General features: G+C 74.5%; 27 protein-coding genes and 1 pseudogene (2 of these 28 running past the window's edge). 9 read left to right on the forward strand and 19 right to left on the reverse strand.

Going from position 1 to position 57,671, the window contains the following annotated elements; all coding sequences use genetic code 11:
* The 8 genes from MXD57_RS00640 to asnB form a co-directional block, all read right to left on the reverse strand.
* Positions 1-2,115, reverse strand: the beginning of a protein-coding gene (locus MXD57_RS00640) for a type I polyketide synthase (RefSeq protein WP_250399239.1). Its footprint begins 3,747 nt before the window's first position; the window shows 2,115 of its 5,862 coding nt (coding positions 1-2,115); the start codon lies at positions 2,113-2,115; the stop codon falls past the left edge of the window.
* Positions 2,116-2,209: 94 nt separating this feature from the next.
* Positions 2,210-10,978 (reverse strand): non-ribosomal peptide synthetase, encoded by an 8,769-nt coding sequence (locus MXD57_RS00645; protein WP_250399240.1) that lies wholly within the window; start codon positions 10,976-10,978, stop codon positions 2,210-2,212.
* Positions 10,975-15,564: a type I polyketide synthase gene (locus MXD57_RS31705; RefSeq protein ID WP_250399241.1), complete on the reverse strand. Its 4,590-nt coding sequence runs from the start codon at positions 15,562-15,564 to the stop codon at positions 10,975-10,977. Before MXD57_RS31705 ends, MXD57_RS00645 begins: the two co-directional genes overlap by 4 nt.
* 309 nt (positions 15,565-15,873) lie before the next feature.
* Entirely contained in the window at positions 15,874-16,611 is a 738-nt protein-coding gene (locus MXD57_RS00655) for an aspartyl/asparaginyl beta-hydroxylase domain-containing protein (RefSeq protein ID WP_250399242.1), read from the reverse strand.
* Position 16,612: 1 nt separating this feature from the next.
* Complete coding sequence (locus MXD57_RS00660; RefSeq protein WP_250399243.1) at positions 16,613-23,272, reverse strand: non-ribosomal peptide synthetase; 6,660 nt, start codon at positions 23,270-23,272, stop codon at positions 16,613-16,615.
* The gene (locus MXD57_RS00665; protein WP_250399244.1) at positions 23,269-25,002 is read right to left on the reverse strand and encodes a non-ribosomal peptide synthetase; all 1,734 of its coding nucleotides are present in this window, start codon (positions 25,000-25,002) and stop codon (positions 23,269-23,271) included. Before MXD57_RS00665 ends, MXD57_RS00660 begins: the two co-directional genes overlap by 4 nt.
* Positions 24,999-25,775, reverse strand: coding sequence for an aspartate/glutamate racemase family protein (locus MXD57_RS00670; protein ID WP_250399333.1), 777 nt, complete (start codon positions 25,773-25,775; stop codon positions 24,999-25,001). The genes MXD57_RS00665 and MXD57_RS00670 overlap by 4 nt, the downstream gene beginning before the upstream one ends.
* On the reverse strand, positions 25,772-27,673 hold the full coding sequence (asnB, locus tag MXD57_RS00675) for an asparagine synthase (glutamine-hydrolyzing) (RefSeq protein WP_308290636.1): 1,902 nt from the start codon (positions 27,671-27,673) through the stop codon (positions 25,772-25,774). The genes MXD57_RS00670 and asnB overlap by 4 nt, the downstream gene beginning before the upstream one ends.
* Positions 27,674-27,873: 200 nt before the next feature.
* Between asnB and MXD57_RS00680 the strand changes: the two genes are divergently transcribed.
* Complete coding sequence (locus tag MXD57_RS00680; RefSeq protein WP_250399246.1) at positions 27,874-28,650, forward strand: thioesterase II family protein; 777 nt, start codon at positions 27,874-27,876, stop codon at positions 28,648-28,650.
* A gap of 121 nt (positions 28,651-28,771) precedes the next feature.
* Here the strand turns inward: MXD57_RS00680 and MXD57_RS00685 are convergent, their stop codons facing one another.
* The 3 genes from MXD57_RS00685 to MXD57_RS00695 all read right to left on the reverse strand — a co-directional run bounded on the left by MXD57_RS00685 (position 28,772) and on the right by MXD57_RS00695 (position 39,143).
* Positions 28,772-36,070, reverse strand: a complete 7,299-nt coding sequence (locus MXD57_RS00685; RefSeq protein ID WP_250399247.1) for an amino acid adenylation domain-containing protein — start codon at positions 36,068-36,070, stop codon at positions 28,772-28,774.
* Positions 36,071-36,309: 239 nt separating this feature from the next.
* A complete protein-coding gene (locus tag MXD57_RS00690; protein WP_250399248.1) occupies positions 36,310-36,810 on the reverse strand; it encodes a GNAT family N-acetyltransferase in 501 nt (166 codons plus the stop codon).
* Between the two features lie 68 nt (positions 36,811-36,878).
* Positions 36,879-39,143, reverse strand: a complete 2,265-nt coding sequence (locus MXD57_RS00695; RefSeq protein WP_250399249.1) for a M20/M25/M40 family metallo-hydrolase — start codon at positions 39,141-39,143, stop codon at positions 36,879-36,881.
* 254 nt (positions 39,144-39,397) lie between these two features.
* Here MXD57_RS00695 and MXD57_RS00700 point away from each other — a divergent pair, with 254 nt between their 5' ends.
* The 3 genes from MXD57_RS00700 to MXD57_RS00710 all read left to right on the forward strand — a co-directional run bounded on the left by MXD57_RS00700 (position 39,398) and on the right by MXD57_RS00710 (position 41,492).
* Positions 39,398-40,306: an ABC transporter ATP-binding protein gene (locus MXD57_RS00700; RefSeq protein WP_250399250.1), complete on the forward strand. Its 909-nt coding sequence runs from the start codon at positions 39,398-39,400 to the stop codon at positions 40,304-40,306.
* Between the two features lie 151 nt (positions 40,307-40,457).
* The gene (locus tag MXD57_RS00705) at positions 40,458-41,297 is read left to right on the forward strand and encodes an ABC transporter permease (RefSeq protein WP_250399251.1); all 840 of its coding nucleotides are present in this window, start codon (positions 40,458-40,460) and stop codon (positions 41,295-41,297) included.
* 24 nt (positions 41,298-41,321) lie between these two features.
* Entirely contained in the window at positions 41,322-41,492 is a 171-nt protein-coding gene (locus MXD57_RS00710; protein WP_250399252.1) for an MbtH family protein, read from the forward strand.
* 197 nt (positions 41,493-41,689) lie between these two features.
* Here MXD57_RS00710 and MXD57_RS00715 read toward each other — a convergent pair.
* From MXD57_RS00715 to MXD57_RS00725, 3 genes and pseudogenes are all read right to left on the reverse strand, one after another.
* Positions 41,690-41,813 (reverse strand): annotated as a pseudogene (locus MXD57_RS00715) (IS3 family transposase); the annotation flags it as partial.
* A 406-nt stretch (positions 41,814-42,219) separates the two neighbouring features.
* Complete coding sequence (locus tag MXD57_RS00720) at positions 42,220-43,395, reverse strand: nitroreductase family protein (protein WP_250399253.1); 1,176 nt, start codon at positions 43,393-43,395, stop codon at positions 42,220-42,222.
* A 576-nt stretch (positions 43,396-43,971) separates the two neighbouring features.
* The gene (locus MXD57_RS00725; protein ID WP_250399254.1) at positions 43,972-45,477 is read right to left on the reverse strand and encodes an MFS transporter; all 1,506 of its coding nucleotides are present in this window, start codon (positions 45,475-45,477) and stop codon (positions 43,972-43,974) included.
* A gap of 137 nt (positions 45,478-45,614) precedes the next feature.
* On the opposite strand from MXD57_RS00725, the gene MXD57_RS00730 reads away from it, so the two are divergent.
* Positions 45,615-46,418: a TetR/AcrR family transcriptional regulator gene (locus tag MXD57_RS00730; RefSeq protein WP_250399255.1), complete on the forward strand. Its 804-nt coding sequence runs from the start codon at positions 45,615-45,617 to the stop codon at positions 46,416-46,418.
* On the opposite strand, the gene MXD57_RS32150 is transcribed toward MXD57_RS00730, so the two are convergent.
* Positions 46,413-46,808 (reverse strand): RHS repeat domain-containing protein, encoded by a 396-nt coding sequence (locus MXD57_RS32150; protein WP_250399256.1) that lies wholly within the window; start codon positions 46,806-46,808, stop codon positions 46,413-46,415. The genes MXD57_RS00730 and MXD57_RS32150 overlap by 6 nt on opposite strands.
* Before the next feature lie 56 nt (positions 46,809-46,864).
* Between MXD57_RS32150 and MXD57_RS00740 the strand changes: the two genes are divergently transcribed.
* The 3 genes from MXD57_RS00740 to MXD57_RS00750 all read left to right on the forward strand — a co-directional run bounded on the left by MXD57_RS00740 (position 46,865) and on the right by MXD57_RS00750 (position 49,335).
* Positions 46,865-47,914, forward strand: coding sequence for an AraC family transcriptional regulator (locus MXD57_RS00740; RefSeq protein WP_250399257.1), 1,050 nt, complete (start codon positions 46,865-46,867; stop codon positions 47,912-47,914).
* Between the two features lie 264 nt (positions 47,915-48,178).
* Positions 48,179-48,403 carry a hypothetical protein gene (locus MXD57_RS00745; protein WP_250399258.1) on the forward strand — a complete coding sequence of 75 codons (225 nt, stop codon included), beginning with the start codon at positions 48,179-48,181 and terminating at the stop codon, positions 48,401-48,403.
* Entirely contained in the window at positions 48,400-49,335 is a 936-nt protein-coding gene (locus MXD57_RS00750) for an SDR family NAD(P)-dependent oxidoreductase (RefSeq protein WP_250399259.1), read from the forward strand. Before MXD57_RS00745 ends, MXD57_RS00750 begins: the two co-directional genes overlap by 4 nt.
* Positions 49,336-49,532: 197 nt before the next feature.
* Here MXD57_RS00750 and MXD57_RS00755 read toward each other — a convergent pair whose 3' ends face one another.
* Entirely contained in the window at positions 49,533-51,911 is a 2,379-nt protein-coding gene (locus MXD57_RS00755; RefSeq protein ID WP_250399260.1) for an acetyl-CoA acetyltransferase, read from the reverse strand.
* A gap of 55 nt (positions 51,912-51,966) precedes the next feature.
* Positions 51,967-54,390, reverse strand: a complete 2,424-nt coding sequence (locus MXD57_RS00760) for a CaiB/BaiF CoA transferase family protein (protein ID WP_250399261.1) — start codon at positions 54,388-54,390, stop codon at positions 51,967-51,969.
* Positions 54,391-54,699: 309 nt separating this feature from the next.
* Between MXD57_RS00760 and MXD57_RS00765 the strand changes: the two genes are divergently transcribed.
* Complete coding sequence (locus MXD57_RS00765) at positions 54,700-55,617, forward strand: LysR family transcriptional regulator (RefSeq protein WP_250399262.1); 918 nt, start codon at positions 54,700-54,702, stop codon at positions 55,615-55,617.
* Between the two features lie 15 nt (positions 55,618-55,632).
* Here the strand turns inward: MXD57_RS00765 and MXD57_RS00770 are convergent, their stop codons facing one another.
* Both MXD57_RS00770 and MXD57_RS00775 read right to left on the reverse strand, forming a co-directional pair.
* Positions 55,633-56,703: a low temperature requirement protein A gene (locus MXD57_RS00770; protein WP_250399263.1), complete on the reverse strand. Its 1,071-nt coding sequence runs from the start codon at positions 56,701-56,703 to the stop codon at positions 55,633-55,635.
* A 365-nt stretch (positions 56,704-57,068) separates the two neighbouring features.
* A protein-coding gene (locus MXD57_RS00775; RefSeq protein WP_250399334.1) for an SDR family NAD(P)-dependent oxidoreductase crosses the window boundary here: on the reverse strand, positions 57,069-57,671 show its 3' portion. Its footprint extends 366 nt past the window's final position; 603 of the gene's 969 nt are visible here — the last part of the coding sequence; its start codon lies off the right edge, out of view; the stop codon is at positions 57,069-57,071.

Consider the following 57,671-nt stretch of genomic DNA (forward strand, 5'->3'; position numbering starts at 1 on the left):
GGGCGCGGCGGCGTCGCCGGACCAGGGGCCGGAGTCCGCGATGAGGGCGCGCAGCTCCGACTCGGGCAGTGGCACGGCGAGCATCCCGCCCTCCGGCATCCCCCCCATCAGCGCGCCGCGCCGTACGACGAGGCGGGCGGCGTCCGACAGGGTGAACACCCCGGCGGTGCAGGCGGCGGCCAGTTCGCCGACGCTGTGCCCGGCGACCGCGACGGGGCGGACGCCGAGTGCGGCCCACCACTCCGTCAGTGCGGAGGCGACGGCGAACAGCGCGGGCTGGGCCACCTCCGTACGGTCCAGGCCGCCCGGGTGGGCCGGGTCGAGGAGGAGGGCGCGCAGGGGCGCGTCGGTCCACGGGCGCAGGGCGTCGAGGCAGCGGTCGAGGGCATCCCGGAAGGCGGGTTCGCGGGCGTACGGCTCGGCGGCCATGCCGGGCGTCCCGGCGCCCTGGCCGGGGTAGAGGAACGCCGCCCCGGCGAAGACACCCCCGGCGCGCACGGGCTCGGCGGACGCCCCGGACGAAGGTGCGGCGGACGCGCCGGACCGGGGCTCGGCGGTGCCGAGGGCGGCTGTGCGGCCGGGCGCGACGGTGACGGCGCGCCGCCACGGGTGCGGGTCGCGGCCCGTCTGGAGGGTGTGGGCCGCGTCGGCGAGGGCCGGGGCGCCTGGCGCGGTGAGTGCCTCGCCCAGCCGTCCGGCGAGGCGGTCCAGCGCCTCGGGGCCGCGGGCGGACAGCGGCAGCACCTGCCAGGCGTCGTCCGTCCCCGCGGCGGGACGGCGGGCGGCGGGCGGCGGGTCCTGGAGGACCACGTGGGCGTTGGTGCCGCCGATGCCGAAGGAGCTGACGCCCGCCGTACGGGTGCCGTCGGCACCGGGCCACGGTTCGGGCGCGGTGAGCACCCGGAAGCGATCCGGGTCGAGGTCGGGTGAGGGACGCGTGAAGTGCGCGATGGGCAGCAGCGTGCGGTGCTGGAGGGCGAGGACCGTCTTGATGAACCCGGCCATGCCCGCGCAGGTGTCGAGGTGCCCGACGTTGGACTTGACCGCGCCGAGGACCCGGCTCGCGTCCGGCGCCGCGGCGAACACCCGGTTCAGGGCGGTCAGTTCGATGCGGTCGCCGAGGGCGGTGCCGGTGCCGTGGGCCTCGACGCAGGAGACGTCCTCGGGGCCCACCCCGGCGACGGACTGCGCGGCGGTGATGACGCGCACCTGCCCGTCAAGCCCGGGCGCGGTGAACCCGACCTTCCGGTCGCCGTCGTTGTTGACGGCCGAGCCGAGGAGCACGGCCCGTACCGTGTCGCCGTCCGCGACGGCGTCGGCGAGCCGCTTGAGGACGACGACGCCCACACCGCTGCCGAACACGGTGCCGGTGGCCGAGGCGTCGAACGGCCGGCAGTGGCCGTCCTCCGACAGGATGCCGCCCTCGGTGTGCAGGTAGCCGAGGCCCTGCCCGACGCCCGCCGACACGGCCCCGGCGAGGGCGACGTCGCACTCGCCGCTGAGCAGCGCCTCGCCCGCCAGGTGGACCGCCACCAGGGCGGACGAGCAGGCGCTCTGCACGCTCAGGCTGGGCCCGGTCAGGCCGAGGCGGTAGGAGGTCTGCGTCGCCAGGTAGTCCTTGTCGCCCGCCGCCAGCCACTGCACGTCCGCGCGGTGGCCCAACTCGGCGGCGTGCGGCAGCAGATGGTGGGTGAGGTACGAGTTGAACCCGGCCGACGCGTACACGCCCACGCCGCCCGCCGCGTCCCGCACGCGCTGGCCCGCGTCCTCCAGGGCCGCCACCGCGCACTGGAGGAACAGCCGCTGCTGGGGGTCCATGAGCGCGGCGTCGGCGGGGGTGATCCCGAAGTACTCGGCGTCGAACTCGTCGATGCCCTCCAGGACGCCCCCGGCGGGCACGAACCGGGGGTCGTCCAGCCGGTCGGCAGGCACGCCGCGGGCGGCCAGCTCGTCGCGGCCGCGGAACGTGACGGTGTCGCGGCCCGCGAGCAGGTTCTCCCAGAAGGCCCCGGCGTCGGACGCGCCGGGAAACCGGCAAGCGAGTCCGGTGACGGCGATCGCGTCCGGCAGGTCCGGTGAGCCGTCGTGGGCGCTGCCGGTGTCCTGACTGGTCATGAGGTCCTTCTCCTTAGGGCGGTACGAGACGCGAGCGCGGGGGGCGCGGCGCGGACGGGGATCCGGGCGGGGAGCCCCGTCCGCGCGGGCCGCCTCAGTCGGCGGCCGGGCTGCCGGGGCCCTGGGCGCGGCGGGCGGCACGCCGCCGCTCGTGGTGCCGACGCCGTCCGGCGGGGGGTTCGGCGCCCTCCTCGTCGGCCGGGGTGTCCGGCCCGGCGGGCGGGGCCGCGTCGGCGGAACCGGACCAGGCGGCGGTCACCGGCGCGGCGGGGGCCGGGGCGGGCGCCGGGGACCGGTCGAGCAGTTCGGCCAGGAGCCTTACCGTCGGGCGGTCGAACATGTCGACGACCGACAGCTCCGTGCCGAACTCCTCGGTGATCCGGCGCTGGAGGCGCACCAGGTGGATGGAGGTCGCGCCCGCGTCGAAGAAGTTCGTGTCGACGGCGATCTCCTGGCCGTCCAGCACCTCCCGCCACAGCGCGGAGACCTGTTCCACGGTGGATCCTCGCAGCGGGCCCCGGCCGTCGGCCGGGACCGGCGCCGCCGAGGCGGCCGGAACGGCGCCGCCCGCGACGGCGGGGACGGCGGCGACCGGCGTGGCCGGCGGCACGGCCGCGGCGCCCGCCACCGGCGGCGCGGCCGAAGACGCGGCGGAGGGTTCTCGCGCCTCGCCCAGCCGGGCCAGCGCCTTGCGGTCGACCTTGCCGTTGGCCGACAGCGGCAGCGCGTCCACTGCCCGCACGTGCCGGGGCACCATGTACGCGGGAAGCCTGCGCGCCAGTTCGGCGCGGAGCTCCGCCGCCCACGCCTCCGGATCGCCGAGGCCGGCGGCGGCCGCGTCGGGCAGGCCGCCCAGCAGCGTGTGCAGCACCGTCTGGTCGTCCTCCAGACCCAGGACGCGGTGCAGCGGCTCGGCGTACACGTCGCCGACCGGGCACAGCCCGATCCGGCAGTCGGCGGCGCGCTGCCGCAGCAGCTGCGCCATCGCGCCGGCCTCCAGCAACGTGAAGGGGCGCGCGAGTTCGCCGTAGACGGGCGCCACGGCCGCGTTCCTGGCCACCAGGTACACGGCGAAACGGGCCGCCCCGGCCAGCGGACGGTTGAACTCCCCGAACAGCGCCGGGTCGAGGGCCCGTCCGGCGCCCTCCGGTCCGTCGAGCGCCACCAGGGCGGGGCCCGCCGGGTCCAGGTAGTACGTTCCGGAGCCGATTCCGTCGACGCCGCCCGGTGCCACCGCGACGTACGTCTGCACCGGGTAGAGACCGCCCGCCGAGCCGTACGCGTAGCGCGGCACGCCGTCGTCGTCCTGCCGGGCGAGCACGGTGAGCAGGGCGTACAGGCCGGAGGCCGGGACCGGCCCGCGGCCGAAGCGGGTCGCGGCGCCGCGCCCGGCGGACGCGGCCCGCAGTTCGCGGGTGTCGGCGGGCAGGGCGAACGGGACGATCTCGCGGCCCGCGAGGTCCCGGCGCCGCCCCGGCTGGCTCAGCCGGGTCTCCAGCCGGCGTACCCGCTCGGCGTCCAGCGGGGCACCGCCCGCGGCGGGTGCGGCGTCCGTCGCTCCCGCGTCCGCCTCCCCGGAGCGGACCTGCGCCGCCGGTGCGGCCTCGCGCACCACGTACACGGCGAGCTGCGCCGACGTGCCGGAGCCCTCGACGAGGGCGGCTGCCTCGCGGACGCCGTCCGTCCGGACGAGCGCGGCCTCGATCTCGCCCAGCTCGATCCGCATGCCACGCACCTTGACCTGCGAGTCCTCCCGGCCGAGGAACTCCAGTTCGCCGTCCGGGTGGAGGCGGGCCAGGTCGCCGGTGCGGTACAGGCGCTCGCCCGTCACCGGGTGCTCGGGGAAGGCGCGGGCGGTCGGCGCGGGCGCGTTGCGGTAGCCGGTGGCCAGGCCGACGCCGCCGATGAACAGGGCGCCCGGCACACCGCTGGGCCGCAGCCGGAACGCGTCGTCGAGGACGTACATCCGCTGGTTCCGCATGGGCCGCCCGTACGGGATGCTCGGCCGGTCCGGGTCGACGGTGCCGACCGGGTGGAGCACCGACCAGATCGACGCCTCGGTGGCGCCGCCCAGGCTGATCACCTCGGCCTTCGGGGCGACCCGCCGGATGTGGCCGGGCATGCCGACCGGGATCCAGTCGCCGCTCAGCATGACCAGGCGCAGGGACTCGACGTCCGCCGCCGGGTTGCCGGAGGCGTGGACGAGCAGCATCTCCATGAGGGCCGGTACGGAGTTCCAGACGGTGACCGCGTGCTCGGCTACGAGCCGCGCCCAGCGGACCGGGTCGCGCTCGTCGCCGGGGCCGGGCAGCACGAGCGCCGCGCCGGCCGCGAGGGTGCCGAAGATGTCGTACACGGACAGGTCGAAGCCGAGCGACGACAGGCCGAACAGGCGGTCCTCGGCGTGGACGCCGAACCGTTCGTTGATGTCGGTGACGGTGTTGAGGGCGCCCCGGTGGTCGGTCATCACGCCCTTCGGCTCGCCGGTGGAGCCGGAGGTGTAGATGACGTACGCCAGGTCGCCGGGGGCGGTCGCGGGCCGCGGGTTCCGGCCGGAGCCCAGGGCGGTGCCGCGGTCGACGGCGTCGCCGAACCGCAGAACCGTCACACCGTCGGGCGCCGCGTCCCCCGCCGGGTGGCCGTTCGGGAGGACGTCCGGGAGCAGCAGGGCGACGGCCCCGGCGTGGGCGAGGGAGCGGGCCACACGGTCGGCGGGCAGCCCGCTGTCGAGCGGCAGGTAGGCGCCGCCCGCCCGCAGGACGCCGATCGCGGAGGCGACCTGCTCCCAGCCCCGGTGGGCGAGGACGCCGACGAGGTCGCCGTCCCGCACCCCGGCGTCGCCCAGGGCGCGGGCGACGGCCAGGGAGGCCCGGTCCAGTTCGCCGTAGGTGACGGTGCCGGTGGCCGAGACGACGGCGGTGCGGTCCGGTTCGCGGGCGGCGCGCGCCAGGAACGGCTCGTGCAGCAGCCCGTCCGGCAGCGGCCCGTCGGTGGCGTTGAGCGCCGTGTACCGGGCGATCTGGCCGGCCGGGAGGAGCTCGCGGTGGGGGTCGTCCCAGGCGGCCGGTTCGTCGGCGAGCGCGCTGAGCAGCGCCGTGTACGCGCCGAACATGTCGTCCAGCGTGCCGGGCGCGAACAGCGCCTCCACGGCGTCCCAGGTGAGGCGGAGGCGGCCCTCGTGCTCGGCGATCTGGTGGTCGAGCCACACCTGCGGGGTCTGCGTGATGGTGTACGCGACTCGTGCACCCGGCCCGGCGGCGAGTGCGCCGCCGGCGGTGTCGGCGCCGAGCTCGCTGGTGAAGACGACCGGCATGACGGCCTCGGCGACACCCCGGCGGCGGGCCAGCTCGCCCGCCACCCACACACCGCTGACGAGCTGGTGGTCCAGGTCCTCCCAGAGGCGGTCCTGGATGCGGCGCGCCCGCGCCTCGAACGCCCCGTCGGTTGCGCCGTCGACCTCCAGCATCGTCAGCGCGGTGAAGTCGCCGACGAGCGCCGGCAGGTCAGGGTGGTCGCCCACACGGTTGAAGAGGGTGAGGTTCAGGGTGAAGCGGCCCGCGCCGGACCAGGCGCCGAGGACGGTGGCGTACGCGGACAGGGCGAGCGCGGACGGGGTGATCCGCGCGGCGGCGGCCCGTTCCTTCAGCCGGGCCCACACGTCGGCCGGGAGGTACGCCTCCCGGCGCCCGAACCGGGTCTCGGCCAGTTCGCCGGGGCGGCGCACCAGCGGCAGCGGCGGCGCGGGCGGCAGCGTGTCGAGCCGGTCCCGCCAGTAGGCCAGGTCGCGTTCCCGCCGCGCTCCTTCGCGGCGGGAACGCTCGGCCAGGACGTAGTCGCGGAACGACAGCTCCAGCGGGCGCGGATCGAGTTCGCCCCGGTACACGGCGAGGAGTTCACGCAGCAGGATCTGGGTGCTTCCGCCGTCCGCGATGAGGGTGTCGATGCCGAAGTGGAGGCGGGCGCCCGTGCCGGTGGTGCGGCTGGCGCGCAGGTCGAACAGCGGCCACACCTCGGAGGGCAGCACCTGGTGGGACATGTCCCGGCGGGTGGCCCCGAGCCGGCTCTCGCGCTCCGCCGCGTCGAGGCCGCGCAGGTCCTCGGCTGCGATGCGGTAGTCCGGCACGTCGGCGAGGACGCGCTGCTCGCCGTTCTCGTCGACGACGATGCGCAGGGCGTCGTGGCGCCGCACCAGGGCCTGCCAGGCGCGTTCGAGGCGGGGCAGGTCCACGTCGTCCACGTCGAGTTCGACGTAGAGGTGGCAGGACACGTCGCCGCCGACGGTGCCGCTGCGGCCGATCCAGTAGGCCCGCTGCACGTCGGTGAGCGGGAACGGGTCGTGCCGGCGGGCCGGGTCGGGGCGGAGCGCGGCCGGGGCCTCCTCCTGTGCCGCGACGTCCTGAGCGGTGCCGGTGAGGGCGTCCACGGCGGCGGCGAGGGCGGCGACGGTGGGCGCCTCGAACAGGGTGCGCAGCGGCAGCCCCACGCCGAGCGCGCGGCGGATCCCGGCGACGACCTGGGTGGCGAGCAGCGAGTGTCCACCGAGCGCGAAGAAGTCGTCGTGGACGCCGACCCGTTCGATGCGCAGGGCGTCGGCCCACACCCGGGCGACGGTCTCCTCGGTCGGGGTGCGGGGCGCGGTGAACTCCGCGGCCCCGGTCCGCTCGGGCACCGGCACGGGCAGCGCGCCCCGGTCCACCTTGCCGTTGCCGGTGAGCGGCAGCGCGTCGAGGACCACGAAGTGCGAGGGGACCAGGAACGACGGGAGGCGGCGGACCAGTTCGGCGCGCAGTTCCGCCGGGGCGGGCGGGGCGTCCGGCGCGGCCGGGACCAGGTAGGCGGCGAGGGCGGCGCGGGAGGTGCCCGGCTCGTACGCGGTGACCACGCACCGGCGCACGGACGGCAGGGCGGTCAGCGCGGCCTCGACCTCCCCGGCCTCGACGCGGAAGCCCCGGATCTTGAGCTGGTTGTCGTTGCGGGAGAGGTACTGGAGGCGGCCGTCGGGGCGTACGCGGACGAGGTCTCCGGTGCGGTACAGGCGCGGTCGCCCGGCGGTGCCCTCTCCCCCGCCGGTCGCGGCGGGGTCGGGAGCGCCGGCGGGGACGAAGCGCTCGGCGGTCAGTTCCGGGCGGCCGAGGTAGCCGGCGGTCACCCCGGCCCCGCCGATGTACAGCTCCCCGGGGACGCCGGGCGGCACGCGGCGGCCGTGCGGGTCGAGGACGGTGACGGTGGTTCCGGCGATGGGCCGCCCGATGGTGACGGCGCCCGCTGCCGGGTCGACCGTGTCGCTCGTCGACCAGACGGTGGTCTCGGTCGGTCCGTACATGTTGCGGATCGTGCCGCGCACCTGCCGGGCGAGCGCCCCGACGAGGCCCGCGTCGAGGGGTTCGCCGCCGAGGAGCAGTTCGCGCAGGGTGCCGAGCGCCGCCGCGTCCGCCTCGTCGAGGAGGGCACGCGCGTGGGACGGCGTGCACTGCAGATGGGTCACGCCGTGGGCGCGGATCAGCGCGGTCGGCGAGGCGGCGTCACGGCTCCCGTCCCGCGCGGCCGTGCCCGGCGCGGCGGCGGTGGCGGCGCGCCCGCCCAGGACGGCCAGCGCGGGCAGCGCGCCCAGCGCGGCGTCGGCGTCCACACCGAAGTCGATCAGGCAGGCGATCTCGTCCACCCCGGCCTCGGTGAGCCGGCGGACGAGCGGCAGCCGGTCCTCGACGGTGCCGATCAGCGAGCTGTCCGCGAGGTAGCGGGCACAGGCGTGATCGAGGAGGGCCTCCTGGTCGTCCTCGGTGAAGTCGTCGGCGGTGACGTCGACGCCCAGCGCGCGGGCCATGTTCTGGATGAGCCCGACGGAGGAGCGCAGGTACGAGCGGAACGGCTCCCAGGCGTGGGAGCGCACGTCGTCGGCGTCGGCGCCGACGAAGGTGTGCAGCATCAGCGTGACGTGCGGCGCCCCGGCGTGCCCGGCGCGGTGCCACGCCTCGCGGTAGACGGCGATCTTCTCCGCGAGCTCCTCGACGCTCTGCCCCAGCAGGTGGGTGAGCAGCCGGGCGCCCGCCTCGCCGGCGGCGCGGCAGGTCTCCGGGTTGCCGGACGAGGTGAGCCAGAACGGCAGTTCGGGCTGGACGGGGCGGGGCAGGACGGCGGTCTCGACGGTGCGGCCGCCGGGTCCCTCGAGCGGGACGCGCTCGCCGCGCCACAGCCGCCGCACCTGGTCGATGCCGGTGAGGGTGCGGGCCTGCCGGTCGTCGTAGGCGTCCTTGGCGAGGACGAAGTCGTCCACATGCCAGCCGGACGCGAAGGACACGCCGACGCGGCCGCCGGACAGGTTGTCGACGACGGACCACTCCTCCGCGACGCGCACCGGGTGGTGCAGCGGCATGACGACGCTGCCCGCGCGGATGCCGACGCGCCGGGTGGCGGTGGCGACGGCGGCGGCGAGCACGGACGGGGCGGGGAACGGCCCGCCGAAGGCGTGGAAGTGGCGCTCCGGCATCCACACGGCACTGAAGCCGTGCTCGTCGGCGAAGCGCGCGCCGTCCATGAGGAGCCGGTACTGGCCGGGGCCGGGTGGGGTGCCGCCGGTGTCGCTGGCAAAGTAGAACAGGCTGAACTCCGGGGCCTGTTCGCGTACCGGCTCCCGGGTTGCGGGAGCCGGCGCGTGGTCCTTGTCGGGGGTGAGGACCACGCGGTGGCCCCGGCTGACCGTCCACAGCAGTTCGAGCACGGAGATGTCGAACGACACGCTGGTGACGGCGAGCCAGGTGACCGGCTCCCCGCCGGTCTCCACCACCCGGTCCATCGCGGCGAGGAACGCCGTCAGGTTGCGGTGCCGGACCACCACGCCCTTGGGGCGGCCCGTGGAGCCGGAGGTGTGGATGACGTAGGCGGCGGACTCCGGGTCCGGACGGCCGCCGTCCCCCTCCCCCGCCCCGGCGGCCGTGGCGGAGCCGGTGTCGGTGTCGATGTCCAGCAGGGGCACCCCGGCCGGGACGACGCCGTCCGCGAAGGTGGCACGGGTCGCGGCGTGGACCAGGACGGCGGCGGGCACCGCGTCCTCGCACACGTACCGCAGCCGCTCCACCGGGTAGTCCGGGTCGAGCGGCACGTACGCGGCGCCCGCCGTGAGGACGCCGAGCAGCGTGGCCGGCAGGTCGGCGCAGCGGCGCAGGGCCACGCCGACCCGGTCGCCGGGGCGGACGCCCGCGTCCCGCAGCCTGGCCGCGACACCGTCGACGCGGGCGCGCAGGGCGCGGAAGGTGAGGGTCTCGCCCGCGCAGGTCACGGCTTCGGCGTCGGGCCGGGCCCGTACGGCCAGGGCGAACCCGGCAAGCACGCCGGGGGCGTCGTCCGGCAGGGGCCCGCCGTCGCCGGCCGCGTCGAGGAGTGCCTGCTCGGCCGGGGTGAGGGCGAGCAGTTCGGACAGGCGCAGATCCGGGTCGGTGGCGGCGCGGCGCAGGACGCGCGCGAGCGCGTCGGTCAGCGTCCGCGCCGTCGGCTCTTCGAAGAGGTCGCGGCTGTACTCGCAGATGCCCTCGGTGACGTCGCCGTGCCGGGCCAGTTCGAGGCTCAGGTCGATGCGGCACAGGCCGTTGTCGAGGTCGGCGGGTTCGACGTCGACTCCGGGCAGGGACAGGGCCCGCTCGGGGACGTTCCGGTAGCCGAACTGCACCTGGTAGAGCGGCGCGTGGCCGAGGTCCCGGTCGGGGCTCAGCTCGCGGACGAGCCGCTCGAAGGGCACCTGGGCGTGGGCGAACGCGCCGAGGGACGCCTCCCGCACCCGGTCGAGCAGCTCGCCGAACGACGGGTTGCCGGCCAGGTCGGCGCGCAGCACCAGGCTGTTGACGAACATGCCGGCGAGACCCGCCAGTTCGGGCCGGTCTCGCCCGGCCGTGGGGACGCCGACGACGATGTCCTCCTGGCCGGAGTGGCGCATGAGGACGGCCTGCCAGGCGGCGAGCGTCACCATGAACGGGGTGGCGCGGGCCTGCCGTGCCACCGCCTCGACGGACTCCGTGAGCGCCGCGTCCAGGGTGAAGCGGACCCGGCCGCCCCGGTGGGTGGGCACGGCGGGGCGTGGCCGGTCGGCGGCGAGGTGGAGCAGCGCTGGGGCGCCCGCGAGCCGCTCCCGCCAGTAGTCGAGGTGCCCGGCGAGGTTCTCGTCGGTCAGCTCGCGGCGCTGCCAGGCGGCGAAGTCGCCGTACTGGACGGGCGGCGCGGGGGTGTCGGCGCCGGTGCCGTCGAGGTGGGCGCGGTAGCCGGCGCACAGTTCGTCCACGAGGACCGCGCGGGACCAGGCGTCGCCGACCATGTGGTGGTTGACGACGACCAGCAGGGCGCGGTCGGGCGCCGAGCGGAGCAGCACGGCCCGGAACAGGGGGCCGCGCGCCAGGTCGAAGGGGCGGGCGGCCTCCTCCGCGGCCCGTGCCTCCGCCGCGCCAGGCTCCACGTCCACGACCTCCAGGACGGAGCGGCCGGGCGGCAGGACCCGCTGGAGCGGGGTGCCGTCGACGGTGTCGACGACCGTGCGCAGCGCCTCGTGGCGGTCGGCGAGCCGGGTGAGGGCGCCGTCGAGCGCGGCCAGGTCGAGCGGGCCGGTGAGCCTCAGGCCGACGTACTCGTTGTGGACGCCGAGCCCGGGAGCGAGCTGCTCCAGGAACCACAGTCGCTCCTGGCCGAAGGAGAGCGGCGCGGGACGCGGGGCCGGGGTGACGGCGCTCCGGCCGGTGGCGCCGTCCGGGGCGCCGGGGGCGGCGGCGGGCGTGTCGGTGCCTGTCGCGGCGGCGCGGCCGCGGGCGCGGGCCTCGAACGCGGCCCGTTGTGCGGGCGTGAGCCGGGCGAGTCGGTCCTCCCGGCCGGTGGGCTTGGTCACTGATTCTCCAGTTCGGCGAGGATGCGGTCCTCGATCAGCTCGGCGAGGTCGGCCACGCGACCGCCCTCGAAGAACGCGCGGGCGGGCACCTCGACGTCGAACTCGGCGCGGAGCCGGGCCACGATCTGCGCGGCGAGCAGGGAGTGCCCGCCGAGGTCGAGGAAGTCGTCGTGGACGCCGACCCGGTCGATGCCGAGCATCTCGCCGTATATCTCGGCGAGGCGCTGCTCGGTCGGGGTGCTCGGCGCGGCGTACGGGGTGGCGAGGTCCGGGCGGGGCAGCGCGACGGCGGCGGGCCGCGCGGCGGTCGGCTGGTCCACGGCCAGGCTGAGGGTGCCGTCGGCGACGACCGCCGACGGGCGGGCCACCACATGGCGTCCGGCGGGTCCGTCGAGCAGTGCGGCGAACGCGCGGGCGCCCTGGCGGGCGGTGAGGGCGCCGGCGAGCATGCGCTCCTGCAGGGCGCGCAGGTCGGCGGGGACCTCGGCGTCGGCAGCCATGCCGGCCCCGGCCCACATGTCCCAGTCCACGGCGATCGCTCGGCGGGTGCCCGCGGCGGCCTCGGCCTCCGCGGCGGCGGCCAGGTAGGCGTTGGCGGCGGCGTAGTCGGCCTGTCCGTAGGTGGGGACGAGGGTGGCGAGGGAGGAGCAGACCACCAGGACCTCCGCCTCGTCGGGGCGGAGCGCGGCGAGCAGGTGACGTGTGCCGTCGACCTTGGGGGCGAAAACGGCGCGCGCCTCGTCGTCGCCGCGCAGGGCGACGGAGCCGCCGCCGGGCAGGCCGGCGGCGTGCACGACACCGTCGATGCGGCCGAACCGGGCGCGGACCCGGTCGAGGGCCGCGGCGAGCGATGCCGCGTCGGTGACGTCGGCACGTACGGCGACGGCCTCGGCGCCCGCGTCGCGCAGCTCCCGCAGGAACGCGGCGTGTCCGCCGTCGTCCCGCGCCCCGCTCCCGTCGTCCGGCTCCGGGGCCGTGCGGGAGAGCAGCGCGAGGCGGGCGCCGCGAGTGCGGGCCAGGTCCGCGGCGAGGGTCCGGCCGATGCCGCCGAGGCCGCCGGTGATGACCCAGGTGGCGCCGTCGGCGAGCCGGACGGGCGCGGCCGGGATGGGGCGCTCGGCGGTGTGCACGGTACGGGTGAGGAGCGTGCCGTCGCGCAGGGCGAGGAGGCGCGCGGGCGCGGTGAGGACGGCGCCGAGCACGGCCTGCGCGGCGGTCTCGTCGAGGGCGGCGCCGGCCGCCAGGTCGATCTGGGCGCAGCGGAGGTTGGCGTACTCCTCGGGCAGTACCTGGACGGGGCCACTGAGCATCGCGGCGGCCGGGTCGGGGCGCTCGGACGGGGCGGTGCGGAACGCGCCGGCGGTGAGCACGCCGAGGCGGACGTCGTTGACGACGCTCTCCTCGGCCAGGGCGCGGGCCAGCCGGACCAGCCCGAAGTAGCAGGCGGTCTCGTCGGCGCCGCCGTCCCGCGCGCCGCCACCGCTGTCGAGGCCCCAGCCGTACAGGATCGCGGTCGGGGTGCGGACGAGGGCCCGCAGGTCGGCGAGGAGCTTGGCGTACTGGGCGGGGTCGGCCGGGTCGAGTTCGTACACACCGCGCCGGACGCGCCGGTACTCGGGGCCGGGCCGTACGACGGTGACGATCTGGCCGCGCGCGGTCAGCAGGTCGACGGCGGGCTGCGCGGCGCCCCGGCGGTCCATGAGGACGAGCCAGGTCTGGCGGCGGCCGCGCAGCGGGTCGGCGGCCTCGCCGGCCTCGCCCGGTGCCGTCCCGGCGCCGAGCGGGCGCCAGACGAGCGTGGCGTGCAGGGCGTCGGCCAGGTCCTGCTCCGTGGCGGCGCCCGCGGGGGCGGCGCCGCCGGGGGTGGCCGCCGCGCCGGGGTCGATCCAGTGGTGGAGGCGCTCGAACGGATAGCCGGGCAGGCCGGTGACACGGGCCCCGGGTGCGGCCGGCTCCCAGGTGACGGAAGCGCCGTGCGCCCACAGTCCGGCCAGCGACAGGACAGCGCTCGCGGGCTCGTCCTCCGGGCCGCGGCGGCCACGCGAGGGGAGCGGCGCCGGTGCGGTGCGCGGGGCGTCGGCGCCGGGCCGCGCGGACCGCACCAAGTCGGTGAGGACGCTGCCGGGACCGTTCTCGACCAGCACCAGGCCCTCGTCGAGGGCGGTCAGGGTGCGCAGTCCCTGGTCGAAGCGGACCGGGGCACGCATCTGGCGGGCCCAGTAGCCGGGGTCGGCGGCCTGTTCGGCGGTGATCCAGTCGCCGGTCACGCCGGACACGAACGGCACGCGGGGCGCGTGGCGGGCGGCCTTGGCGACCTCGTCGGCGAACCGTGCGGCGGCCTCGTCGCACAGGGCGCTGTGGAAGGCCCGGTCGACGGGGAGCCGCAGGGCCCGCAGGCCGCGCTCCTCGAAGGCGCGGGCGGCCCGCTCGACGACGTCGGCCGGGCCGGACAGCACGGCGGCCTCGGGTCCGTTGACGGCGGCCAGGTCCAGTCCGCGGGCGGCGGCCTCCTCGGCCGCGGCGTCCTCCGCCAGCGGCACGGCGAGCATGGCGCCGGGCGTCGTCTCCGCCATGAGGCGGCCGCGTACGGCGGCGAGACGCAGCGCGTCGGGCAGGTCGAAGACGCCGGACAGGGCGGCGGCGGTGAACTCGCCCAGGCTGTGCCCGAGGAGCGCGGCGGGCCGTACGCCCCAGTGCTCCCACAGCCGGGACAGGGCGTGGCCCAGTGCGACGACGGCGGGCTGGAGCAGGTCGGTGCGGCGCAGCTCCTCCTCCGTGCCGTCGCGCAGCAGTGCGATCAGGTCGCGGCCGAGCAGGGGCCGCAGCAGCGCGGCGCACTCCTCCAGCGCGGCCCGGAAGACGGGGTGCGCGTCGTACAGGCCGAGCGCCATGCGGGGCAGCTGCGTGCCCTGACCGGGCAGCAGGAACGCCACGGGGGCGTCGACCCGGTCGGTGCGGGCTGCGACGGCGTCGCGCCGGTCTCCTCCGCGCAGGGCGGCGACGGCTCCGGCGGTGTCCCGGGCCAGGACGACCCGGCGGTGGTCCAGCAGGCGGCGGCCGGTGCGCAGGGTGCGGGCGGCGTCCGCGAGCGGCACGCCGGGGTGGGCCTCCAGGTGCGCGGCGAGCCGCTGGGCGGCGGTGTCGAGCGCGGTGGCGGTGCGGGCCGACAGGGGCAGCGCGACCGGCATGGCGGGCGTGCCGTCGGCGGGTGCGTCCTCGGCGGGCCGGCGCGGGGCCTCCTCGAGGATGACGTGGGCGTTGGTGCCGCCGATACCGAAGGCGCTGACGGCCGCCCTGCGGGGCGTGTCGCCGCGGGGCCAGTCGACGGGCGCGGCGGGGGCGTGGAACGGGGTGCCGGCCAGGGCGTCGGCGGCGGTCGTGCCGTCGCCGCGCAGGGTGGCGGGGATCGTGCCGTGGCGCAGCGCCTGCACGGCGGCGATCAGGCCGGTGACCCCGGCGGCCGTGTCGAGGTGGCCGACGGTCGACTTGACCGATCCGAGGGCGCACCAGGGGGCCGCGGCGCCGCTCCCTGCCCCGGCTTCGGCCTCGGCGGCCCGGTAGGCGAGGGTGAGCGCCTCGACCTCGATGGGGTCGCCCAGCGCGGTGCCCGTGCCGTGGCCCTGGACGTAGCCGACGGTGCGCGGCGACACACCGGCGACGGACAGCGCCTCCCGGATCACGGCCGTCTGCCCGGCGACGCCCGGCGCGGTGTAACCGGCCTTGGCGGCACCGTCGTTGTTGACCGCCGAGCCGAGGAGCACGGCGTGCACCCGGTCGCCGTCCGCGAGGGCGTCGGTGAGCCGCTTGAGGACGACGACACCGGCGCCGTTGCCGAAGACGGTGCCGTCGGCCTGCGCGCTGTACGGGCGACAGCGTCCCTCCGGCGACTCGATGCCGCCCTCGACGGGCAGGTATCCGGACCGGTGCGGCACGGTGACGGTGACACCGCCCGCGAGGGCCACGTCGCACTCCTGGCCGAGCAGGCTCTGCACGGCCATGTGCACGGCGACGAGGGAGGTGGAGCACGCGCTCTGCACGGTGACGGCGGGCCCGCGCAGGTTCAGCTTGTACGCGGCACGCGTGGCGAGCTGGTCGGGCTGGTTGCTCTGGAACAGCAGCGGCACGCCGAGGGTGGCGCGCAGATCGGCGCGGGGCAGCAGGTTGTGGACCAGGTACGTGCTCAGCAGCGACCCGGCGTAGACGGCCACGGGACCGGCGGAGCGGTCCGGGTCGCAGCCCGCGTCCTCCAGCGCGGCCCACGCGCACTCCAGGAAGATCCGCTGCTGCGGGTCGATGACCGACGCCTCCAGCGCGTTGTAGCCGAACAGCCGGGAGTCGAAGCCCGCGATGTCGTCGAGGACGCCCTTGGCGGGGACGTAACCCGGCGCGGTCGCCTCTGCGGCGGGCACGCCCGCGGTGGTCAGCTCCTGCGGCGTGAAGCGGGTGACGGCGTCCTCCCCCGCCACCAGCAGGCTCCACAGCTCGTCGGGGGAACCGGCTCCGGGGAAGCGCCCCGCCATGCCGATGACGGCGATGCGGCCGTCGGTCTCGTCGTCCCGGTCCGGCCGGACTGGCTCTGCGTACACGTTGGTCTCCGTTCGGTGGCTCGGTGCGGGCACCGCGCGGCGGCGGGGCGGTCGGACGGCGCGCCGTCCCCCGGCCGGCGGGCGTTCCGGCCCGTCGGCGGACGGGCATGGTCCGTGGGGGCGTTCGGCGGATGTTCGGTCCGTGGGGGGGGCGGGCGGGAGGGGCGGCCCGTCGGCGGACGGGGGACCGGGCCCCGGGCGCCGACTCGGCGGACGGATCCCGGTCCCGGGGCACGGGGCCGCGTCCGGAGGTGGGCCGGGTCGCGGTCCCGGCCGAGGGGCGGGCCGTCCGTCCGCCGGCGGTGGGGGTCAGACCGCCATCAGGTAGCGCTGGAAGCGGGGCATGAGGTGTTCGAGGGCACGGACCTCGGTCTCCGTCAGGTCCGGGTGCCAGACGTCCCACAGGAGGACCGCGCGCTGCTGCGTGCCCCGGTTCCACGCCTCGTGGATGAAGCTGTCGTCGAAGAGGATGACCCTGCCCTCCTCCCAGCCGCGCTCGTCGTCGCCGACCTTGATGGCGCAGCCGGGCGGGACGATCAGCGGGAGGTGCGCGGTGAGGAGCAGGTTCACGCCGCCCGTGTGCGGGGTGATGTGGACGCCCGGGTTGAGGACGGTGAACATGCCGTCGCGCGGCCCGTGCGGGGTCGCGGCCAGCGCCTCGACGGTCTTCGGGCAGCGCTCGCGGGCCTCTTCGCGCCAGGCCCCGTCGCGGTAGATCTGGTACGTGTCCCAGCCCTGCCAGCCGAGTTCCTTGGTGTAGAGGTCCTCGTACGGGGCGAAGCGGGCCTCCGCGTCGCGCAGCGCCAGGAACTCCGCGCGGATCTCCTCGAACACGGCCTCCATCCCGGCCACCCACGGCTGGGCGGCCGTGTCGTGCCACGGCAGGGCACTGATGCCGGGGAAGAACAGGCGGGTCGGCTCCTGGTCGTCGTGGAGGTACTCGGGGGCCTTCTCACCGACGAGGATCGCCAGGCACTCCTCGACCCGCTCCAACCCGTCGGAGCCCACGGCCTCGCGCAGCTCCGTCATCACGCTTCGTACGTCCATGTCAGTTACTCCTTGTCGTGGGGTCGGTCCGGCCGGCGGCACGTCCCCGGGCGCGGGCCCGCGCGGCGGCGCGGCGCCGGTTGCCGCGCGCGGCCGCGTCGTCCGCCCGCGCACCGGCCGGGTCGTCGTGCGGGGCGGCGTCCGAGGCGCCGCCCGGCCCGTCGAGACCGGCGACGAACTCGGCGACGGTGGGGCGGGCGAAGATGTCCACGAGCCGTACGGGGCGGCCGAGCCGGTCGGCCAGGTCGAGTTGCAGCCTGGCGGCGAGCAGCGAGTTGCCGCCCGCCTCGAAGAAGTTGGTGTGGCGGCCCACGGCCCGGTCGGCGCCCAGCACGCGGCGCCAGGCGTCGGCGACGAGCTGTTCGGCGCCTTCCGCCGGCGGCGCCGACGCGTCGGGGACGGCCGCCTCCGGTACGGGCAGCCGGGCCCGGTCCCGCTTGTTGGTGCGGGTGCGGGGCAGGGCGTCGAGCAGCACCACCCGTTCCGGGACGACCGGGGCGGGCAGCCGGTCGGCGAGCAGCGCCCGCAGCGCGGCGGGGGACACGTCGCCGGTGACGACCGCGTACCCGACGAGGCGGGGCGCGGACGGGGTGCCGTGGAGGGCGGCGGCGGCCTCCCGTACGTCCGGGTGGGACTCCAGGATCGCCTCGATCTCCTCCAGCTCCACGCGGTTGCCGTGGATCTTCACCAGGCCGCCGGTGCGGCCGGTGAAGGCGAGTTCGCCGTCGGGCAGCACCCGGCCGAGGTCACCGGTCCGGTACAGCGTGCCGCCGGGCCGCCACGGGTCGGGGACGTACGCGCGGCGGCTCTCCTCGGGCCTGCGGTGGTACGAGCCGGCGAGGAGGTCGCTGCGCAGGTGGATCTCGCCGACGACGCCGACCGGGCAGGGACGGCCCCGGTGGTCCAGTACCAGCGCCTCCCGGCCGGGGATGGGCCGCCCGATCGGCACGGACGACGAGAAGCGCTCCCCCGGCGTCAGCTCCCGGTGGGTGGCCAGCACGCATTCGGTGGGCCCGTACAGGTTGTGCAGGCGGGGCCGTACGGGGCGGTCCGCCCACGCGGCGGCGAGCGACGGCGGCAGCACCTCCCCGGCGAGCAGCAGGTGCTCCAGGTCCGGGAGCGCGGCGCCGTCGCGGTCGAGGGCCTCGGTGAGCACGGTGAGGAAGCCGGGCACCGTCTGGATCTGCGTGACGCGTTCGGCGCGCAGCCAGGACGCCAGGGCCACCGGGTCGCGCCGAACGTGGTCGGCCGGGACACACAGGGCGGCACCGTGGCAGAGCGCGGCGAACACCTCGGTGTAGGCGGCGTCGTACGTGAACGGGGCCCACTGGGCGACACGGCTGCCGGGCCGCACCCCGAAGGTCTCGCCCTGCCAGTGGGCGAACTGGGCGAGCGTCGCGTGGGGCAGGACTATGCCCTTGGGGCTGCCGGTGGAGCCGGACGTGTACACCAGGCACAGCGGGTCGTCGCCGGCCGCCTTGTGCGCGGACCGGGCGGCGGACTCCGGTGCGGGCGCGGCCGGTTGACCGTCGGGCTCGGGGAGCGCCGGGTCGAGCGGCTCCACGGGGACCCCGCCGAACGTCCCGGCGGCCGCGTCCCACAGGTCCGGCAGTACGGCGAGGCAGGACTCGGCGGCGAGCACGCACAGCGGTTCGGCGTCGTCCAAGACGGCCCGCAGGCGCGCCTGCGGCGCATCGGCGTCGAGCACGGCGAACGCCGAACCGGCCTTCGCCACGCCGAGGACGGCCGCCGTCTGCGCGGGCCCGGTGGGCAGCAGCACGGACACGAACCGGCCCGGCCGCGCGCCCCGGCCGAGGAGCCGGCCGGCGATCCGGTCGCTCCAGGCGTCCAGCTCCCCGTACGTGACGGCCCGGCCGTCGTGGCGGACGGCGACCGCGTCGGGGTGCTCCGCGACACGGGCCCGGAACAGTTCGTGGACGGGGGTGGCGTGGGTCTTGCGCCAGGTGCCGGCGGGCGCGGCGGGGCGGGGCGAAGGGGTCTCGGTGTGGTGCGCGTCGACGGGGGCCGCGGCCGCCTCCGCGTCCGGGTCGTCGAGCGCCGCACGCAGCAGGGTCTCCAGGTGGCCGGTGAAGCGGGCTGCCCACGCGGGCGTGAACCGGCCGGTCGCGAACTCCAGTACGCCGTCGATCCGGTCGGGATGCTCCTCCAGCGCCAGGGTGAGGTCGTACTTGGCGGTGCCCGTCGGGACCGGCAGCAGCTCGCCGGAGGCGTCGCCGAGCCGGACCCGGGCCGGTATCGCGTCCTGGAGGACGAGCGTGGCCTGCACGAGGGCGGGCCGTGCCGGATCGCGGGCCAGGCCGAGGGCGTCCACCAGGCGGTCGAGCGGCACCAGGGAGCGGTCGATGTCGTCCGCCAGGCACTGCCCCGTGCGCCGGGCGAGCGCGGCGAACGACACGTCGCCGCGCAGGTCCACGCGGACCGGCAGGGTGGTGACGAGGGAGCCGATCAGCCCGTCGAGGCCGGGGGCGCCCCGGTTGGCGGCGGGCACGCCGACCAGCACGTCGTCGGTGCCGCCGTACCGGCCGAGCAGCGACGCGTACACGCTGAGCAGCAGCGTGAACGGGGTGACCCGCAGCCGGGCCGCCACCGCGCGGAGTCGGGCGGTGGCGCCGGGCGCCAGTCGGAACGGCACGGTGGCACCCGCGCCGGCCGGCCGCGGGGCGGCGTCGGGGTCGGCGGGCAGGTCCAGCACCCCGGGGTGGCCGTCGAGGCGGTCGCGCCAGTACGCGAGGTGCGCGTCGCGGGTCGCCTCTGCGGTGGGGGCCGCCAGAGCGGCGGCGTGGCGGGCGAAGTCCAGCGCGGGCGGGGCGGGGAGCGGCCCGACGCCGGTGTGGTGGGCGTGGAGCGCCGCCAGTTCGCGGACCGCGACGCCGATGGACCAGCCGTCGACCGCGAGGTGATGGGCGGTCAGCAGCAGCACCGGCCCGGACGCCTCGTCCGGGCCACCGTCCGCCGCGTCGTCCGCCGTGCCTTCCCCGCCCGCGCGCAGCAGGGCGACGCGCAGGAGAGGGCCCTCGGTCAGGTCGAAGGGCCGGGTGGCCTCGGCGTGCAGGACGCCGTCCCGCCACTCCTCGACCGCCTCCGCGCCCCGGGCGCGCACCTCCTCGGGAGCGTGCAGGACCGTGGCGCTCACCGACTCGGCGGGGAGCGGCAGCAGGACGGGTCCGTCGTCGGTGAGCGCGCAGCGCGCCGCGAGTATCCGGTGCCGGCCGGCCAGGTCGCGCAGCGCGCGGCCCAGCGCGCCGGTGTCGACCGGCCGGTCGAGGCGGACGGCGGCGGCCAGGTTGTAGGCGGCCGACTCGGGTGCGAGGCGTTGCGTCAGCCACAGCTGGCGCTGCTGGTCCGTGAGGGGTACGGGCCCGTCGGGGCGGGGCTCCGCACCGTCGGGCGCGGCGGCCGGGCCGGCCGTTGCGGTACCGGGCCCGGCGGCCTCCCGCACGGCGCGGGCGAGGCCCCGGGGGGTCGGGTCCGTGTAGAAGGCGGCGAGCGACGGCGCGCGGCCGAGGGCCTCGCGGGTCCGCCCGAGGAGGCGGGTGGCGACGATGGAGTTGCCGCCCGCGGCGAAGAAGTCGTCGGTGGTGCCGACCGTGTCCGGCGCGGCGCCCAGGAGGCCGGCCCAGAGGGCGACGACGGCCCGTTCGGCGTCGTCGGCGGGGGCCGTGGGAGCGGTGGCCGAGGTGAGGGCGCGTGCCCGGAGGGTCAGGGCGGGGCGGTCGACCTTGCCGCTGGTGTTGAGCGGCAGTTCGCTGACGGTCGCGATGACCGCCGGGACGACGGCGGCGGGCAGCAGGCTCCGCAGGTGGCGGCGCAGCACGTCGCCCGGCGTCTCGGCGCCGCCGTCCGCGACGCCCTCCGTGCCGTCCGGAGCCCCGTCCGGGACGACGAACGCGACGAGCCGGGGCGCCGCCGGGCGCTGCCGGTCGACCACGACGGCGGCGGCGCGCACCAGCGGGTGGGCCGTCAGGTGCGCCTCGATCTCGCCGAGTTCCACGCGGTGGCCGAGGATCTTGATCTGCTGGTCGGCGCGGCCGAGGACGACGATCCGCCCGTCGGGCAGGTAGCGCGCCAGGTCGCCGGTCCGGTAGACGGGCGCGGCGGGGTCGCCGGTGCCGAGCGGGTCGGCGCCGACCGGGTCGGGGACGAAGGCGGCTGCGGTGAGGTCGGGCCGGTTCCAGTAGCCGGCGGCGACACCGGACCCGCCGATGACGAGTTCCCCGGTCGCGCCGAGCGGGACGGGCCGGTCGTGCCGGTCGAGGATGTGGCAGTACGTGCGGGCCAGCGGGCGGCCGACGGTCACCGGTTCACCGGGCAGGACGCGCCCGGCCGTGGACCAGATGGTCGTCTCGGTGGGGCCGTACAGGTTCCACAGCTGGGCGCCGCGCTCCAGGAGACGGGCGGCGAGCGCGGGGTCGAGGGGTTCGCCGCCGCTGAGGATCCGCAGGCCGGGCATGCCCTGCCAGCCGCTGTCCACGAGGGCCCGCCACAGCGACGGCGTGGCCTGCACGAGTGTGGCGCCGCAGCCGCGCAGCAGCGCGGCGAGGCGGGCGGGGTCGCGGACCGTGTCGTGCGGGGCGACGACGACGCGGCCGCCCGCGACGAGCGGCGCGAACAGTTCCAGCACGGAGATGTCGAACGTCAGGGCGGTGACGGCGACCAGCACGTCGCCGGTGCCCATGCCGGGTTCGCTGACGACGGCGTGCAGCAGGTTGGCGACCCGGTCGTGCGGCACCGCCACTCCCTTGGGGCGGCCGGTGGAGCCGGAGGTGTACATGAGGTACGCGAGGGAGTCCGGTGGCGGGCCGTCGGGGAAGGGGACCGTCCCGGCGGGCCCGGTCTCCGCCAGCAGGTCGGCGCACGCGGCGAGCGCGGGGCCCCCGTCGGGGGCGCGCCGGTCCGGGTGCCCGGTGACGAGCAGCCGGGCGCCGCTGTCCGCCAGGACGTACGCGGCCCGCTCCTCGGGCATGGTGTCGTCGAGCGGCACGAGGACGGCCCCGGCCCGCCATATCCCGGCGACGAGCGGGACGAGGGCGCTGTCACGGGGGGCGAGGAGGGCGACCCGGTCGCCGGGGCGCACGCCGTACCGGCCGGCCAGTCGGGCTGCCACGCGGTCGGCCGCCCGGTCCACGCCGGCGCGGGTGAGGACGTCGTCGCCGTGCCCGACGGCGGGCGCGTCGCCCCGCAGGGCGGCGAGGGCGCGCAACGCGTGGGGGACGGTGGGCCACGGGGCGTGGGTGCGGTCGGCCGTGTTGAAGCCGGTCACGACGCGGCCGTACCCCTCCGGGGCGGCGGCCGGCAGGTCGGCGAGCGGGCGGCCCGGTTCGGCGACCGCCGCCTCCAGCAGGCACAGCAGCCCCTCGGCGATCGCGGCGACGGTGTGCGGGGCGAGGACGGCGGTCCGGTACTCCAGTCCGGCGTCGAGGTCGCCGGACGGCCTCGGCCGCAGGAACAGCGACAGGTCGTACTTGGCCGTCCCGCTGTGCGAGGGCGCGGGCACGGTCTCGACGCCGGGCAGGGCGAGGGTCGTGGTGGGTCCGCTGTGGAACGCGTACATGAGCTGGAACAGCGGAGAGCGGCCGCCCGCCGTCGGGGCGAGGTCCTCGACGACCAGGTCGAAGGGGGTGTCCCGATGGGCGAGGTCCGCCTTCAGGCCGCGCCGGGTGCGGACCAGGGCCTCGTCGAAGGTGGGGGTGCCGGAGAGGTCGACGCGGTGGGCGATGACGTTGAGGAGCGGGCCGACCATCGCGCCGAGCGCGGGCCGGTTGCGGGTGGCGACGGGCATGCCGACGACCAGGTCGTCCTGGCCGGTGAAGCGCTGGACGACCGCGCAGAACGCGGTGAGGAGCGTCGCGGGCAGCGTGGCGACGCGGCTGCGGGCCAGCGCGGCGAGGCGGGCGACGAGGCCGGCGGGAAGCGTGAAGTGGTGGACGGCGCCCGCGGTCTCGTCGGGACGGGCCACGCCGGGCGGCAGCGGTTCGGCGGGGAGGCTCAGCACGGGCAGCTCGCCGCCGAGCCGCTCCCGCCAGTGGGCGAGCCCACTGCCGGCGGACGGGTCGGTGCGCTGCCAGGCGGCGTAGTCACCGAAGTCCCGCCGTTCCGCCGGGAGTTCGGGCAGAGCGGGGCCGCCGCCCGTCTCGGCGGCGTACTGGGCTGCCAGTTCCTCCAGGAACACGCCGAACGCCCAGGCGTCCACGACGATGTGGTGGGCGACGAACAGCAGCAGGTGGCGATCGTCGCCGAGCCGGAACAGGCGGGTCCGCATGAGCGGCGGGCGCGCCGGGTCGAACGGCTCGGTGGCCGCCCGGGCGACGAGTTGGGCCAGGCGCTCCTCACGCGCTTCCTCGGGCAGGCCGGTGAGGTCGGTGAGGTCGACGGCCGGGCGGGTGCGGTCGGCTATGTGCTGGTACGGCTCGCCGTCGGCGTCGGTGAGGACGGCGCACCGCATCGCCTCGTGGCGGACGGCGAGGACGGCCAGGGCCCGCTCCAGGGCGGCTGCGTCGACGGGCCCGGTCAGTCGGAACGCCGCGGTCTCGTTGTGCAGGGCGCTGCCGGGCAGTAGCTGCTCGGCCCGCCAGATGGCGCGCTGGGCGTACGACAGGGGGGCGCGGTCCCGGCGCGGGCGCGGCGGCAGGGGCGCGGTCATCGGCCGCTCCCGCCTGTGACGGCGGCGGCGAGCCCGGCGACGGTGGGGTCCTCGGCGAAGACCCGCAACGGCACGTCGACGCCGAAGCGCGAGCGCAACCGGTCCAGGAGTCGGGCGATGGCGAGGGAGTCGCCGCCCAGGAGGGTGAAGCTGTCGCGGCGGCCGACGGCGGACAGGTGCAGCAGGTCGCACCAGAGCGCGGCGATCTCCGCTTCGGTGCCGTCGCGGGGGCCGTCGTCGGCGGTGGCGGCCCGCACCGCGGTCGGCATGGGCAGGGCCCGCCGGTCGGCCTTGCCGTTGAGGGTGCGCGGGATCGCGGCGAGCCGTACGTACAGGGAGGGGCGGCTGCCGGGGTGGAGTCCCGCGGCGGTGTGGGCGCGCAGCCCCTCGTCGGTGACGGTGTCGTCGGCGACGACGTAGGCGCACAGCACGGGGTCGGCGTCGCCGTCCTCGGCGACGGCTGCGGCGCAGGCGTCGCGGACGCCGGGGTGGCTGCGCAGGACTTCCTCGACCTCGCCGAGTTCCACGCGTACGCCGTTGACCTTGACCTGCTGGTCGCGGCGGCCGAGTACCTCCAGGACGCCGTCGCCGCGGAGCCGTCCGAGGTCGCCGGTGCGGTAGGCGTGGGTGCCGGAGAACCCGCCGGGGCGTCCGTCGAGGTAGCCGCGGAGGGGGAACGGCGTGTGGATCTCGATCTCGCCTATGGTGCCGGTGACCGCCGCGCCGGCGGCGCGGACGCGGACCTCGACGCCGGGCATGGGCAGGCCGGCGGGGACGGTCCCGGCGCCCGCGTCCTCGGCCCCGAGGCGCCGGTACACCTTCGTCATGGTGGTCTCGGACGGGCCGTACAGGTTGACCAGGGTCTTGTCGTCGCCGAACAGACCGCGCCACCAGGCGACGTCGGAGGGGCGTACGGGTTCCCCGGCGAGGAGCACGGTCCGCAGCGCGGGCAGGGATCCGGCGGTGAGGCCGGCGGCGCGCAGGGTGCGGAAGACGGTGGGCACGCAGTGCAGCACCTCGATCCGCCGGGCGTCGAGCCACGCGGCGAGTCCGGCGCCGACGGGGACGGCGCCGGGCGGGGCGGCGTGGACGCTGCCCCCGGCGCGGAGCGGCAGGAGCGCGTCGCGGAGGAACGCGTCGAAGCCGGGCGAGGTGAGCAGGGACACGCGGGTGCCCGGTCCGACACCGAACTCGGCGGTCTCCCAGTCGAGGAAGTGCTCGACGGCCTCCAGGCTGCCCTTGATGCCCTTGGGCCGGCCGGTGGTGCCGGAGGTGAAGTAGACGTATCCGGCGTCGGGGGTGCCGGGGTCGCGCCAGTCGTCGGCGTGCCAGGTGCCGTGCTCGGCGTCCTCGGCGTCGATGTACCGGACGGTGTCGTCGTAGGGGCCGCCCGCGGCGAGGGCGGCGCGTCCGGCGTGGTCGGCGACGACGGCCGTGGGGCGGAGGTCCTCGGCGATGGCGGTCCAGCGGGCGGCCGGCTGGCGGGTGTCGACGGGTGCGAAGGCGCGGCCGGTGGCGGCGCAGGCCAGGATGGCGGCGATCACCGGGGCGGGCTCGGTACAGGCGACGAGCACCGGTCCCTCACCGTCGGCGAGGCGTTCGCGCACTCCGGCGGCGTGGGCGGCGAGCCGCTGCCGGGTCCAGTCACCGGAGGGCGTGGCGAGGGCGACCGCCTCCGGCTCCTTCTCCACGTGGTCGGCCCAGTGGCGCAGGATCGTGGTGTGGCTCACAGCTCTCCGTTCTTGATCCGCCCGGCCACGACGGCCAGGGGGTCGATGGCCGGGAACTCCGCGGACAGGCCCGCGGCGGTGATGGCCTGGGTGACGAGGTGGAGTTCGGTGCAGGCGGCGACGAAGTCCCGTACGCCGTAGCGGGGCAGGGCCGCGCGCAGGAAGGCGACGGCGCGCAGCGGGTCGCCGCCGGCCTTCAGGCGGTACACCTCGCGGTGCAGGGCCCGCTGGTCGCCGGGGCTGAGGGGGACGAGGTGGCGGACGGCGTCGTGCGGGCCGGTGGTGAGGAGCCCGGCGCGGGCGGTGCCCTCGGTGCACAGCAGGAGGTGCGGGCGGGCGGTGCGGGCGAGTTCCGCGTGGACGACGTCCACGAGGGAGACGCAGCGGTCCAGGAGGTCCGGGGGGAGGTCGCCGAGGACGCGGTGGGCGGTGACGCAGGCGACGACGACCCGTTCGGCGCCCGCGGCGACGAGGCCGCGCACGGCCCGCTCGACGGCTTCGCGGAGCGCTTCGAGACGGCCGGTGCCGATGGCCTCGGTGCGGTCCACGACGGCGGGGTCGGACCACAGCAGGACACGCGGCGACTCCTGTTCGGGGCGGCCGTCGGCGGGCAGGTAGACGCTGCGGAGCAGTTCGGTGGAGGCGAGGGGGCCCATGCCGCCGACGACGCCGACCAGGGGCAGGCCGGGCCGGGCGGTGCCGGCCGCGTCCGTCGCCGGGCCGGTGCGGGGCGCGGGGGCGGGGGCGGGGGCGGGGGCGGCGAGGGGCGTCATCCGAGGCACGGCAGCCCGAACTCCTCGACGAAGAGCGCGAAGGTGGCGATGACCATCAGGTAGTCGGTGTCGAGGTGCGCGTGCACCTGGTCGCCCCGGTCGCGGTGGTGGCGTACGAGCGCGGAGACGGTGTCCGGGTCGAAGTAGCCCTGCCGCCGTACGAGGGACGGGGAGAGCAGTTCCTCGAACCAGTCGGCGCCCGTGTTCAGCAGGTGGCCGCTGGTCTGGCCGCGGAAGCCGAACTTGGGCCGGGCGAGGACCTCGCCCGGGACGAGTGGCCCGGCGACCCGGCGCAGGACTGCCTTCTCGGCGCCGCCGGCCACCATCAGCGCGGGATGGAGGGCGACGGCCTGGTCCACGACGGGCCGGGCGAGGAACGGGAAGCGGGGCTCCACGGCGTTGGCGAGGGCCATGCGGTCCCCGTGGTCGCCGAGGAGATGGTCGGCGAGGCGCAGGTGGAAGTCGAGGTAGGAGCGCTGGTGCAGGGGGTGGCGGCCCTTGAGCCGGTCGGCGTCGACGAGCCGCTGGGAGGTGACGGCGAACGTGTCGAAGGACGGGGCGAGGTCGGCGGAGTACAGGTCGCGGCGGATCTCCTGGGTGGTGATCTGGTCCTGTTCGTAGCCGATGTCGACGCCCCACATGCGCTCCCGGATCTCCCGCTCCAGGTGGGCGTCGAGGCCGGTGAGGCGGCTGCCGCCGAGCCCGGCGGCGTCGTACCGGTATCCGGGGTAGCCGCCGAACAGCTCGTCGGCGCCCTCGCCGGTGAGGACGGCGACGGTGCCGTCGGCGCGGACCGCCTCGGACAGCTTGAGGGAGCAGACGTTGTACGACTCGCGTACGGGCGTCTCGGCGTGGCGGACCATGGCCCGCAGCCGGTCGGCGACGTCGGCGGCGTGGACGGGCACCTCGTGGTGGCGGGTGCCGAGCTTCGCGGCGACGAGACGCTGGTGGGGGCTCTCGTCGAAGTCGTGGCCGGGGAAGACGACGGAGTAGCTCGGCCAGGTGTGGCCGGGGCGGGCCCTGGCGGCGAGCGCGGCGAGGAGGCTGGAGTCGAGTCCACCGCTCAGGTACAGGCCGACGGGCACGTCCGCGACGAGCCGGTCGCGGACCGCGCCGTCGAGGAGGGCGGCCACGCGGTCGGCGGCGCCGCCGAGTTCGGCGTCGAGGTCGGCACCGAGCGGGGGGAGGTCTCCGGCGTCGGGGTAGTCGAGGTCCCAGTACCGCTCCACGGTGACACCGGAGGCGTCGGCGACGAGCCGCTCGCCCGGGCGCAGGGAGTGGATGCCCTCGAACATGGTGCGGGGGCTGACGAGTCCGGGGAGGGTGAGGACCTGGTCGAGGCCGCGCAGGTCCACGCGCGGCCGCACCGCCGGGTGGCGCAGAATCGCCTTGGCCTCGGAGCCGAAGACGAGCAGTCCGTCCACGACGGTGTAGAACAGCGGCACGACCCCCGCGTGGTCGCGGGCGAGGAGCAACCGCCGGGCGGTCGCGTCGTACAGGGCGAAGGCGAACTGGCCGTCGAGGCGCGCGGTGAGGCCGGTGCCGTGGTGGCGGTAGAGGTGGACCAGTACCTCCGTGTCGCAGGCGGTGCGGAACCGGTGCCCGGCGCGGGCCAGTTCCTCGCGCAGGGCACGGTGGTTGTAGATCTCGCCATTGCAGACGGAGACGAGGTCGCGATCCTCCGAGAAATGCGGCTGATTGCCCCGTTCCAGATCGTTCAGGGCGAGCCGGCGAAATCCCAGCGCGATTCCCTCACCGAGGTGTCGTCCGGCATCTTCCGGGCCTCGGTGGACAAGTTCGGAAATCATTTCCGAAAGTACATGAGTTTCTATCGGACGCGCCCCGTCGAGGGAAAACACACCCGCAATTCCGCACACGTTGGAAAATCCCCGTTTCACACCCGCACGGCACTTCCGGATGCGAGTGCCACGCTAGCCCACCGACATACCAAGGTCAACAAAAAAACATTCACCATCCTTCCTGGTAAGGCGTTTTGACAGGCCGTCGGACTGGCCCGGCGGACGAATTCCTGAATATGGTCTCGGTACGGGCCGCGCGACGGCCCGGAAACTCCCCCAGGACAGAAGGGCAGAACGCAGTGACGCGCAACCGATGGACCCCTTGGGACTCCGGCCCCGCCGTCGACGGCGGCAGGGAGGCGGTGCGGGTCTACTGCCTCCCGCACGCCGGCGGCTCGGCGGGCTCGTACCTGGCCTGGGCGCGCTCCCGGCAGGTGCCGGGCCTCGACTTCGTGCCGGTGGAGCTGCCGGGCCGCGGCACCCGCATGGCCGAGCCGCTGCCCGCCTCCATGGAGGAGGTGGTGGGCGGTGTCCTTTCGGTGCTGGAGGCGCGGCCGGAGCGGGAGCCGTTCCTGCTGTTCGGGCACAGCATGGGCGCCCAGATCGCGTACGAGACGACCCGCCGCCTGGTGGCCGGGGGCCGTCCGCTGCCGCGCGCCCTCGTGGTGTCCGGGTGCCGTCCCCCCGGCTCGCCCGTGGCGATGCCCCTGCACGACCGGGACGACGACGAACTGCTGAAAGGCATCGTGGAACTCGGCGGCACGCCCGCCGAGATCCTGGAGCACCGGGAACTGCTCGCCATGCTGCTGCCGGTGATGCGCGCGGACCTGGGGCTGCTCGCCCGGTACATGGAGACGGTACGGCCGACGGTGCTGCCGTGCCCCGTGGTGGCGCTCGGCGGTGACGGCGACCGGCTCTCCGGCCCGGAGTGGATCGACGGCTGGCGCTCGGTGACCGCGGGCGGCTTCCGCCGGCGGATACTCCCTGGTGACCACTTCTTCCTCCACGACGAGGTGGACGCGATCATGCAGGAGATCGCCGGCGCCGCGGAGGAGCACGTCGACGCGGCCGGCTGAGCCGGTCCCCCGTCGTCCGGCGCCCGCCGTGCCTCCCGCCCGGGGGCGCGAGGCCTCCGGACGGCGGGCGCGGGCATCCCCGGACCGGCGGGGCGGCCGGGGCGTGGAGCGCGGCAGCGGGTCACCGGGCGTCCAGACGGGACAGTTCGACCGCGAGGACCCGGCCGATGGCATCGATGTGGCCGGGCTCCACGAGCTGGAGGTGCTGGGCGTCCACGGGGTGGTCGGTGACCGGCCCGGTGAGGTACGGCGCCCACAGCTCGGGGGTGGTCGCCCGGCCCACGGCGGCCTCCCGCCGCACCTCCGCGGTGGCCGTGAAGGTGAGCAGCCCGCCGTCGTACGTGCGGGGCGTCCAGCGCACCATCAGCTCGCCGTGGTAGCGGCAGGTGTCGATCATCGCGGCGAGCGCGGCCGGGTCCGCCGGGGCGGAGGCGCCCATCGCCGGGGCGAGCAGCCGCAGCAGCTCGTCCGGTTCCGTGGCGCGGGTGCCGTCGGCGGCGGCGATGTCCTCCTTCGGCGCGCCCACCGCGTCGAGCAGGGCGCTCAGCACGTCCGTCTCGCCGACCGGGGCCGCGTGCGCGCGCCGGTCGTGCTCGGTCGGCGGCACGCTGTCCATCAGGGCGACCAGGTCGACCCGCTCGCCCTGCTCGCGGAGCTGGACGGCCATCTCGTGGGCGACGACGCCGCCGAAGGACCAGCCGAGGAGCCGATACGGGCCGTGCGGCTGGATCTCCCGGATCCGCGCCGTGTACTCGGCGGCGAGGCCGCCGAGCGTCGCGGGGCGGGGCCGCCCGCAGGCCGGTCCGGCTCCCTGGAGAGCGTACACAGGCTGATCCGGGCCGAGGGCGCGCAGCAGCCCCACGTATCCGAAGCCGTCGCCGACGACCGGGTGGACGCAGAAGAGCGGAACGCGGGTGCCGTGGGCGCGCAGCGGCAGCACCGGCTCCCACGGCACCGGGGCGCCGTCCGGTCCGGCGCCACTGCCGGGGCCCTCGGCGAACCGGCCGTGCAGGGCCGGGTCCCCGGCGATCCGGGCGGCCAGCGCGGCGGCGGTCGGGTGGTCGAAGAGGGTGCGGACGGCGAGGTCCACGCCGGTCTCGGCGCGGATCCGCTCCACGAGCCGGACCATCATCAGCGAGTGGCCGCCGAGCAGGAAGAAGTCGTCGTCGGGTCCGGCGCCGGGCACGTCCAGGATCTCGGCGAACAGCTCCGTCAGGGTGCGTTCCAGCGGCGTGGCGGGCTGCCGGGCGCCGCCCCCGGCGGAGGCGGGGGCGTCGGCGGGCTCGGGCAGGGCCGCCCGGTCCAGCTTGCCGTTGGGCGTGACGGGCAGCACGTCGAGCGGGACGTAGCCGGTGGGCACCATGTGCTCGGGGAGCCTGGCCCGCAGGTGCTCGCGCAGCTCCTCGGTGGCGGGCGCCGCGCCCGCGGGCACCACGTAGGCGACGATGCGGGGCGCGCCGTGCCGGTCCTCGCGGACCAGGACGACCCCGGCGGCGACGGCCGGGTGCTCGCCCAGCGCGGCCTCGATCTCGCCCAGTTCGATGCGGAAGCCGCGGACCTTGACCTGGCCGTCGACGCGGCCGAGGTACTCGACCGCACCGTCGGGCCGCCAGCGTGCGAGGTCGCCCGTGCGGTACATGCGGGAGCCGGGCGGGCCGTACGGGTTGGCGACGAACCGCTCGGCGGTGAGCGCGGGGCGGCCCAGGTATCCGTGGGCGAGTTGGACGCCGTCGAGGTACAGCTCGCCGGCGACACCGGGCGGGACGAGTTGGAGTTCCGCGTCGAGGATGTGGACGCGGGTGTTCCACACGGGCCGGCCGATGGGCACGGGGCGGCCGTCGTCGTCCTCGGGGCGGCAGGTCCACGCGGTCACCTCGATGGCGGCCTCGGTGGGCCCGTACTGGTCGACCAGCCGGACACCGGGCAGCACCTGGTGGAAGCGGCGGGCGGTGGCCGTCGTCAGGGCCTCGCCGCCGACGATGACCAGCCGCAGCGAGTCGCAGCGGCCCGCGTCGGGGTGCTGGAGGAAGGCGTCGAGCATGGAGGGGACGAACTGGGCGACGGTGACCCGCTCGGAGCGGATGAGGTCGCACAGGTACGCCGGGTCGCGGTGCCCTTCGGGGCGGGCGACGACCAGGGTGGCACCGGTGGTCAGGGGCCAGAAGATCTCCCAGACGGACACGTCGAAGCTGGACGGCGTCTTGTGGAGCACCCGGTCCCGGTCCGTGAGCAGGTACTGCTCCTGGCCCCAGCGGAGCCGGTTGGTGACGGCGCCGTGCGGGACGACGACGCCCTTGGGGCGGCCCGTCGACCCGGAGGTGTAGATCACGTACGCGGGGTCGTCCGGGGCCGGTGCGGTGGGCGTCCCCCGTTCGCCGCCGTCGGCGGCGGGGCGCGGCGCGAGCAGGGCGGCACCGTCCGGGACGCGCAGCCGCTCCGCCTCGCCGGGCGCGGCGATCACGGCCGTGGGCCGGGCGTCCTCCAGCATGAACGCCAGCCGGTCGGCCGGGTAGTCGGGGTCGAGCGGCACATAGGCGGCGCCCGTCCGGTGCACGGCACACACGGCGGCCACCAGGTCCACGGAACGGGGCACGGCGACGGCGACGACCGCGCCGGGAGCGGCGCCGACCGCGGCGAGCCGTCCGGCCAGGTCGTCGACGAGCGTGTCGAGTTCGGCGTACGTGGTCTCGTGGCCCTCGAAGACGACCGCCGTGGCGTCGGGGGTGCGGGCGAACTGCTCCGTGACGGACGCGGCGAGCGTGGTGGGCTCCAGTTCGCGGCGGGTGTCGTTCCACTTGTCGAGGACGAGGCGCCGCTCGTCGTCCGAGAGGAGCCCGATCCGGCCGATGCGCAGGTCCGGTTCGGCGGCGGCGCCGGTGAGCAGCCGGGTGAGCCGTTCGGCGAGGGCCGCGGCCGTGGCGTCGTCGAACAGGTCGGTGCGGTACTCGACGGTGCCCCGCAGCGGGCCCTCCGCGCCGTCGTCGGTGCGTTCGGCGGCAAGGGTGACCGTCAGGTCGAACTTGGCGGGCGCGAGCTGCACGGTGAGCCGCCCGGCGGTGACGCCGGGGATGTCGAGCCGCACGTCGGCTCCCTGGTCCACGACGAGGGCGACCTGGAACAGCGGGTGCCGGCCGGGCCGCCGTTCGGGCCCGACGAGGTCCACGAGCTGCTCGAACGGCAGGTCCTGGTGGGCGTAGGCGGCCACGTCGAGGTCGCGGACCCGGTCCAGCAGCTCCCGGAACGTCGGGTCGCCTGCCGTGTTGGTGCGCAGCACCAGCGTGTTGACGAAGAAGCCGACCAGGTCGTCCAGGGCGGCGTCGGTGCGGCCGGCCACCGGGGCGCCGAGGGGGATGTCCGTCCCGGCGCCGAGGCGGGTCAGCAGCGCGGCGAGGCCCGCCTGCACGGCCATGAAGAGGCTCGCGCCGCTCTCCCGCGCGAGCGCGGCGAGCGCCCGGTGGGTGTCCGCGCCGATCTCGACGGGCACGGTGCGCCCCTCGTGGCCGGTCTCGGGGGTGCGGCGGCGGTCGGCGGGCAGCGGTACCTCGTCGGGCAGTCCGTCCAGTACGGCCCGCCAGTGGTCCCACTGGGCGGCGGCGAGCGTCCCCGGGGTGCGGGCGTCGCCGAGCAGGTCGTGCTGCCAGAGGGTGTAGTCGGCGTACTGGACGGGCAGGGGCGCCCAGTCGAGCGCGCGGCCCTCGGCACGGGCCCGGTAGGCCGCGCCCAGGTCAGCGGCGAGCGGCTGGAGGGACCAGCCGTCGCAGGCGATGTGGTGGACGGTCAGCAGCAGGATGTGCCGGCCGGAACCGAGCAGGTAGAGGCGGGCACGCAGCGGCGGTCGGGAGGCGAGGTCGAACGGGGCGGAGGCGGCGGCGCGCAGCTCCGCCTCCAGAGCGGCGCCCTCGGCGCGGGCGGGGTCCAGCGGGACGATGTCCAGCAGGGACGGCAGCTCCACCGGGTCGAGGACGCGCTGGTGGGGCACGCCGTCCCGGTCGGGGAAGACGGTGCGCAGCGCCTCGTGGCGGACGACGACGTCGTGCAGGGCGGCGCTCAGGGCGCCGATGTCGAGCGGGCCGTCGAGGTGCAGCGGCAGCGGGATGTGGTAGGCGGGGCTGTCGGTCTCCAGGCGCTGGAGGAACCACAGCCGGCGCTGGGCGTGCGACAGCGGCGTCTCGGCGGGCCGTCGCGCTGGGGTGAGCGCGGGGCGGCGTCCGCCTGGCGCGTCGGGGCCGTCGAGGAGGCGGGCGAGTCCGGCGGGGGTGCGGGCTTCGAAGACGGCGCGGATGGGCAGTTCGGCGCCGGTGGCCGCGCGGACCCGGCTGACCAGCCGCATGGCGAGCAGGGAGTGGCCGCCCAACCGGAAGAAGTCGTCGTCCGGGCCGGCCTCGGGCAGCCGCAGCACCTCGGCGAACAGGCGGCACAGGGCTGCCTCGCGCTCGTCGGCGGGCGGGCGGGCGGGACCGCTGGTGAGGCGCAGGTCCGGTTCGGGCAGGGCGCGCCGGTCGAGCTTGCCGGTGGCGGTGAGCGGCAGCCGGTCCACGTGGGCGTACGCGGCGGGCAGCATGTAGGCGGGGAGGCGGGCGGCCAGGTGCTCGTGGAGCTCGACGGCGCCGGGTGCCCGCCGGCCGGGTGCCGGGACCACGTGGGCGGCGAGGTACGGGGCGCCGTCCTCCTCGCCGCGCACGGTGACGGCGGCCTGGGCGACGGCGGGGTGGCCGGTGAGCTGTGCCTCGATCTCGCCGGGTTCGATGCGGAAGCCGCGGATCTTGACCTGCTCGTCGGCACGGCCCAGATATTCGACGTGGCCGTCGCGGCGGAGCCGGGCGAGGTCGCCGGTGCGGTACATGCGGCTGCCGGGAGGGCCGTACGGGTCGGCGACGAATCGTTCCGCTGTGAGGGCGGGGGCACCGAGGTAGCCGCGGGCGAGCTGGGGCCCGGCCAGGTACAGCTCGCCGGGCACGCCGAGCGGGGCGGGCCGCAGCCGCTCGTCGAGGACATACGCGCGGACGTTGTCGAGGGGCCGGCCGATGACCGGGGTGGGGCTGTCGTCCAGTTCGCAGCAGAGCGCGTCGACGGTGAACTCGGTGGGCCCGTAGTAGTTGTGGACGTCGGTGCCGGGGACGGCGGAGAGCCGCTCCCACAGCTCGGGGCCGACGGCCTCACCGCCGAGCATCAGGGCGCGCGGCCGGTGGTGGTCGCCGTCGTCCAGCAGCCCGGCGGTCAGCAGGGCCTGCGCGTAGGTCGGCGTGAGGTCGAGGAAGTCGAGCCGTTCGCGCCGCACATGGGCGACGAGCGCCTCGGGGTCGAGGCGGACGTCGTCGGCGAGGAGGTGCAGGCAGTGCCCTTCGCGGAGCCAGAAGAACGGCTCCCAGGCCGTGTCGAAGGTGATGGAGGCGACCAACCCGACGTGCAGCCGCGTGCCGTCGGCGGGCGCGTACCGGCCGGCCATGCGGACGCGGTGGTGCTCCGCGAGGTGGGTGAGCGCCCGGTGCTCGACGGCGACGCCCTTGGGGGTGCCGGTGGAGCCGGAGGTGTGGATGACGTACGCGGTGTCGTTCGGGCAGGTGGGGGCGGCGCGGTCGGCGTCGGAGAGGTCGATGTCCGGGTGGGCGGCGAGCGCCGCTCGGACGTCCGGGTCGTCCAGCGCGAGCGCGGGGACCCCGGCGGGCAGCCGCCCGGAGGTGGCGGTGGTGGTGACGGCGCAGACCGGGCGGGTGGTCGCGGCGACGGCAGCGGTCCGCTCGGCGGGCGTGTCGGGGGTGAGCGGGGCGAAGGCGGCGCCGGACTTGAGGACGGCAAGCAGCGAGACGACCAGCTCAGCGGTGCGGTCGAGGACGACGAGCACGGGCCGGTCGGGCGCGGCGCCGCGGCGGACCAGTTCGCGGGCGAGCCGGTTGGCGCGGGCGTTGAGCTCGCCGAAGGTGAGCCGGTCGGCTCCGGCGACGAGGGCGGGTGTGCCGGGTTCGGCGGCGGCGCGCTCCTCGAACGCCTGGTGGTAGGCGAGGGCGGGCACGTCGAGCGCGGGCCCGCTCCACAGCGCGGCGAGGGTGTCCCGCTCGTCGGCGGCGAGCAGGTCGACGGCGCCGATGTGCTGATCGGGGTCGTCGGCGACCCGCTCGAGGAGCAGGGCGAGCCGCCGGGTGAGGGCTTCGGCCCCGGTCCGGTCGAACAGGTCGCTGCTGTACTCGACGAAGCAGGTCAGCCCGGCCGGTTCGCCGTCGGCGTCGCGGCGCTCCATGACGTTGAACGACAGGTCGAACTTGGCGCCGCCCGGGTCGGCCTCGACGACCTCGCAGGTGACGCCGGGCAGGGCGAGGGCGGCCTCGGGCAGGTTCTGGAAGGCCAGCATGACCTGGAACAGCGGGTGCCAGGCGAGGGAGCGCGGCGGGTTGAGGGCGGTGATGAGCCGCTCGATGGGCATGTCCTGGTGGGCGAAGCCCTGCAGGTCGGTGCGGCGCACCCGCTTGAGCAGTTCACGGAAGGTGGGGTCGCCGGAGGTGTCGATGCGCAGGACGAGCGGGTTGACGAAGTAGCCGACGACGTCGTCGTAGCGGGAGTCGCCGCGTCCGGCGGTGGGGCTGGCGATGGGCAGGTCGTCGCCCGCGCCGGACCGGCTGAGGACGGTGGCGAGCGCGGCCTGGACGACCATGAACAGGCTGACCCGGCACGACCGGGCGAGGGCGAGCAGGTCCCGGTGGAGGGCCGCGGGGATCTCCCAGGGGAAGTAGTCGCCCTCGTGGGACATGACGGCAGGGCGCGGCCGGTCGGTGGGCAGCGGCAGGCAGTCGGGTATCCCGGCGAGCGCATCCTTCCAGTACGCGAGTTGGCGGCTGATGCCGCTGTCGGGGTCGTCCAGGCTGCCGAGGCCGGCGTGCTGTGCGGTCGCGTACGCGGCGAAGTCCGCCGGGAGCGGCGCCCATACGGGGGCGCGCCCCTCGGAGCGGGCCGTGTAGGCGGCGCTCAGGTCGCGGGCGAGCGGCGCCATCGACCAGCCGTCGCCCGCGATGTGGTGCTGGACCATCAGGACCAGGTGGTCCCGCGGTCCGAGGACGAAGATCCGCATGCGCAGCGGCGGTTCGGCGGCCAGGTCGAAGCACTCGCGGCAGGCGGCGGCGATCAGCTCCGGGAGGGCCGCCTCGTCGGCGGGCCGGACCGTCAGCGGCACGGGGACGTCCCGGGGGTCCAGGACGCGCTGGTAAGGGGTGCCGTCGCGTTCCGGGAAGACGGTCCGCAGGGCGGCGTGCCGGTCGATGACGTCCCCGAGCGCGTCACGCAGGGCATCGACGTCGAGCGGGCCCCTGAGGCGGAGCGCCACCGGCATGTTGTAGGAGGCGTCGCCCTCCTGGAGCCGGTCGTTGAACCACAGCGCGAGCTGTGCATAGGACAGCGGGATCTCGCCCGGCACGGTGCCTTCGCCCTGCACTTGCTGTTCCTCCCCGTGGACGCGGACGGCCCCTGGGAGGCTGCCGCGTCAGGCTGTTGCGATGGGTCTGCGTCGTGGTGCTGGTGATGCTCGGTGGTGCTGATGGTGCCGTGATGCGGGTGGTGCCGTGATGCGGGTGGTGCGGATGATGCCGGTGGTTCCGTGACGCGGGTGGCGCCCTGGCGCCCCCGTGGTGCTCGGTGGCGCCGTGCGCGGCGCCTGCGCGGGCCGGGAAGCGGTCAGCCGGCGGTCCAGTGGTACGTCACGTCGGGCTCGTTCTCCTCGTTGCGGCTGCCGTCGTTCAGCTCGCCCACGGTGAATCCGTGCCGCTCGTAGAAGGCGCGGGCCTCGGTGTTCCGCTGGAAGACGTGGAGGGACAGCTTCTTTGGCGACGCCTCCCGTACGGTCGCCAGCAATGCCGTGCCGATGCCCCGGCGCCGTACGTCGGGGCGCAGGTACAGGTGGTCGAGGACGGTGCCGTCGAGGGAGGCGAAGCCGACGATCTCCGCCGGGTCGCCCAGTTCGGCCACCCAGACGGTGGTGTCGGGCAGGACGACGGCCTCGATCCAGGCGCGAGTCTGCTCGTCGCTGTGGAGGCGCGGCAGATACGGCATGGTGGCGGTCCGGGAGGCGAGGAAGACCGCGGTGACGGCCTCGCCGTCGGCGGCGGTCGCCCGGCGGACGCGCGGGGTCTCCGGCTTCTCGGCTCGGTCGGCGCCGTGGGGGACGGAAGAGGTCATGGGGACTCGTTTCTGTCGTGGGCGGGAAAGGGGTGTCGTCGGTGGTGCGGGACCGGAGCGGCCGGTGCTCAGACCGTGTAGACGCGGCTCGCGAAGGAGAGCCCCGCCGCGTCGGGGATCCAGGTGAGGTACTTGGGGCGCGGCTGTGTCAGCGCCCGTTCGGGAAGCCCCGCGTCCTGCGTCATGGCGAGCACGCGCAGCGGCTTGCCGCCCCGGACGGTGAGGGTCACCTCTTGGCCGCGCGGCGAGGGCGCGGCGAGCAGCAGTCCCCACTTCCACGGCGAGCCGGCGTGCGGGCGGTTCTCCCCGCCCGGGAGGTCCTGCGTCCCGGCGGGCGCGCCGTGCAGGCGGGCGCCGACGACCTCGGTGGCGGAGGTGTCGACGTACAGGGCGAGCAGGACGGGCGTGCCGTTCACGGCCTTCACGGAGAGGCGTACGGTCCGGGTCGCGCCGCTGCGCGTGTCGGAGAGGGTCGTGACCCGCGGCCGGGAGACGGGGGCGACCGGCGCCTCGCCCGCCAGGAGGCCGCCGGGCGGGGCGGCGAGGGCGGGCGACCACGCCTCCAGCGTGTCGGTGCGGGAGGTGCCGGTCCGGGCGGTGACCCACGGGTGCGCGTCAGCGTCCTCGGACACCCAGTAGGCGCGGCCCCGGTCGGCGTCGAGGGCGTACATGAGGCTGACGGGCCGCGGGTACTCGGCGTCGGCGCGGCCGGTGAGGGCGTTGGCGCCGACGAGCGCCGTCCCGGTGACCGCGAGGGCCGCGCCGGCCGCGACGACCCGCCGGCGCGGGGCGGTCCACAACGGCAGGGCCGCCGGTAGGGCCGGTACGGCGAGGACGAGGGCCGCCAGGACGAGCGGCGCCGCGGCGGAGGCCAGCCCGAGGACCGGGAAGAGCAGCGCGATCAGCGGGGCGGTGACCGCGACGCCGGGCAGCCCGCCCAGCGCGAGGGCGGCCGCCCGCCACGGCGAGTCCTGCGGGGCGCGGACGGCGAGGAGCAGACCGGCGGCCCCGCCGAGCACCGTCCACGTGACCACGTACGCGGCGCCGGGCAGCAGCACGGCGACGGGCACGGCCGACAGCGCGGGCCACACGAGGACGCCGACGGTCGCCTCCGTCACGGAGCCCCGGGCCCGCCGCGCCGTCCACACGGCCCACAGGGCGGTCACCGTGGCGGTGAGCAGCAGCAGTCCGGTGACGGCAGGACCCGTGCGGTACGGGTCGCCGAGGTGGAACAGGGCGTAGTCGGGGCGGAGCAGCAGCAGGCCCTGCCAGGCGGCCCAGCCGAGCGCGGCGGCCGCGGCGAGGGTGAGCGGGAAGGTCAGCGCGGACCGTACGGCGGCACGGGTGTTCAGGGCGCGGCGGCGGCGGGCGTACCAGGCGGCCGCGGCGAGCGCGGCGGGCGCCAGCAGGGCCAGCGGCAGCACCGCCCCGGCGGGGTAGCGGACGAGCAGCGGGCCCACGTTGAACCAGGTCGCCTCGGGTGCCTCGGTGACGTCCCGGAGGTCCGCCGCGGCCAGCGCGCGCACGGCGGACAGGGCGGTGTCGCCGAGGTCCTGGAGGCTGCCCGGGTCGAGGTGGGCGGCGTCGTCGCCGGGCCCGTGGTAGCGGGCGCTGCCGCCGATGACGGCGAAGTTCAACCCGGTCATGCCGGCGGCGCGCAGCGGGGTCAGGTCCGTGTCGTGCGGCAGCAGCCGGTAGATCTCGTCGGACAGGGAGGTGGCCACGGGCGGGGTGTCGGCGAGGGCGTCGGCCAGGGCCGCGCTGTGGGCACCCGTCTCGAACATGACGGCACGTCCGCTGGTGCCCCGCGCTTCCAGGTTGACGACGACATGCGGTTCTCGGGCGGCGGCTCCGAGGCTCCGCAGGTAGGCGCGGGCGCCGAGCTGGCCGGTCTCCTCCATGTCGGTGAGGAGCAGCACCACGTCGTTGCGGGGGCGGGGTCCCTCGGTCAGGACGCGGGCGATCTCCAGGAGGGACGCCACGCCGAGGCCGTCGTCGGAGGCGCCGGGACCGGTGGGGACGGAGTCGGTGTGGGCGACCAGCAGCAGGCTGCCCGTGGAGGAGGACCCCTCGATGGTGGCGGTGATGTTGTGGACGCGTCCGGCGAGGTGCGAGGAGTCCCGGCCGGGCAGCACCTCCGTCGCCTCGCTCTGCGCGGGTTTCAGCCCCAGCCCCGTCAACTGCTGCCGCACATAGGCCCGTACGGCTTCGGCTTCCGGTGTTCCGGAAGGATGTGGGGCCCGCGCCAGGTGCGGAACGTGGACTCGGGCGCGTTCGGCGGAGAACACGGAGGGCGCCGCGTCCGCGCGTACGGGCTTCGGGACGGCGCGCATGAGAATCGCACTGCCGGCGGCAGCCAGTACGAGCAGAAGAACAGCGACAAGCGCGGGTACGCGCGACCTCATGGAGCCCCCGGAATCGACGAAGCGCCCTTGTGGGGGCTTGATCAATGCGGAACGTACCAGTGATCACTGGGAGTTGAAAGGGGTTCACAAACGGGCCCCGCCTGGGGTTGTATGGCTGGTGCACCCGGGATGACGCCATCGCGCCCCAGGGGCACCACGTTTCCAAAAGGGGGAATTCACGGGTGAGCCCCGTAGTCCGTTTTCAGGACGTCGTGAAGACCTACGGCGCGGCAAACGCCCTCGACGGGCTCGATCTGGAGGTCTCCCCGGGCCAATTCTTCGGACTGCTGGGACCGAACGGCGCCGGAAAGTCCACCACCATGCGCCTGATCACCGGGCAGAGCCGGGCCACCGGCGGCACGGTCGAGGTGCTGGGACACGGCATGCCCGCGGCCTCGCGGCGGGTCCGCTCACTGCTCGGCGTCGTTCCGCAGGAGGACAACCTCGACATCGAGCTGACCGTCCGGCAGAACCTGGAGGTGTTCGCCCGGTTCAGCGCCCTGCCGCCCGCCGAGTGCGGCGCGGCGGTGGACCGGGCGCTGGCGGCGGTGCGCCTCACGGACCGGGCGGACAGCCGTGTGGAGGCGCTCTCCGGCGGCATGCGGCGCAGGCTGCTCCTCGCGCGGGGCATCCTCACGTCCCCGCGGCTGCTGCTTCTCGACGAGCCGACCGTGGGTCTGGACCCGCAGATCCGCCAGGACCTGTGGGACGTCATCGAGGCGCTGCGCGAGACCGGCACGACGGTGCTGATGTCCACGCACTACATCGAGGAGGCGGAGCGCCTCGCCGACGAGGTCGCCATCGTCTTCGCGGGCCGGCTGATCGCCCGAGGCACCCCGGCCGAACTGCTGCGCGCCCACGCCGGGGCGCAGGCCGCCGAGTACCGGGGGGACGCGTCCCGCCGTGCGGAGGTGGAGGCGCTCGTGGCGAGGTCGGGGCTCACCAGCAGGCGCACCGGCCTGGCGGTGTCGGTGCTCCGCGCCGAGACGATGCCCGAGTCGCTGCGCGCCGAGCTGGGCGCGCCCGACGTGCTGCGGCCCACGACCCTGGAGGACGTCTTCGTGATGCTGACGGGCGAGCTGTTCGTCTGACCCGCAGGCCCGCCGCGCCGCGCCTGCGCGGCGCTCCACCGGTACTCCGCCGCTGCGCGGTCCCGTTCCGGCCCCCGCCCGCGGGCGCCCCGTCCTCCTCACGCGGCGGCAGCCGTTCACCGATCCCGGCCGACCAGAAGGGACCCATTCCATGTCGAGGGCCGCACCGGCTCCACCCGCACAGCCGCCCGCCGGCGCGCCCGTGTCCGAGGGCGGCTCCCCGGCCACCCCGGCGCTGATGCCGTCGCTGCGCGCCGTGTGGCTGCGGGAGCTCCTGCTGTTCACACGCTACTGGCCGGCGATCACCTTCGGCTCGCTGGTCGAGCCCCTGGTCTACATGACCGGTTTCGGGCTGGGCTTCGGCCGCCTGGTCGACTCCGCCGAGGGCCGCCCGTACCCGCAGTTCCTGGGCGTCGGCATGGTGGTGACCTCGGTGCTCTTCGCCTCCGCCTTCGCGGGCATGTTCGAGAGCTACAACAGGCGCTGCTACCAGCACCTGTACGACGCGGTGCTGAGCCGCCCGGTCGACGTGTGGGAGCTGGTCACGGCCGAGGCGTCGTGGATCGCCGTCAAGTCGTCCGCGTACAGCTCGGTACCGTTGCTCGTCACGGTCGCGATCGGTCTGCCGCTCACGCCGTCGTTGCTGCTCGTGCCCCTGATCACGCTGGTGGCGGGACTGGCGTTCGCCCTGTGCGGGATGTGGGTCTCCACGCTGGTTCCGGCCATCGACTGGCTGCGGCTCGTCGTGTCGGGCGTGCTCACCCCGCTGGTGATGGCCGCCGGGGTGTTCTTCCCGCTGACGGGGCTGCCCGGCTGGGTGCGGGCCGTCGCGGCGGTCAACCCCATCCACCACTGCATGCAGCTCGTCCGGCACGCCGCGTTCGGCACGCTCGGCGCCGAGGACCTGCTGCACCTGGCGGTACTCGCCGCCTTCACCGTGGCCGCGTGGTTCCTCGCCGTACGCGGGATGACCCGCCGCCTCTTCGACTGACCGAGCCGCCGACAGGAGCGCACGATGACCAACCCCTTCGACAGCGACGACCGCCCGTACGTCGTCCTCCGCAACGACCGCGCCGAGCACTCCCTGTGGCCGGCCGCCATCGACATCCCGGACGGCTGGACCGTCGTCCACGAGGAGGACTCCCGCGCCTCCTGCCTCACCTGGGTCGACGCCCACGCTTCCTGAACCCGTTCGTCCCGCGCCCCGCGTGCGCCGCCGGCGAGTGCCGCGGCCGGCCGGCCCACCGACCGAGATCGTCCCGCTCCTGGGCACCTGATGCGCTCCGGGCCCGGCGGAGGCTCCATGCGTTGACTCCGGCCGCCGGTCGGGGCTGGTGTCGGTGGAGTCGCGTCGCAACAGGTCAGCGGCCCGATCATGGCCGTCGTCCCGGACAGTGGTGCGGATCTTCTTCCCGCGCCGGGCTCCCTCCAGGCCCAGGTCGCGCATCGACCGTGCGACGGTGCGGCGGGCCACCGGTACGCCCTCGCGACGCAGCTGCCGCCAGAGTGCTCCGAGCAGGACAGGCTGCCGTCACGGCCCTCACCCGGCGCGGGTCCGCCCGGCACCTCTCCGGGCTCCGCGTCTCGCTCGGCATGCCCCGCGATGGCTTCTTCCGACCGCCACGACGGACGCGGCCTCGCCAGCCCTCGGCACCCCGCGCCCACGCCGATGGGCCTCTCCGCACGGGCGCCGAGGACCTCGCGCTGTACCGGGAGAAGTTCCGCCGCCGCCCACCGGAATCGCTGGACGAGCTGCACGGCCCGACCCGGGGCGCGGATCCACCACCGCACACGGCCTGGGCCGGGATGACGTCGCGCTACCTGGGCAAGCCTCGCCGGCGCATCGACCTGTACCGAACCGGCCCGCACGGCCTGGGGGCGACGGCGCCCGACGCCGATCCCGGCGCCCGGGACTATTCGGTTCCCCGGCGGCCGACCACCCAGCTCACGTCGTATCGCGGCAGCTCGGGGAGTCCCCGAACGCGTCGTGCCTCGGGTGTCAGAACGGCGAAGTGCCCGTCGAGCCCCAGAGCCCGGCAGCCTGCCTCCCAGTTCGCACACCAAATCCCCAGGGCCACCGCCGCGTAGTACCGCGACCCGGTGGAGGCGTGGAAATCGAACCGTGACGGCCTCTCCTCACCCGTCGACCGATCCGCCACCGCGACGCACCTGGTTGTCTGGCTGTTGAACGACGATGGCGCCCATTGGCACACCTCGTAGGAGCGCCCGTACGCCGCCCATGGCGGTCGGGTGACGTCCAGAGGCTTTCGGAAGTGCGGATCGGCGAAGAAGAGCGAGGTCAGCGGCAGGCGGCGGCGCTGGATCAACTGCATGCCGCGCAGCGCCAAGGGTTTGAAGGACGAGCGGTATCCCACGGCGCAGACACAGACGACGTGGTCCTCCTCGGGGTCGAATCTGTCGCCCAGATGTTCCACGATGCTCTTCTGGTCGGCGCCCGGACCGATCCAGCACGTCGCCAAGCCCATCCGCGTGGCGTGCAGAACGACGTGCTGCAGGCTTCGGCCGACGTCGACGACCGCCATGCGGTCGTACGTGCGGGGGGCGATCGCGACGAGGAACTCGTGGGCGCCCACGACCGGCCAGACGGTGAGCGAGGCCGCGACGTACTCGAAGCGTATGGGCCTGCCGCCGATCAATCGGTCGGGCATGGTGTACGAGCGGACGGCGTCCAGCAGTTCCGCACGGTGGTCCTCGGTCAGGTCCCGGGACTGGAACGACCGGCATGAGCGCCGAGCCCGCATGAGATCGAAGGCCCCGAGTCCGTCCCTGCGCTGGGGCAGGGCTTCGGTGGGGCGCAGCCCGAACTTCACCGTGACGAGATCGAAGACGAAGACCACGAACAGCAGCAACGCGACACCGGCCGGCAACCAGAGACCGATCCCCTGCAAGGCTCCGGTCGCCCGCCCCGCGGCCGCGACGAGGCAGAAGGCGAGCGAGGGAACCGCGTCGAGGATGTACTGCAGCCAACCGGTGAACTGGAGACGAGCCTTGAGACGTCTCAGGGAGGACGGCCGGGGCTTGGGTGAGGTGCTGCCGGTCCCCCTCGGGCGCATGCTGCTCTGAACCATTGCCATACCTCTCGTGCGATTGCCGCCCTCGTGGGCGGACTGCTCGTATCCGGTTTCCGGGGGCACGTCACGGCGCCTGCAGCCTGCGTGCCTTCAATGCGACCGCGGTGCGGAGCGCGTCGCGGGGAGGGGACCCGGATGTCCACGGTCTCTTCACCGGTCCCGCGCGGAGGCGGAGCTCGGAGTCCCTCGACCAAGTCGCCGAGCAGGTGGATGCTCTTGGCCCCGGCGTGGCTCCCGACAAGGACTCCGGGGGGCGCGGGCCGTCGCGGGCTGATGCTCGGGTCGCCAGGGACAGGAACCCGGTCACGACCCGCGGCTCACCGGCCGTTGCGCGTCGAGGCCCCGTTGGCGCTCCGAACCGAGACGGGCACCGGTGCTCGGTGGACAGGAGCGCCGTCGTGCCGCCGGTCCGGCAGGGCGGACTCGTGGGCTTCGGCGTCGCGCGGGGAAGGCTGCCGACGGCGATCGGCCACCGCCGCGGGCGCCGGGCTCCCGCGGACGCCCGCCCGCTGACCGGCACCTTCACGCGGCAGGCCCGCTACCCCCGGGGAGCGTGGTGGCCGGGCTCACGGCTCACTCCGGTGCCGGCTCCGGGCGCCGGAGCAGCAGCGCCACCGCCGCCATGGCGAGCAGGGCGGCCGCGCTGCTGCCGAGCAGGGCGAACTGCATGCCGTCGACGAAGGCCGCCCGGGCCCGGTCGGCCACGGGGCCTCCGATGGCGTTCGCGGCGGCCAGCGAGGACCGGGCCGCGTCGACGATCTGCGGGGGCTGCCCGGTGAGGTCCAGCCGATCGCGGTAGGCGGCGCTCAGGATGCTGCCGAGTACGGCGATGCCCAGCGCGCCGCCGACTTCCCGCGTGAGGTCGTTCATCGCGGAGCCGACACTCTGCAGGGCCCGGGGCAGGGCGCCGGTGATCGCCGTGGTGGCCGGGGTCATCGCCAGCCCCATCCCGATGCCGTTCGAGAACAGCGCGGCGGCGATCACCCAGTAGGAGCTGCCGCCGTCGAGCCGGGCGAGGACACCCATACCGAGGGCGACAGCCAGCAGTCCGACGACCCAGGGGCCCCTGGCCCCGAAGCGGGCGGCCAGGCGCGGGGTCAGCCGGGAGGACGGCACCATGCCGACGGACAACGGCAGCATGCTCACGGCGGCGACCAGGGCGCTGTCACCGCGCACCATCTGCAGGTACTGCATCGTCACGAAGATGAAGCCGAAGAATCCGAAGAACATGAGCGTCATCGACAGCGAACCGGCCGCGAAGCGCCGGTTGCGGAAGAGCCGCGGGTCCAGCAGCGGGTACCGCTGCCGCAGCTCCCAGACCACGAACCCGGCCAGCACCGCCAGCCCCAGGCCGATGCCGCCGAGGGTGACGGCGTCACCCCAGCCACGGGTCGGAGCCTCGATCACCGAGTACACGACAGCCGCCAGCCCCGCCACCACGAGCAGCGCGCCGACCAGGTCGATCGGCGGTGCGTCCGACTCGGCCGACTCGGGCACGTACAGGAGGGTGCCGACCAGGGCGACCAGTGCGAGGACGACGTTGAGCAGAAAGACGGAGGGCCAGGACCACAGCTCCAGCAGCAGCCCCGACGCCAGGATCCCCACCACCGCGCTGGCCCCGGCGACCGCGGCCCATACGCTGATCGCGCGGGCCCGCTGGGCACCTGAGAAGGTGCTGGTGATCGTGGACAGGGTGGCCGGCATGACCAGGGCGGCGCCCATCCCGAGCACTCCGCGCATGGCGATCAGCAGGTCGGGATCGGTGGTGAGCGCCGCCGCCCCGGAGCCGCCTCCGAAGATCGCGAGACCGGCGAGCAGTGCCCTGCGGCGGCCGAACCGGTCGCCCAGCGCACCTGCCGGCAGCAGCAGCGAGGCGAACGCCAGGCTGTAGGCGTCGATGATCCAGGACAGCTGGGTCTGGCTGCCGTGCGTTTCCCTGGCGATGTCGGGCAGCGCCACATTGAGCGAGGCCATCGCGGCTACCACGCCGCCCAGGGCGAGGCAGGTGATGACGAGGACGAGGGTGTTGCGGGCAGGGGGTGCGGCGCGGGCGGTGTCGAGAGGTTGGACGACGCTCATGCGATGTTCTTCCTGGAGTCCCGGCGGAGTGCCGGCGTCTTCTGGCTTTCGGACGTGGTCAGCCGGTGTGGCTGTCCGGACCCACGGTGGTGGCGCCGGAGACGGGATTTCCACCCTGATGAATAAGGGACGGGCCGGTGTCGGGGCTGCCGTCGGCCCGGACCCCTGCGGCACGGATCCGCGGTCTGCCCGGCGACGTGCGGTGGCGGCCGACAGCCTGCCGGCGGGTCGAGACGCCCGTCGGCAGGCGGCTCACCGGCCTGGTGGACAATATTTCAGTGGTGATGAATAAAGCCCCGCGCCGCGGTAGGCGGCCCGGCAGCCCGGACACCAGGACCGCGATCCTCGACGTCGCCCGCCGCCGTTTCCTCAACCAGGGCTACCACGCGGTGACCCTGCGCTCCATCGCGGCCGAGGCGGACGTGGACCTGGCCCTGGTCAGTTACTTCTTCGGCTCCAAGAAGGGCCTGTTCGGCGCGGCTCTGGCTCTGTCGGTCAACCCGGCGGACGTGGTGGCCCAGGTACTGGAGGGCGATCCGGCGACCTTTCCTCAGCGCGCGCTGCAAAGGGTGCTCGCCGCCTGGGACGATCCCGAGTCCGGTCCCGCCCTGCTCACGCTGTTCAGGAACACCATGCAGGACGACACCTTCGCGGCGCTGGTGAAGGAGGTCATCGAGCGCGAGATCGTCGACCGGGTAGCGGCGTCGCTCGGCGGCACCGCCGCCCGCCGACGCGCCATGGCCTTCTGCTCGCAGATAGCCGGGCTCATCGCCACTCGCTACCTGCTGCGCCTGGAGCCCATGGCCTCCATGACCCACGAGGAGATCATCCGCCGCCTCGGCCCGGCACTGCGCCAGAGCCTCAGCGACCCAGGCCGGAGCTTCCCGCAGAGAGCGACAGGTCAGCGGCGTTCACAGCGGGATTCCAAGGACACGTCATGAACGTCCGGAACAGGTGGAGGCACACCCCGACGAGTCAGCGACCACGGCCTCCTCGCCGGCCACCATCACGTCCTGCCCGCAGACAACCGCTGGGAGCACCCTCACGGCTCCCGGGTCGTCGTAGCCGAGGCCGTTCGTGGCGCCGAGCGGATCGGTACGGGACAGCAGGTTGCCGCTCGCGTCGTAGCGGAAGCGGGTGGTGTGGCCGAGGGCGTTCGTGGTGGCCAGGATGCGGCAGTGCGGGCCGATCAGGTGCCGGGTGGGACGGCCGCGACCCGATGCTCCCCGAGCCCAGACAGGCCGGCCACCGCGGAGTCGGGCTTCGGGCCGGCGTGTGACACCGAATGACAGTTTTGGGGCACCATCGGTCAGCAGGATCTCCGCCACCATGACTACATTGGAAGGGCCGAGGACACCCGTCGACAGCCCTCGGCGGAGAAGACAGCATGCGGACGATCACCCTCGACCGTGCGTGGAGACTCGCGCTGCACCAGGCAGGCCTCTCGGCCGACGAGGTCGCTCGCAAGGCGGGGCTTCCCGTGGACCTCCTGTCCCGCGATCCGGCGGTCGTTTCCGTGGATGCCTATCGCGCCATGTGGGAGGCCGTGGAGGGTCTCGGTGAGAACGACCCGACGCTTGCGGTGCGTCTGGGTGCGGAAGCCACGCCTGAGCTGTTCAGCCCCGTTCTGTTCGCGGCGTTGTGCAGCGGTGATCTGTGCCGGGCCATGGAGCGTATCCAGGCGCACAAGCCCCTGGTTTCACCGCAGCAGGTGGATCTTCGCCACACGCCTCTTGAGTTTGGTGTCTCCTGGCGCTGGCCGAAGGACGTTGCACCGATGCCCGCCCTCGAAATGGCGGCGCACGCCGTGCTGGTCACGCAACTGGCTCGCACGGGAACGCGCGAGCGGATCGCGCCGGTCGCGGTGACCATGCCCCGGCTGCCCAAGAACCTCGACGCGCTGACGGACTTCCTCGGTACCGCGCCCACCGCGGGGCCCGCAGGGGTGGTCTTCCGAGCCCAGGACGCCCGGCGGCCGTTCCTCACCGCGAGTGAGGCAATGTGGACCTTCTTCGAGGGCGAGTTCCGCCGCCGGTCGGAGCCGCAGCAGCAGGCGTCGACCGTCGAGCAGGTCCGAACCCACCTGCTGGAGTGCCTGCCCGCCGCGGAGGCCTCCATCGACGCGGTGGCCGCACGCATGGCGGTGAGCAGACGGACCCTCCAACGTCTGCTGGCAGCCGAGGGCACGATCTTCCGCGATGTGGTGCGCGACGTACGTGAGGAACTGGCGCGTCGCTACCTGTGCGACACCTCTGTCCCGCTCTCGGAGATCGCGTTCCTCCTGGGGTATGGAGAGGTCACGTCGTTCATCCGCGCCTTCCGCAGCTGGACCGGCAGCACCCCTCAGCGGTACCGGGGCGCCCGTCGGCACGACCTGGCACCGGGTGCCCGCCGAACGGCACCGCTTGGCACCCGCTCGACAGCACTGCCCTTCTAGGGTCGAGGTACCAAGCCGACCAGGTCAGGCAGCCGCCTCCACCGCCGGAGTACCTCTTATGCCCTACCACCCCGAACTCGCCGCCGAGCCCGCCGACTGCCGCATGGCGTCGGCCACCGGTGGACGGTGCCCCTAGTCAGGCGTTCCGACCGCACGGGGTGGTCCAGCCACCTCCGCGGCCACGACCACGGCGACCCGCCCCCCACCCGTTCGCCGTGCCTGCTCGCACGGAGAACCCAGTCGGCCCGCCTCCCAGCCGGATCGGTGTCGGGACCCTCGACCTGTTTCCACAACGAGTGCACGCACTACGCCGAACGCCTGAGCGGCGCCGGAGTCGACACCGAACTCCTCGGCGTGGAAAGCGCCTACCACGGCTTCGGCACCGGGCCCCAGGCACCCGTCAACAAGGACTTCGTCCAGGCCCAGCTCGCCCCCGTCGCGGCACGGCTGAGCCTCCCCGCCCCCACCCTCAGCCCGGAGAACTCATGAGCTGGTCAACGAACGACATCCCCGACCTCAGCGGCAAGACCGCAGTGGTGACCGGCGCCAACGGCGGACTCGGCCTCGCCTCCGCCAAAGCGCTGGCCGGAAAGGGCGCCCAAGTCGTGATGGCCGTACGCAACCAGACCAAAGCCATGGGTGCCCGCGAAGAGATTCTGGCCGCCCACCCGGACGCCGCACTGGAACTCGTGGCACTCGACCTTGCTTCGCAGGCGTCGGTCCGGACGGCCGCCGAGGAGATCCTCACCGGCCACGACCGCCTTGACATCCTCATGTGCAACGCCGGTGTGATGGCCCTGCCCCACGGCCCGACCGAGGACGGATTCGACACTCAGCTCGGCATCAACGTGCTGGGGCACTGGGCGCTGGTCAGCCACCTACTGCCCTTGATCGTGAGCACCCCAGGTGCCCGGGTGGTGACCCTGTCGAGTCTTGCCCAGCACCAGGGGCGCCCGCTCGACACCGCTGATCCACACATGCACAAGGACTTCGACACCTGGGCCATGTACGGCGCCACCAAACTCGCCATGCGGCACCTCGCCGTCGGCCTGCAACAACAGTTCGACGCAGCCGGTCTCGACGCCAAGGCACTGTCTGCGCAGCCCGGTTCGACGGACAGCGACCTTCAGATCGGCCACACCGCCCACTCCAGCGGCGGGCGCCTGGGCCGCCTCGCCGCCTTCATGGGCCGACACGGCATGTCCCCCGACCGCGGCGCACTCAGCCAGCTGCGCGCCGCAACCGACCCCCGGGCACCGGGCGGCGGCTTCTACGGCCCACGGTGGGCCGTCGCAGGACCCCCGGTACGACGCCCACTGCTCCGGCCGGGCAGCGACGCGGCGATCCGTACACTCTGGCAGGTCGGACGGACCCAAACGGGCCTCCCCATCGACGTCACCAACACGATCACCCATTCCTGACCCCCACCGCACCGGCCCCGTCTCCCGAGCTCTGGCGTTCAACACAGCACCCGCCGATCGTGAACTCGGCTCACAGCTCGACGGTTCCTTGGCCTCGGTTCAACTTCCGCTTATCTCTGTCAAGTTGCACTGCCACAGGGCGGTCCCGCCTGGCGAGGAACGGGATTCCCCGCACTACGGATCAGGGGCAGGGCCGGTCAGCGGTTCTTCCACACAGGTCGGCGCTTCTGGGCGAAGGCTGTCATACCCTCCAGGGCGTCCTGGCTGACGAGCAGTTCGTCGAGCGCCGCGGAGGGAGCGTCGACGGCGCTCACCGTGTCGGCAACGCCTTCGGTCTCCGCCATCACGCCGAGCGAGACGCGAACGGAGGTCGGGGAGCCGTCGAGGATCTGCGCCGCGAGCGCACGGGCTCCCTCCACCGCCGTCCCAGCGGGCACCACACGGTTCACGAGACCCAGTCCGAGTGCCTCGTCGGCCGTCACCTGACGTCCGGTGAGAATCATCTCCGTGGCGATCTTCCGCGGCACGGCCCGCGGCAGCCGTACGAGGCCGCCGGCTGCCGCCACCAGACCGACCTTCACCTCGCTGAGGGCGAAGGTGGCGGTCTCGTCCGCGACGACGAGGTGGCAGGCGAGTGCGATCTCGCATCCGCCGCCCATGGCATAGCCGTTCACCGCGGCGATGACGGGCTTCGTCATGTTGCGGCGCGAGGTGAGACCCGCGAAGCCGTTCTTCGGCATCCACAGGGGCTTGCCGGAGGCCGAGTACTTGAGGTCGTTGCCGGCGCAGAACGCCTTGTCCCCGGCTCCGGTGAGGATGGCCACCCACAGGTCGGGATCGGCGAAGTAGGCGTCGAATACCTGGTCGAGTTCGTCGTTCGCCCGGGGGTGAAGGCTGTTGCGCTGGTCGGGCCGATCGATGGTGATTTCGAGAAGGTGCCCCTCCCTGCGCACCGTGACGAACTCGTAGTCGTCGCGCAGGACGTGGTCACGACGGGGGGCGAGAGCGTTCATGCGTTCCTCGTCCGTGGTCACGCGATTACCGAAGCCGAAGGAGCGCACGTAGACCCGCCGGCCGATCGGTTCGCCGGTCGTCAGCAGGTGCAGCATCTCCTCGTCGTCCGCGTGGGTGCGGGCGAGGAAGCGGTGGTCGTTCGCCTCCAGCCGGCCGATCACCACGCCGCTGCGGCTTCCGTCGGAGCCGTGTTTGACGGTGTACGTCTCGATGGTGGCCCAGCCGTCGGCCCGGCGGGCCTCCGACGGGCCGTCCCAGGAATCGATCTGGGCCTGGAGATCGGCGGAGCGGTCGGGCCGCCAGGGGGTGGGGGTCGTGGAGTAGACGCCGGCGGAGTACTTGCTGAGCGCGCCCCCGTTCGCTCCGACCAGCCCGAAGGTGCCGGGGGAGGTGCGGGCGCGGTGGACGGTCTCCGCGATGGCGTGCATGGAGTAGTTGTTGCCGGCGCCGCCGAAGAACGGCAGGCCGCCGGTGAGTGTGAGGCCGCGGGGGTCGTCGGCGGCCAGGCCCAGGCCGTCCGCGACGTTCGAGACGGCGATGGGGAAGCAGCTGTACAGGTCGAGGGTGGCCAGATCGGCGGGGGTGATACCGGCGATCTCCAGGGCGTGTTCGGCCGCCATCACCGCGGCGGGGCTGCGGCTGAGGTCCGCGCGCTCCATCAGGTCGCGTTCGCGCAGGTCGGCGTGGCCGTGCAGGAAGACCCAGCGGTCCTGAGGTACACCGAGCCGGCGTGCGGTCGCCACGGACGTCAGCAGCACCGCGGCCCCTTGGTTGACCTTGTCCCGGGCCACGACGTAGCGCGTGTAGGGGTCCGCGATCAGCCGGTTCCGTTCGGTGACGGCGAGCAGTTCCTCGGCGGACCGCCTCACCGGGGCGGCCGAGTGGGGGTTCTTGGCGGCGACCTCGGTGAAGGGGGCGAAGAGTTCGCCCATGGTGTGGGCGTACTGCTTCGGGGACAGTCCGAGCCGGGCTCGTCGGGCGTTCTCGAACAGGGCGTACTGGCTGGGCGCGTCGGTCAGGCCGTGGGAAGCCTGGTTGGACGTGATGAGTCCCTTGAGACCCCAGCCCCGGTCCTCGAGCTGTCCTCCCACCCGTTCCGTGAAGTCGGGGCGGCCCTCGGACTCGGCGAGCGCCTGGACCGTGGAGATGGCCTCCGAGCCGAACAGGAGCACTGCGTGGACCTCGCCCCCGGCGATCCTCGCGGCCATCTCGTTGACGAGGTGCTGCGGAGCCTGTCCTCCGACGACCTCCAGAATCGCCCGGACGGGATCGGCTCCGATCCGCCGGGCGACAGAGCGGGGGTAGTTGTCGGACGCCCCGAGCGGGGGGCGCGCACCGGGTGTCGAGATCTCGAACTGCCGGACCCCGGCGACCGTGTCGATGGCAGAGGCGACGACGCCGGCGTCGGCGCCCGTGTCGGCCAGCGCCTCGTGTGCCGCCTGCACGGCGAGCTCGACCGGCGACAGCCGCCGATAGCCGGGCCCGTCCGGGCGCTCAGAGGACTGGCCGACACCCACAACAACGGGAGTGCGGGGGTCGAGAGTGTCGGAGGTGAACTTCATGAGGGGGACTCCTCGGAGGACGTGCGAAGGATGAACTCGATGGCCGTCGGCTGTGTCAGGGCAGAGGACGCTCCTCCTCCAGGACCTCCTCGGCCACCAGGAGGTCGATCTGCGCATCCGACAGGTCAAGCACTTCCCGGCAGAGTTCCCGGGTGTGCTGAGCCTGCCGCGGTGCCGGGTTCTGCGACGGCTCCGCCAGCCTCAGCGAGTGCGCCGGGCGCGCCTCGGCCACGAGCTCGTCCGGGATGTCGGGGTGGCGCATCGGAGCGAAGAAGCCGCGCGCCCTCAGGTGCGGGTCGTCGGGCAGCTGCGACACGCGCAGCATGGCCCCTGCTGCCACCCCGGAGCTCTGCAGCCGTCCCATCACGGCGTGCGGGGGATTCGCCGACGTCCAGTCGGTGAGGGCCCGGTCGATCAACTGACGATGGGCGAGACGTCCCGCGGCGTGGCTCAGGCGTGCGTCGGCGGCCAGGTCGGGGCGTTCGACGGCGGCGCACAGCGCCTGCCACTCGTCGTCGCCGTGAACGTCGACAGCGCACCACTCGTCGTCGCCCGCGCACGGATAGACGCCCTGCGGGGCATCGGTGCGGTCGGCGTCTCCGGCGGTGCTCAGGGAGCCCGGGGCGAGCGATTCCTGCAGCAGGAACTCCGCGAGCACGGCCAGTCCGATCTCCGCCTGCGATATCGAGACGGTCCCACCCTCGCCCGTCCGCCGGCGCCGGATGAGCTGGGCCAGGACCGCGCAGGCTCCCACCCGGCCGACCACGTGGTCGGGGAAGATGGTGCTGGCGTCGCCGAAGCCACCGTCCTCGCGGGGGTACCGCCACAGCCCGGTCACCGCCGTCGACGCCCGGACCAGGGGGCCGTACCCCATGCGCCTGCTCCACGGCCCCGAGGACCCCAGGGCGCTGCTGTCCGCCACGACGATGCGTTCGTTGACCTTGCGGAGTTCCTCGTAGCCCAGGCCGAGTGATTCCATGGTCCCCGGCTTGAAGTTGGACAGCACGACGTCCGCCTCGGCGACCAGTTGCTTGAACAGCTCCACGCCTCGCTCAGTACGCAGATTCAGGCCCAGGCTGCGCTTGTTGCGGTGCCCCCAGGCGAAGGAAGCACTGATCGGCTCACCGGTCAGCGTCTGGCGGCTGCCGTCGGGATAGGCGCGGTTCTCGACCTTGATGACGTCCGCCCCGTGATCGGCGAGCAGCCTCCCCAGCTCGGCACCGGCGACGATGACGCCGAGGTCGAGTACCCGCAGCCCCTGGAGAGGGTGGCGCCGCTCACCGCCGGTGCCGGTTGCGGCGGGGGAGGCCGCAGGCAGGTCCGCCAGTACCTGCCGGGTGTCCTCTCCCGCCTCCGGAGCCCGGTGCCGCCAGCCTGCACGGCGACCGTCCAGTTCCAGGAATCCGGTGGGCACGCGCCCCAGCACGCCGGGGGCGACCTCGGTGTCGGAAAGGGCGCCGCGTGCCAGGAAGTGATCGGCGGTGAGCACCTCGCCCGGCTCCAGGAGAGCGGCGACCGGCACACCGTGTCGCTGTCCCGCCTCGACCAGCTCCGCCCTGGTGCGGCAGGCGAACAGCTCCTGTACGCGTGGATAGATGGTACCCGCGGCCTTGAAGCGCTCACCGAGCGACTCGTATTTGGCGTCGGCGAGGTCGTCGGGCTCGCCGAGCCAGGCCCGCAGGCCGCGCCACTGCCGCGGGCTGAGGACGCAGATGCGCACGAATCCGTCTGCGCAGCGGAATATCGGGTACAGGGCGCTCGCGTCCGGGCGGTCACGGGGAAGGTCCGCGGCCCGTCTGCCGCCGGTGGCCGAGCCGCCGATGCCGTAGCCCGGGTCGATGACCTGGATGACCGCTTCGTGCACGGAGAAGTCGATGCGGTCGCCGACTCCCGTCTCCAGCCTGTTGCGGTAGGCGAGCAGTGCGGTCCATGCGGCCTGGTAGGCCGCGGCCTCCGTGGCCAGTCGCCCCGGTGGGGGCAGCGGCACCCGCCCGGGCAGGCCGAATCGGGACAGCGCGCCGGACAACGCGAGGTACACGCGGTCCGTCGCCCGCCACCCGCGGTAGGGTCCGCTCGCGCCGAAGGGGGAGAGCGCGACGGTGACCAGTGCGGGACTGCGGGCTTCGACCGCTTCGGGGTCGAGCCCCCACCGGGCCAGTGCGGCGTGGTCGCAGGCGTGGAGCCAGATGTCGGCTCCGGAAACCAGTTCCAGCAGCCGTTGACGCTCGTCGGCGTTTGCTGGGTCCAGAGTGACACTGCGCTTGTTGGCGTTGCGGGTCGCGAAGTGGAGACTGGTCCCTTCGTGAACCGGCGCCGCGGTGCGAGCGCGGGCACCGCCGGGCGGTTCGACCAAGATCACGTCCGCGCCGAGGTCGGCGAGGAGACGACCCGCCGCCTCGCCGAGTCCCTCCGTCATCTCGACGACCCGGATCCCGCTGAGCGGACCCCGTTCGGCGTCCTGGGCAAGTGACTGCTGCATCCCTGACTCCCTGATCAGCCGCTCACGAGCCGGCGCCGGCCGACGGCAGCCTGGAAGAGCCCGTGCGGAAGCCGCGTAGGGCGCAGAGCTGGTGAGTGGGCAACACGGGCGCGCCGGTCCTGGATCCGGTGAGTCCGGAATCCGGTTGCGCGTTACGGTTGTGTGAACGGCCCGTTCGCCACCGATGCTGGCACAGGGCCCAGCGCACTGACCATCGCCATTTTCAGCAGCCGCACGTGTCCCGTTCGGCAACGAGCACCCCTCCCCCACAGCCTTGGACCGGGCAGGGCGGAGTGATCTACTGAGAGGGTGGACATCCAGCAGATCCGGTGCTTCCTGGCCGTTGCCGAGGAGCAGCACTTCGGACGGGCCGCGGAGCGTCTCCGCATCACCCCATCACCGCTGAGCCGAAGGATTCGTGACCTCGAGAACGAACTCGGCGGAGCCCTGTTCGTACGCACGTATCACCAGGTGCGGCTGACACCGTTCGGTGAACGACTCATGGAACCCGCGCGTGAGGCGCTGGAGAGGTTCGACGCGCTCCGCGACGTCCCGGTCGAGGGTGGTGCTGACCGGCGCCCCGTTCGCGTCGGCGCGGCGCCGCTGGCCGCGCCGCAGGTCACCGCGACGGTCCAGGCGGTTCTCGGCCGTCACGCCCCGGGAATCCGTACGCAGGTGGAACTTGCCCCGTCGGCAGAGCTGCTGGACCTCCTGCACGCCGCCAAGCTGGACCTCGCCGTCGTGCACTTCCCCGTGCCCGGCGACGACCTGGGACGCCTGGCACTGGCAACCGGTTCCTACGCCGTGGCGATGCGTGCGGACGACCCGCTGAGCACGAGACTCACCGTACGGTTGGCGGACCTGGCCGATCGGCCCCTGACCCTGACGTCGCCGAAGGTCCATCCCGTGATGATGGGCACGCTGCGTGAGCGGCTACGGCGGGCCGGGGTGCACGACCTTCGCGAAGTTCCACACAGCGACGCCGTTCAGGTCGCCGCCCAGGTGCAGACGACGGGCAGCCGCAGCCTGATCATGGCGGGCCTCAAGCACCCGTCCTCGCGAGTGTTCGACGACCCCGCCTTCACGGTCGTCCGGCTCGACGAACCGGACTTGATCGTCGAGGTGGGAGTCGTGTGGCGCGAAGACTCACTCGAGACGCTTCCGTATGTCCGGTCCTGCCTCGAGGACTTGCGCGACGAGTACGCGCATCGCCCGATGCAGGTGTGACGAGGCCCGCTGCGGTTACGGGCTGCCCGCGGCAACACGGTGGTCGAGGGTGGCGACGGCGATCAGCACGACGACGACAGTGGTCATCCCGGCCCAGCCGGCGAACGCGGACGCCACGCCGAGAGGAACGACCGTCGCCGCTCCGACGAGGCGGTCCACGGTTCTTCCGGTTTTCAGCAGCGCGCGATAAAGGGCGTGTCCCATCAGAAACACAGCGGTACCACACCCGAGCCACCACGGGTTGGTGTGGTCGTGGAAGTGGTGGACGGCGTCGGTGATTCCGGCGGCGACGAGGATGATGCCGACGACCATGACCAGATGGGCACCGGTGAAGGCGTAGTGGGCGAGTATCTGGCGGCGGTGCGCGTCACGCTTGGCGAACTCCTCCTCGGCCCGGGTCTCATCCCCGTCGAAGTAGAGCCACCACAGGCAAAAGGCGACCGCGATACCCAGGGCAACGCCCACGGCGAGGGTGGCATCCACCGCATGGGGTTCCTGCCCTTGGGCACCGATGCCGATCGCGACCACGGACTCGCCCAGCGCGACGAGGATCAGGAGCGCGTGACGCTCGACGAAGTGGTGCGGTTCGATGACGAAGCCGCGAATGCGCCCCAGGAACAGGGAAAGGTAGAGAACCAGCGCGGCCACGATCCAGCAGGCCCAGGTCCACACGTCCGGCAGATGAGGCCCGACCAGTACGAGAAGTCCGGCGGCGGCGTTGAAGGGCACCGTGCGCATGATGGCTCGCCGGGAGGACGAGACGCTGGTCGTGAGGTAGACGCCGAAGTGGATGGCGACGACGGCGAGGTAGGCCAAGGGGAAGGCCCAGCCCTCGGGCTCGAAGGCGTAAGCCACGTCGAGCCCCATGATGAGGAAGGCCATCATGGCCAGTGACAGCAGGATCCTGACCGGCACGGCATCGGGCCGTACCGCGTTGGTGAGCCAGCCGAAGCCGCTGAACATCCACCACACGACGATCATCGGAAGCAGAGCCTTGAAGAGCCCTTCCCACCCCGGGGCGGCCTCGACCGCGCGTGTCACCTGCGTGACCACAAACACGAAGACGAGATCGAAGAAGAGTTCCATCGGCGTCACCCGGCCGCTGGCGTGCCGTGTGGGCCACAAGCGCCGACTACCGGACGGCGAATCCATTACCGCAAACCTCCTGTCGCGGCGGCGGGCAGACAGAGCCGCGTCAGTCCATTCATTGGTCGAAACGGAAACGGACACGGCCCGGAGAGACCACGTCTTCCCACGCCACGCCTTCTTCGGCGCTCCGCGGCTCCTGGAGCGTGACAGCTGCGGAGCAGGCGTGCCAGAACGGCCAGGGAGCCGGGAGGGAACGGCCGTGGGGGTCTGCGGTCGGCATGGCCGCGCGGCTCGCTGTACGGCCGGAAAGCCAGCAGGTGGCCCTCCTCAGCCAGCCCACGACAGGACACGGTGAGATTCGATCAGTCCTGCTGGGCGAACGCGTCGACACCGGTGAGTTCCGCCGAGAGCGACCACAGACGCTGCGCCTCAACAGGATCTGTCGCGTACTGGCGCACACCACGACCCGGCTCGCTGTCCTCCGAGGACAGCTCGGCGACGTCACAGTCCTCGAGGTAGACGCCTCCCATCCCCGTGAGCTGTGGTGAAGTAGCAGCCCACACCTGCGTGGCGGCCCCTTGCTCGGTGGTCTTGAAATCAGCGTTCGCCAGGTTGCCGTGCTGGTCGACCCAGCCGAAGGCGACCATCTCCTCACGGGGCAAGTGACGCTGCAATGGGGTCAGGATGGCCCCGGGGTGCAAGGAGAAGGCACGCACCCCTGCGCCCATGCCGAGTCTGTCGAGCTGAACGGCGAAAAGCGCATTGGCGGTCTTCGACTGCCCGTACGCCTGCCACTTGTCGTACCCGCGTTCGAAGTGGATGTCGTTCCAGCGCATCCCCGACGCGTGGTGGCCGACGGAGGAGACGGACACCACACGGGCCCCGCCTCGTGTCAGGGCGGGCCAGAGAAGGTTCACGAGAGCGAAGTGGCCCAGGTGGTTCGTTGCGAACTGGGCTTCCCAGCC

The organism is Streptomyces cellostaticus, assembly GCF_023630175.1.
Taxonomy (GTDB): domain Bacteria; phylum Actinomycetota; class Actinomycetes; order Streptomycetales; family Streptomycetaceae; genus Streptomyces; species Streptomyces cellostaticus_A.

What these genes read in the sequence shown, in the direction of transcription:
- MXD57_RS00655 (WP_250399242.1), bottom strand. Translation starts at nt 16,611, where the DNA reads ATGGACGTACGAAGCGTGATGACGGAGCTGCGCGAGGCCGTGGGCTCC.
- MXD57_RS00660 (WP_250399243.1), bottom strand. Translation starts at nt 23,272, where the DNA reads ATGACCGCGCCCCTGCCGCCGCGCCCGCGCCGGGACCGCGCCCCCCTG.
- MXD57_RS00670 (WP_250399333.1), bottom strand. Translation starts at nt 25,775, where the DNA reads ATGACGCCCCTCGCCGCCCCCGCCCCCGCCCCCGCCCCCGCGCCCCGC.
- MXD57_RS00690 (WP_250399248.1), bottom strand. Translation starts at nt 36,810, where the DNA reads ATGACCTCTTCCGTCCCCCACGGCGCCGACCGAGCCGAGAAGCCGGAG.
- MXD57_RS00695 (WP_250399249.1), bottom strand. Translation starts at nt 39,143, where the DNA reads ATGCGCGCCGTCCCGAAGCCCGTACGCGCGGACGCGGCGCCCTCCGTG.
- MXD57_RS00705 (WP_250399251.1), top strand. Translation starts at nt 40,458, where the DNA reads ATGTCGAGGGCCGCACCGGCTCCACCCGCACAGCCGCCCGCCGGCGCG.
- MXD57_RS00710 (WP_250399252.1), top strand. Translation starts at nt 41,322, where the DNA reads ATGACCAACCCCTTCGACAGCGACGACCGCCCGTACGTCGTCCTCCGC.
- MXD57_RS00720 (WP_250399253.1), bottom strand. Translation starts at nt 43,395, where the DNA reads ATGGTTCAGAGCAGCATGCGCCCGAGGGGGACCGGCAGCACCTCACCC.
- MXD57_RS00725 (WP_250399254.1), bottom strand. Translation starts at nt 45,477, where the DNA reads ATGAGCGTCGTCCAACCTCTCGACACCGCCCGCGCCGCACCCCCTGCC.
- MXD57_RS32150 (WP_250399256.1), bottom strand. Translation starts at nt 46,808, where the DNA reads ATGGTGGCGGAGATCCTGCTGACCGATGGTGCCCCAAAACTGTCATTC.
- MXD57_RS00740 (WP_250399257.1), top strand. Translation starts at nt 46,865, where the DNA reads ATGCGGACGATCACCCTCGACCGTGCGTGGAGACTCGCGCTGCACCAG.
- MXD57_RS00750 (WP_250399259.1), top strand. Translation starts at nt 48,400, where the DNA reads ATGAGCTGGTCAACGAACGACATCCCCGACCTCAGCGGCAAGACCGCA.
- MXD57_RS00755 (WP_250399260.1), bottom strand. Translation starts at nt 51,911, where the DNA reads ATGAAGTTCACCTCCGACACTCTCGACCCCCGCACTCCCGTTGTTGTG.
- MXD57_RS00760 (WP_250399261.1), bottom strand. Translation starts at nt 54,390, where the DNA reads ATGCAGCAGTCACTTGCCCAGGACGCCGAACGGGGTCCGCTCAGCGGG.
- MXD57_RS00770 (WP_250399263.1), bottom strand. Translation starts at nt 56,703, where the DNA reads ATGGAACTCTTCTTCGATCTCGTCTTCGTGTTTGTGGTCACGCAGGTG.